The sequence below is a fragment of the Brevibacterium sediminis genome (assembly GCF_013623905.1).
Classification (GTDB): Bacteria; Actinomycetota; Actinomycetes; order Actinomycetales; family Brevibacteriaceae; genus Brevibacterium; species Brevibacterium sediminis.
In genome coordinates this window covers 1-57,671 of sequence record NZ_JABKDD010000015.1, presented here as the reverse complement: position 1 = coordinate 57,671, position 57,671 = coordinate 1, and the positions used below count along the sequence as shown (strand labels likewise).

The following is a 57,671-nucleotide window of genomic DNA, read 5'->3' as shown; positions in this document are numbered from 1 at the left end:
GTGCCCGGATGCAGACCGTTGGTGAGGTTGTCGAACTCGGTGAAACCGGTGGGCACACCCGCGGTCTGCCCATCGGTGTTGCCGTTGCGTTCGATCTCCTGGGCCACCTCGCCGAGGATGTCGGAGAGGATGACGTAATCCTCTGTCGTATGGCGTTCGGTGACCTTGTAGATCTCCGCCTGAGCGGAGTTCACGACGTCATCGGTATCGCCTTCGGCGTCGTAGCCCATCTGCACGATGCGGGTGCCGGCCTCGACGAGGCGGCGCAGCACGGCCTGTTCGCTGACGATCGCGGCATAGTAGCCGGCGTTGGCGGCGGTCGGGACCGACGAGATGAGGGTGTGCAGGTAAGCGGCACCGCCGACGCGGGCGAGGTCACCGGTCTTCGTCAGGTAGTTCGCCACCGTCACCGAGTCCGCGGGCTCACCCCGGGAGTAGAGGTCGAGTACCGCCTCGTAGATGGTTTCGTGAGCGGGCTTGTAGAAGTCGTCGCCCTTCATCGTCTCGACGCAGTCGGCGATGGCGTCCTTTGACAGAAGCATCGCACCGAGCACGCTCTGCTCGGCTTCGACGTCCTGCGGAGGGGTCCTCAGACCGTCATAGCCCTGGTCGTTGCTCACTTCAGTTCCTCTTCCTACACAGCCGCGTCGACACGCACCCGCAGATGGTGCGCTCCAACTGTACCCGGAGACCCGCGGAGGGTCCCACCGGCCCGATCACCCCCGCCGAACCGGTGCCGACCATCCTAGGACGCGGCACTGACGCAGAAGCTTCAGTCCCGCGTCCTCCCGGCCGTGGCCACGGAGTGCACAATCGGCTTCGTCAGCTGCAGCCCGACGCGGATGATGCCGATGCCGACGACCACTGTGAGCAGGATCGTGAGGAAGGTGACCGGCTTGAACACGAGCGCCGCTCCGGCCAGGGGCAGGACGAGCAGCAGCCCGAGCCCTCCGGCCAGCAGGGACACCCAGATCGCTGGGGCCATGACGGCCCGCACCAGCGCTCGGTGCAGCAGCCGGGTATCGGCGCCCGCGGCATAGAGGTCGGAGAAGGTGTCGGCTCGGTCGTAGATGTCGGCGACCTGGTTGATCACCGCGGACACGGCGATGAGCACGATAGCGATGCCCATGACGAGCAGCACCCCGGTGAACATGTCGTGGAAGAGGTTGACATCGGAGGTGCCCATCGTTGCCGGGTCGTCCTCGGCGGCGTCGAGGCCGAGCTGCATCAGTGCCACCCCCGACCCGCAGACGGCCGCGGTGAACGAGGCCATCACGAGTCCGGAAACGCGTCGCCAGAACCGTTTGGGTTCGTCGGAGACCAGGCGAGCCGCGATGAGGCGCTCCGGGGTGGCGGCCCGCCGACCGGACAGGTGAGCGAACCAGCGGACGAGGAGCCCGCCGAGGAGGTCGACGACGACCAGCCCGAGAGCGAAGAATCCGACCATCGCGCCGAGCACGATCCCCACGCCGAGGCCGCCGCTCTGGGTGAGCGCGTACACGACCGGCAGCAGGCAGATCACGAGCACCGTGACGATGACCTTGGCCACGGGGAACTTCCGCTCCAGACTCTTCGTCCGCACGCCCAACGGAGAGACCGCGACCTTGCGCAGACCCAGCAGGGCAGAGCCCGCGCAGACCAGGGCGAGGAAGACGACCACGACGAGGATGAGCCACGCGGGCATGAGCATGTTCGCGTACCCGATGGGTTCGCCCATGAAGTGGATGACGCTGACCGGCAGCGCCAATCCGAGATACCCGAACACCCCGAGGACGATGCCGACCAGGGCCGGGATCAGCGGTTCGGCCACGGCGAGCGCAGTGATCTGGGAGCGCCGGGCCCCGAGCAGCGACATCGTCGACAGCCGTTCGTCCTGCCGGCGTGCCGACAGGGTCGCCGAGGCCGATGCCAGAGTGGAGGCGGGGATGATCAGCAGAGCCGTGGCCAGGCCCGCGAGGGTCTTGTACATGATGTCGAGGCCCTCGTCCGCGGGATCGGGGCTCGGTGGGATCTGGAAGAACATCCAGGCCCCGGCCGCCACGGTGAGGAACAGCGTGGCACACGCGAAGAACGCGGCGGCCACGAGCACGGAGCTCGCCGAGGTCAGCGATCTCCGTCCGAGGACGAGGGGAACTGCTGCGAAGGACGTGGACATCGGGTCTCCTCTCAGGCCATGGTCGCCTCGGCGGTGGCCCGGTTCTCGGGTGCCGCCTCGGCGAGGGTGCGGTTGTGGGGATCGATCTCGGTGACCCGGCGGACGAGCGGCCGGGTGACCTGCAGCCCCAGCCACACCATCGCAACCCCGGCCACGAGAACGGCGGCGACGGTTCCGACGGTGAACGGATCTCCGAGGTCGCTCACCGAAGCCATGAGCCAGGCGAGGATTCCGCCGAGGAACAGGGAGACGACGGTGACCAACAGGATCGGCGACATCACGGCGTTGACGGTCACCCGGTGCATCATCTGCTGGGTCATTCCGGCGGCGTGGAGCTCGCGGTAGGTCGTCGCCCGGTCGAGGATGTCAGCGGCCTGGTTGATCGTGGCCGAGACGATGACGAGGACGAAGGCGATGACCAGGGTGAGGATGAGTCCGGTGAAGATATCGTCGCCGAGGTGGACGTACGGACCCATGACCGCGCGGTCCTCGGCGGAGAAGTCCTCCTGACCGCTGCGCATCATCGCCGTTCCCGCCCCGCCGACGACGGCGATGAAGGTGATCATCGCCAGCCCGGCGACCCGGCGCCAGTACTGTCCGGGGGCATCGGCGATCATTCCCGCCGCCATCACCGAGGCGGGACCGCGGGCGATTCTGCCGGCGATGCCGGCGTGGACGCGGATGCACAGGACGCCGAGGACGCTGATGAGCAGCAGGGTGATGCCGATCGTGGCGATGCTGTACATGATCGTCACCGCCATCGGCAGCTCCATCTGGGTGGAGACGTAGGTGGCGATGGCCACGATGAGGATGAGCACGATCGCCGTGATGATGCGGGCCAAGGGGAATCTCCGGGGCAGCGACCGGGTGCGCACGCCCAGCGGGGAGATGGTGATCTTGCGCAGGCCGATGAGCGAGGCGATCAGACAGACGGCAAGGAGGCCGGCGACGACCGCGGCGAGCAGCCAGACCGGCATGAGCAGTGCCTGGTAGCCCAGTGGTTCACCGACGAACGTGATGAAGCTCAGCGGCCAGGCGACCAGCAGGTAGCCGCCGATTCCGGCGAGGATGCCCAGTGAGGCGGGGACGAAGGGTTCGGCGACGGCGATGAGGCGGATCGTGCCGCGTTGCGCCCCGAGCAGGGACAGGGTCGAGAGTCGCTCGTCCTGACGGCGGGCGCTCAATTTCGCCGAGGCGACCCCGAGGCTGGTCGCGGGCACGATGAGGAAGACCGTGGCGAGGACGGCGAGGAGCTGGTACAGCTCGGCCACCTCGGCGTATCCGGAGACGTCGGGGCGGTCGATGAATGCCCAGGCGCCGGCGGCCACGGTGAGGAAGATCGTCGAGCAGGAGAAGAAGGCGATCCCGACGAGCCGCGAGGTCGTCGAGGTCAGGGACTGTTTGGACAGGAGGACGGGAAGGATATTCATCAGTGTGCGGCTTCCTGCATTGCCGAGTCGGCGACGATGCGGCCGTCGGCGAGTCTGACGACACGGGAGCAGCGGGCGGCGACGTTCTCATCGTGGGTGACGACGACGAGAGTGGAGCCGCGGCCGACAGTGGAGCCCAGCAGCTCGGTGAGGACCTCATTCGAGGTGCGCGAGTCGAGGGCGCCGGTCGGTTCGTCGGCGAAGGTGACGACAGGTTGGGTGACCTGGGCGCGGGCGATAGCCACGCGCTGAGCCTGGCCGCCGGAGAGCTGTCCGATCCGCTTGTGTCCGTGCTCGCTCAGGCCGAGACGGTCGAGCCAGGCCCTGGCGTGCTGGGTGGCGTCCGAGCGGTTCATGCCTGCGAGCATGGCGGCGAGCGCGACATTGTCGATGGCGGTGAGTTCGGGCAGGAGCAGTCCCTGTTGGAAGACGAAGCCGAAGACCTCGCGGCGCAGAGCGGTGCGGCCGGATTCCTTGAGGGAGGTGATCTCGGCGGCGGCGCTGCGGTCGGTCGGCGAGAGTCGGATGCGGCCGCTGTCGGGACTGATGATGCCGGCCAGGCAGTGCAGAAGAGTCGTCTTGCCGGAGCCGGAGGGTCCCATGATGGCCAGGGAATCGCCGAGACCGATCGTGAGGTCGACTCCGGCGAGAGCATACGTCTGGTTGAAGTGCTTCGTGACGTTGCCGGCGGTGATGATGGCAGGGTGCTGGTGGGCGGGCTGCTGCGCTGCGGCAGGATGCTGTGAAGAAGTCATGTCTCTATGTTTTCGCCCAACGGGCCCTGGCACTATGCAGTCAGCCCGTCAGCCGGTGCGGGATTTCCCAACCTCCGTTGACGAAAAACCGAGTTCGGGGCACCGGGCTTGACAGTCTTCCGACACCACCTCATCGACACTGTGGTCTCCCCGGAGGATCCCGACGGCGTAGAGATCGTCCTCGAGCCCAATTCGCATCCCGCAGTGGTTCCCTTCACCGAGGCGCTCGTGGCCGACGGGATCCCGATGCATCAGTTCACCATCGATGACGTCCAAGCCGAGTATGAGCGGCTGAGCCGCCTCGGCGTCACCTTCACTCAGGTACCCACGACGATGGGACCGATCACCACGGCGGTGCTCGACGAGACCGTCGGCAACCTCATTCAGCTCGTCCACCAGGACGGGTGACCGGCTGACCCTCCTGAAGCAGCTCGTCGCGGATATCGACCTTGAGTACCTTCCCGACCTTGGACCTCGGCAGATCCGACCAGGCCTCGATGTGCTTCGGGGTCTTCACACTGCCGATCCGGGCTTTGACGTGGGCACGCAGCTCCTCCATCGTCACCTCACCGCCTCGGCGCAACTGGACGACAGCGGCGACCTTCTCACCCCAGTGGTCATCGGGAAGACCAATGACGGCACAGTCCTGCACCTCCGAGTGCGAGAGCAGTGCCTGCTCCACTTCGGTGGAGTAGACGTTGAACCCGCCGGTGATGATCATGTCCTTGGCCCGGTCCACGACGTAGAGGAAGTCATCGTCATCGAGGTAACCGATGTCACCGGTGTGGTGCCATCCGAAGCGAGAGGCCTCCTCGGTGGCTGCGGGATTCTTATAGTAGCCGTCCATGACGAGTGAGCCGCGGACGACGATCTCGCCGCGCTCACGGCGAGGCAGGAGTGCGCCGTCGACATCCATGATCGCCACCGTGCACAGCGGCGTGGGCCTGCCCGCAGAACGCAGACGGCCCGTGGCCACCGACCCATCAGGGAGAAAGTGGTCCTGTGGCGCCAGGGTGGAGACCATCATCGGAGCCTCCGTCTGCCCGAACAGCTGCGCCATGACGGGGCCTATTCGCTCGAGTGCTTCCTCCAGCCGCACGGGAGACATCGGAGCGGCTCCGTACCACAGGCATTCCAGCGAACTGAGGTCCGTGGAATCGAGTCCTTCCTCGGCGAGGATCATGTACACGATCGTCGGCGGCAGGAACGAATGAGTCACCCGGTGCGACTCGACGTTCGTGAGGAACTGCCCGACGTCGGCAGTACGCATGATGACGATCTCCCCACCAAGCGCCAGAATCGGGAAGCACAGCACTCCCGCGGCGTGGGTGAGCGGAGCCATCGCCAGATACACCGGTCGCGCGGTAAACGGATAGGACATCAGGGTCAGTGCCGTCATCGTCTCAAGACTGCGATTGGACAGCATGACGCCCTTCGGCCGCCCCGTCGTGCCTCCGGTGCCGACGACCATCGCGAGATCGTCGACAGGCTCTGTCTCGGCCGCAGTGTCTCCACCGCTGCCGAGAAAGGCTTCCCATGTCAGCGCCCCGTCCGCTGCCCCATCGAGGCACACCCAGGTGTGGACGAGTGGCAGGTCGGCTCTGATCTTCTCGACGAGCTGCGCATACGCACCGGCGAAAATGACGACCCGACAGTCAGAAAGCTCCAACAGCTCGCGATTCTCTGCAGCTTCGTTGCGCGGGTTGATCGGACACCACACCGCACCGAGGCGGCTGATGCCGAATACGCAGGTGAAGGCCGTGGGATCGTTACTCGAGATGATGGCCACCTTGTCACCGGGCGCCACGTGTCTCGCAGCGAGCCCGGCGGCGATCTCGTACGACAGCTCCTGTACCTGCGCATAGCTGCGTGTCTGACCGTCCGTGGTTAGACACGCAGCTTCGGGGTCGATGGTCGCTCCCTTGTCGAGGAAGTCCGCGAGTCTCATGATTCTCGATCCCCTGACTCAGTTCTGCACCGTGAGCACCGGTTCGGCGACGAGGCCGAACTCCCTCAGCACCCCGAGGAGCTCCTTGTGCCCGAATGCCTGGCATCCCGAAGCGAAGCCCACTCGCCGAGGTGGCTGCTGAAGCAGGTGATACGCGAAGTAGGCCTGGAGCAGCCCGGTCTGCTGATAGTTGCTGTTGCCATGGATGACGCAGTGCGCTCTGCCGAGCGGTCCGCTCGCGTGGACCGAGTCGAGTGACTTGTTCACCAGTGGATTCTCCCGCGGCGGCATCTCGCTCATCACCTGCGCAGCCATCTCGGTGAGGACCGCGTCACGTTCGTCATCGGACATGTCCTTCGTCTGCTCGAGGGCATTGGCCACGATGACCGGGACACCCCGCATGAGCGGCGTGTTGAAGACCCCGCCCTGTGCCTTGACATTGGCAACCCGCGGATCGTTCTTGAACCACACTGGGTGGCTCGTGCCGCCCCAGGGAAGCGACTGCGCGAGTTCGTGCTGGCCGGGAACGACGAGCGGGACGAGCCCTTCATTCGGGTCGAATTCGGTGTAGGCATTGCGCTCGAGGTAGTACGCCTTCGAGGTCGCTGCGTTGACGAGGATCGTCTGCGTCGATGCGATCGTCGGACTGCCGCCCCAGAACACCGCGATATCCAAGGTATCGAGGCCGGGTTTGTCGAGGCAGAGGTTCGCCGCGATCTCGCCGATCGTGTACATCTGGGCCAGACCGGGCGAGAGCAGCCTGTCCTTTGCGGCGAACTGCTCACCGAACCGCTCTTGGCAGGTGATCAGCCAGTCCTGCTCACCCGAGGTATCGGAGTAGTGGACTTTGGCGTCGAGAGCCGCCTGGACGACTGTGGGTCCGTACTTGCTGAAGGGGCCGACGGTGTTGATGACGACCTCGGCTCCGGAGAAGAGCTCGGTGAGCGCTGCCACTTCGTTCTCAACGGCCCTGACCTCGAAGTCGGCGGTCTCGATTCCGGGGACGTTTGTGGCCATCGAGTCCTTCAGCCGCTGCTCATTGCGTCCGGCGGCAATGAATGGAACACCATATTGTCGGAGGTATTCGCAGACGATCCGGCCCGTGAAGCCGCTGGCGCCGTAGACGATGACGGGTTTGTTCGATGCTGACATCTCTGTCTCCTTTTTCGCAGTTCTTCGTTGTTTCGAGTGTTCGGGTATTCGGGGTGGCGGGACGGTCACCGGGTCTCGCCTCGGCAGACTTCACATGCCCATGCCGCCGTCGACCTGGAGTGCGGCGCCGTTGACGAATCGAGACTGGTCCGAGGCGAGGAAGAGCAGGGCATCGGTGATGTCTTTCTCCTCGGCGAGGCGACCCGACGGGGTGAGGTCGATGACTGCCGCGACGGCCGCCTCGGGGTTCTCGAAAAGACCGAGTTCGGAGACATCGTTGGCCAGCCCCGCACCCATCTGGTTGGGAACAAGACCGGGGAAGATGCAGTTCACACGAACCCCGTAGCCGAGCTTTCCGCTCTCCATCGCTGCGACCCGCGTGAGCCGGTCGATCGCCGACTTCGTTGCCGAGTACACAGAGATGCCAGGAAAAGCGATCGTGGCGGCCACCGAAGCGACGTTGATGATCGTTCCACCGCCTTCGGCGGGACCTCCAGGGCGCATCGCACGCAATCCGTGCTTGAGACCGAGCACCGTACCGAGAACATTGACATCGAGCATCGTCCTCGCATCGGTCGGGTCGATATCGGTGATCAGACTGGTGATCTCGACTCCGGCGTTGTTGACGATGATGTCCAGACCGCCCAGTGCGCCGACGGTCGATTCGATCGCCGTCTGCCAGGATGCGTCGTCGGTGACGTCGAGCTTGGCGAAATGATGACCGGCACCGAGGTCGGCAGCCACCTCTGCGCCGCGTTCCTGCAGGTCAGCAATCGCGACCTTAGCCCCCGAGGCGGACAGTGCACGGGCGTAGGACTCTCCGAGTCCCTGCGCCCCACCTGTTACCAATGCTCGACGTCCGGTCAGATCATAGATAGACATTGCGGCTCCTTTGCCGTCGTTTCCATGCTGGGTGTTCAGCGTCACATTCATTCTTGACACCTGTCAAGACCAATTGTCCAGACCGATTGCCCAGACCAGACGGAGAAGCTAGCATCGAAATGTGGCCAGTACCGAGTCTCAGCAGAAGCCCGCCCGCAGCAGACGGGGCACGGGCAGCTACGACGAGCGTCGGATCAAGCTCGCGGAATCCGCGTTGCAGACGCTCGGCGAGCTCGGCTATGCCCGAACGAGCCTGCGTGAGATCGCGGCCAATTCGGAGTTCAGTCACGGGGTCGTCCACTACTACTTCCGTGACAAGACAGAACTCATCGTCTTCTGCGTCAAGCACTACAAGACCCAGTGCATGCACCGCTACGACTCGGTCGTCGAGGAGTCGACTACCGCCGAGAATCTGCTCACCGGCTTCGCGGACAAGCTCGTGCAGACGCTGACGGAGGAGTCGTCGATGCATCGCCTGTGGTACGACCTGCGCTCTCAGAGCATGTTCCAGGAAGTGCTTCGCGAGGACGTCTACGACATCGACCGTGGGCTCGAGGATATGATCTGGCGCGTGGTCAGCCAGTATGCCGACCTTGCTGGGAATCGACCGCTGGTCGAGTCGCGTGCGGCCTACACGATGTTCGACGGCATCTTCGAAAGTGCGCTCCGCGACCACATCGCCGGTCGTGCAGGAGCGGTCGAATGGATCAGGAAGCAGATCGCCACACTGATCCCGGCACTGTGTTCACAACCCGTGGAGACTGAGTCCGCCTGATCTCGCAGTCTCGACTCTCACTCGGCGGGAACGAGAACGCGGCCGACCTCATCGGCTCAGCGTGAGGCTCATCCCGGCAGGAGCACGATGACGGTGTGGATCACGAGACCGACCAGCGCACCGATGACAGTGCCGTTGATGCGGATGTACTGGAGGTCGCGGCCGACGTAGAGCTCGATGCGCTCGGCGGCTTCCTTCGCATCCCAGCGCTCGATGGTGTCGGAGATGACGCTGGCGATCTCGGGGCCGAAGCTTTCGGCCAGATCACCGGCGGTGGTGGCGATCCGGTCGTCGATGCGGCGGGAGAATTCCGAGTCCGCCTGCAGCCGGTCGGCGAATTCGCCGATGAGCTGCCAGATGCGGGCGCGGACTTCGCCGCCTTCGTCGATGATGGCCTCGCGCAGCAGCTGTTTGAGCGAACCCCAGATCTCGAGGACGGAGTCGACGACGCCGTCCTGACTGAGCAGGTCGTTGAAGATCTCTTCGGCCCGCTGGGACAGGGATGAGTCTGATTCGAGGTCGTCGGAGAGGTCGACGAGCCACGCATCCAGCGCCTGTCGGGCCCTGTGGTATTCATTGTCGCGGACGTCTGCGACCCAGCCGAGCACTTCGCGCTGCAGGCGGTTGGCCAGCTGTTCGTTGACGAAATCGGGGACCCAGGACGGTGCCCGGTTGTGGACGATCTCATCGATGACCTGCGGATTGTCACCCAGCCAGCTGTAGGCCTCCGCGACGATGAGGTCGACGAGTCTGTGGTGAGCACCGTCGAGCACGATCTGACGCAGCAGCTGAGCGAGCACCGGTGTCTTTCGGGTGGCCACGAGCCGTGGAATGATGACGTTCCTGGTCAGCGCCTTGATGGAGTCGTCATCGATACGCGCGAGCACATATTCGAGTCCTCCTGCAGCACGGTCGACGACGATGTCTCGGTTGGCGGGCTTGGCCAGCCATTTCCCGGCACGATGGGAAATCTCGGCGGATCGGATCTTCGTCGACACCGCCTCGGCGTGGAGGAAGTTCGCGGCGACGAAGGCCGACAGACTCGCACCGAGGGTGTCCTTCTTGCGCGGGATGATCGCGGTGTGCGGAATCGGCAGCCCGAGAGGGTGGCGGAACAGCGCGGTGACAGCGAACCAGTCGGCGATGGCGCCGATCATCGCGGCCTCCGAGGCGCGGGAGACGAACCCCCAGACGCCGGTGTTGTCGGTGAAGAGGTGGGTGGAGAGGAAGATGAGCGTGGCGAGGATGAGCAGCGAGAGCGCGAGCGTGCGCATCTTCTTCAGCCCGCGAGCGCGCTCTTGATCCTCCGGCGTGAGCTCGGCCGGCCCGCCGTTTCCGCTGCCGGCGCCGAAGCGCGGTACGGATGGTGTCTTCTCGATCGACATCGTTACCCCCTGCTCCACGACTTTAGCGAAACCCTGCCCCTCCACACGCATCCGCAGGCGGGTTCGCACCTGGGAATTCCGCGGAGAGCCCCGCCGCTCGGGCCGCCCCATTTCCCGCGAGCATCCCTCACCGTTGCTCCTACTTCCCCGCGCTCCCTGCTATCCACCTCGCCGATCCCATATCTCCCCGGTGCACCGGGTGGAGACGCCACGACTCATGAGAGATGCGCCTTCGTGACAGTCGCCGAGGCGGCCCTGCCCGACCGTGGAACGTTAGGCTACGTGGATGGAGTACTTCGAGAATCGTGAACGTGCAGAATCCTTCGGCGAGGTGGCCCAGGACTACGACGTCTTCCGACCGAAGTACCCATCCGCCCTCGTCACAGCGATTATGCAAGCAGCCGCAGTTGGCACCGGCTCTCGAACGGATGCCTCACTGCCGTCCACCGGCGATCGAACCTCGGGTGCTCCGCGCATCCTCGACGTCGGTTCCGGTACCGGCATTCTCGCGTCCCAGCTCCGGTCAGCAGGCGCTGAGATACTAGCCGTCGAACCAGATCCCGCGATGGCCGCAATCGCTCAAGCCAAAGGCCTCGATGTGGAAGTCTCGGCGTTCGAGAACTGGGACCCGCAGGGCCGGACCTTCGATCTCGTCAGCTTCGGTCAGTCCTTCCACTGGCTCGATCCTCTGGCTGCTCTGCCGAAAGTTCGCACGGTGCTCCGCCCCGGTGGAATCCTGGCTCTGGCCTGGAACGATATCGAATCCATCAGTGAGCTGAAGACCCGGCTCGATGCGGTCATCGCTCGCTTTCATGCCGACGGCAGGACCGCGAGTCTCGGTTCGAGAGCAAGCCGGGGCACCGAAGCGAGCCAAGAGGCGAGGGCGGGCAGCGGTACAGCTGAGTCCACGCGGGAGGTCGAACCCGTCGAACATCCGGCGCTCACAAAACTGCAGGACGCCGGTTTCACCCCGAATGAGACCACTTTCGTCGAGGACCTTCACTATTCGAAGCACGATTGGCTGTCGATGGTCTTCACCTATTCGGCTCAGCTGACGATGGATCCAGTGAAGAGAGCGGTCATGCGCGAAGAGATGTCCGCCGAAATCCCCGACGACGGTCTCGATGCGCGGAACGAGGCACTTCTCGTCCTCGCTGGGGCCTGAATATGGGACCCTCATGGTTCAAAAGCTGCGCGCTCAAGGCTGAACAGTGCCCACCCACTGGGCCGGTCCCACACGGCACGCGTCCGCCCCGTAGAGTGAAGTCGTCTGGTCACCGCTGTCCTGCCCGGGGCCGCGGCCCTCCCGCAGACGCAGCGATCTGACCGAACCGAGACCACCCGCATCCGAGAGTCAGGAGCAGTCGTGCCATCGACACCCGCCGAGGCCACCATCACCGAGATCACGAATCTCATCACCTTCGACACGACGAGCCGGGACACGAACCTCCCGCTCATCGACCACGTCGAAGCCCGCCTCCAGGCCGCCGGCATCGAATCACGCCGGATCCCGAACCCGGAGGGCACGAAGGCGAACCTGCTCGCAACCATCCCCGCAGCCGACGGCACGACCAGCGGAGGCATCGTCCTGTCCGGACATACCGACGTCGTCCCCGTCGACGGCCAGGACTGGTCCTCCGACCCATTCACTCCCGAGATCCGCGACGGAAAGTACTTTGCCCGCGGCAGTGCCGACATGAAGTCCTTCATCGGCGTCATCCTCTCGCGCCTCGAAGCGCTCAAGTCCGCGAAACTCAGCGAACCCATCCACCTCGCATTCTCCTATGACGAAGAGATCGGCTGCGTGGGCGCCATCTCCCTCGTCGAAGCCATCACAGAGGAGGGCCTGGCGCCCCGCGGCTGCATCGTCGGCGAACCCTCGAGCATGCGCGCCATCCGCGGCCACAAATCGATGAACGTCTTCCGCGTCGACTTCCATGGCGTCGCCGCCCACTCCTCGCTCACCCCCGAAGGCGTCAATGCCATCGCCTATGCCTCCGAATTCGTCGCCTTCGTCCACGCCGTCGCAGCCGAATTCCGCACCGAAGGGCCCTTCGACGAGGCCTATGTCGTGCCCTTCACCTCGGTCACGGCGAACACGTTCACCGGCGGCATCGCCGTCAACACCATCCCCGCCGAGGCGACCGTCCAGTTCGAGTTCCGATCGCTCGGTTCCGTGGACCGCGAGGCCCTCATCGAACGCTTCCGCGCCGAAGCCGAACGCCTCGGTCGAGCCATGGCGGCCGAGAACGAGACCGCCGGTGTCGACTTCACGATCGAAGCCGAAGCTCCCGGCTGCGAGACTCCGGCCGATGCGGACATCGTCTCGCTCGCCGCGAACTGGGGCGCCATCGCCACCGATGACAAGGTCACGTACGGCACCGAGGCGGGGCTGTTCTCCGAAGCCGGCATCCCGACCGTCGTCTGCGGTCCCGGAGACATCGCCCAGGCTCACGCACCCGACGAGTTCATCGAACTCGACCAGATCGCCGCCTGCGAATCCTTCATCGACGCCCTCATCGCCGACCTCTCCGAGGGTTGATCGACCGGATATGAACGCCAGCTGGACCGGTCGCGTCGCTTCCACCGAGGCGGCCACCGGTCCTGCCGGTACCGCCAAGTCCGACCTGCCGGCCGTCCTCACGGTCGGGCATTCGAACCGAGAGTTGAACGAACTCATCGAACTGCTCACCGATACCGGCACCGAGGCGGTCTTCGACGTCCGGAAACTGCCCGGTTCGAACAAGTACCCCTGGTTCAACGCCGATACCCTTGAGACCGACCTCGCCGAGGCGGGGATCGAACTGCGCCGTCTCGAGGGACTGACCGGACGCCGCCCCGTCAGCCGTACCGTGCCGTTTGAGACGAATGCCTGGTGGCAGAACCGCAGCTTCCACAACTACGCCGACCACTGCCTCTCCGAAGAGTTCCACACCGACCTCGACATCCTCATCGAATGGTCGACGACCCAACGCTGCGTCCTCATGTGCTCAGAGGCGGTGTGGTGGCGCTGCCACCGCAGGATCATCGCCGACCAGCTGCTTGCCCGCGGCCTCGCGGTCTCACACATCCTCGGCGCGGGACATGTCGATGCGGCGAAGCTCAGCGAGGGTGCACGACTTGGCGACGATGGGAACCTCACCTACCCCGCCGAGGATCCTCTCGACCTCTGATCCTGATTCCGATCCACCTGTCGAATCCGACAATCACCCCTGCCGCCGCTGAAATTCGCGTGATTTCTCGCGTCCGCAGCACCACGAAACTGGATGTACACTGAATCAGCCGACCTTAGGTTAGGCTAAATTCGTTCATCCCCTTTCGAGACGGCCCGAACACCCGCCTCGACGAACTGACGAGAGCGAGTCAGATGTTCGTCGCGAACCTCCTCATCGCCTTGCGCGAAGGTCTCGAGGCCACCTTGGTCATCGGCATCCTCGTGGGCTACCTGGTCAAGACCGGTCGACGAGACGTCTTGCCCAAACTCTGGCTCGGCGTCGGTCTCGCCGCACTCATCCCCTTCGGCATCGGCGCCCTGCTGACCTGGGGGCCGAAGACCCTGACCTATCAGGCGCAGGAGATCATCGGCGGCGTGCTCTCCATCATCACCGTTGCCCTGGTGACCGGAATGATCTTCTGGATGGGCAAGCACGCACGCGCACTCAAAGGTGAACTCGAATCGTCGATGGCCGCCTCGTTGGACAAGCGCTCGTCCGGCTGGGGTCTGGTCTGGCTCGCCGTGCTCGCCGTCGGCAGGGAAGGCGCGGAATCCGCGCTGTTCATCTGGGCCACGGTCCGCTCCTCGGTGGAGAACAACGTCATCGCCACCACCGCCGGCGTCGTCACCGGGCTGCTGCTCTCGCTCATCCTCGGCTGGCTCATCTACCGCGGTTCGCGCAAGATCAACATGAAGCTGTTCTTCTCCGTCACCGGTTACTTCCTCATCCTCGTCGCCGCCGGAATCTTCGCCTACGGCATCAGCGATCTGCAGGAAGCCGGAGTCCTGCCCGGCATCATGAACCATGCGTGGGACTTCAGCCACCTGCTGCCGGAACCCACGTCGCCGATCTACTGGCTCTACGTCCTCGGACAGGCGATCTTCCAGGTCAACGTCCAACCCACGGTGCTCCAGACCATCGGCTGGATCATCTACATCGTTCCCGTGGCCATCATCTTCTTCCGCCAGGTCCACGGGAAGTCGCCACGCAAGAAGGGCGGGACGACCCCCGCCCCGACGGAAGGGCACACCCTCGCCGAGGCGGGCCCCACCTCGGCGGCGGTCGAGGCGAGATCATCGGCGACCACGCCCCATCCCTGATCTGCCACACCGCCCCTGGTGCGGCCCGGCCGCACCAGAGCACCATCCTCATTCACCAGTCTCATCTGCAAGGACATCCATGAATCGCCATTCCGCTCTCATCGCTCTGCCCACGGTCACTCTGCTCGCCCTGTCGCTAGCAGCCTGCACCGACAATCCGCAGAACAAGAAGGACGATGCCTCTGCCTCCGGCGACACTGTCACGGTGACCATCACCGATGACACCTGTGAGGTCAGCCCCGCCACACTGCCTTCGGGCAAGGTGAGCTTCTCCGTGACGAACAACGGCACGAAGCCGAACGAGTTCGAGATCCTCGCCGAGAACAAACTCCAGATCGAATCCGAGAAGGAGAACATCGGCCCGGGCACGACGACTACGGTGACCACAGCACTCGAAGAAGGCACGTACTACACGGCATGCAAGCCGAATATGGTCGGCGATTTCGTGGGACTGGCGAAGTTCGCCGTAACGAAGGGCGAAGACGTCTCCGTCGACAGCGACACCCAAGCCGCCGAGGACAAGGCGATCACGAACTACACCGGCTACGTCAAGGACCAGGTCGGTCAGCTCGTCGATGCCACGAAGGACTTCAGCGATGCTTACACCTCGGGTGATACCGAGAAGGCGAAGGCCCTCTATCCGTTGGCGCGTCAGCACTATGAACGCATCGAACCGACCGCCGAGTCCTTCGGCATCAAAAAGGCCGGAGACCTCGACGGTGCGCTCGACGCCCGAGTCCAGGACCTCTCGGCTGATGCCGGGAAGAAGCCCAACGACCCCGAGGTGTTGGCCGACTGGACCGGTTGGCACCGGATCGAAGCCGATCTGTTCACGGACAAGTCCGAAGGCTATAAGTTCGAGTCCGGGGCCGAACGGAAAAAGGTCGCAGACAAACTCAACGAGGACACGAAGACCCTCTACGACCTCGTCTACGGCAAGGTCGACGGCGCCAGCGGTACGTTCGAACTCAAACTCTCCGATGTCGCCACGGGTGCATCCGCGCTGCTCGAAGAGGTCGCACTGTCGAAGATCGGCGGCGAAGAGGAGACCTTCTCACACACCGACCTCTTTGACTTCCACGCGAATATCGAAGGCGCCGAGGTGGCCTACGGCAATGTCGAAAAGCTCGTCGAAGCCCAGGATCCCGAGCTCGCGAAGAAGATCACAACGAACCTCGACGGTGTGAAGACGGTGCTCAAGAAGTACCAGACCGGCAAGGACGATGAGGGCAATATCCTCTACAAGGACTATTCGAAGGTCGCGGCAGTGCAAAAGGACGCCGGCGAAGCTCCGAAGGACACCGACTACACCAAAGCCCAGCAGGAACTCTCAGACGCAGTCAATGCCCTGAGCGAACCCCTGTCGCAGGTCAGCGGCACGATCCTGCGCTGAAGTCTGTCGGAGTACGAGCATGAGCAATGACGAACCCATCGAGGCGGGTTCCACCGAAGGCAAGGTGCGCGGGATTCCGAGGCGTCGGCTCTTTGCCCTCGGTGGGGCCGCAGGTGCTCTCGGCATCGCTGGTGTCGGGGGCGGTGCGGTCGGTTATGCCGTGCGCGGAACGCAGGAGAAGAAGCAGTCCGCCGTCCATCTAAGCTATCCCTTCCGGGCTGAGAAGCAGCAGGGCATCCTCACTCCCGCTCAGGACAATATGTACACGGTGGCCTTCGATGTCACGACCTCGGACCGTCAAGCGCTCATCAGCCTCCTCGAGGATTGGACGGTGGCGGCGGAACAGATGAGTGCCGGTGACCTGGTTGGTGGCGCTCCGGACGCGAATACCGAACTGCCGCCGAAGGATTCCGGTGAGGTGTGGGGCTATCCGGCCAGCGGGCTGACGATCACCTTCGGCTTCGGTGCCACCTTGTTCGTCGATGAGTCGGGCAAGGATCGTTTCGGCCTGAAGGGCAAGATGCCGCAGGTGCTCAAGGACGGTGTGCCGAAGTTCGCGAATGAAGCCATCCATGCCTCTGAAAGCAATGGGGATCTGCTCGTCCAGGCCTGCGCGAACGATCCGCAGGTCGCCGTCCATGCGATCCGCAACCTCACTCGCATCGCTTTCGGCACTGCGAAGCTCAAGTGGGGGCAGATCGGCTACGGCCGCACCTCTTCGACGTCGACTGAGCAGGAGACGCCGCGCAACCTGTTCGGGTTCAAGGACGGGACGAACAACATCAAGAGCGAGGACGCCGACGGCGAACTCGACAAGCACCTGTGGGTACAGTCTGGTGATGATCCGGCTTCCGATGGCTGGCTGGCCGGTGGCACCTACTTCATGGCTCGCAAGATCCACATGTACTTGGAGATCTGGGACCGAGTGTCCTTGGCTGAACAGGAAGACATCATCGGCCGCGACAAACGCTATGGCGCCCCGCAGTCCGTGGCAGAACCCACCGCGGATGAAGAGTTCACCACCATCGACTTCTCTGCGAAGAACGCGGAGGGCGCACCGGCGATCGATGCGCGGTCGCACATCGCCATTGTCGCTCCCGAACACCACAAGGGGGCGAAGATGCTGCGTCGAGGATACAACTTCACCGATGGCAATGATTCGCTCGGCCGCCTCGATGCGGGGCTGTTCTTCATCGCCTATGTGCGGGACCCGCGGACGAACTTCTATCCGATCCTCAAGACCATGGCACAGAAGGACCTGCTCACCGAGTACCTGCAGCATCAGGCCTCGGCGCTGTTCGCCATCCCGCCCGGCATCGGCACCGGCGACACGATGATCGGCCAGAAGCTCTTCACCTGACCCATACCTTCCCATCGTCCCGCAGCGTCCGGACCGCATCGCAGCATCCCGCCGTCGCACCCCGCAGCATCCTTCACCGTGAGTGCCACACCGAACCAGTGCAACGAGAGGGTGTGCGACTCCCGCGACGTTTTGGGAGCAACGAGCCGTGAAGCCACGAACGCGTAGGGATGTCTCCACACAGAGGCGCCCATCGCACCGGCCCATCCCGCCGGCCCAACGCACACCACTGCCGCGACGTGGCACCTCGCCCGCTTCCGTGCGGATGCACGCCGCCTGCGTCATTTGACACCCACTGCGGCGCCCAACCCCGCCGCAACGCCCAGCCAACCCCATGAATAACGCCGAGGCGGCACCTGAACCCAGGTGCCGCCTCGGCGGTGGTGCGGTGGGGCCGTTCAGGCCCTCACCACGTCCGAATCATCCGGACTGGGACGCCCGGACAAGGCCTTGATCAGGCCTTGCCGATGACCTCGAACTTGATCTTCGCGGTGATCTCGTCGCCGACGCGCACAACAGCGTTGTAGCTGCCGGGGGTCTTGACGTGACCGGTCAGGGCGACCTGACGGCGATCGAACTCGCGTCCGGTCGCGGTCTGCAGGGCCTCGGCCACGAGGGCGGGGGTGACGGCGCCGAAGAGGCGACCGTTCTTGCCGGCCTTCATGTCGATGCGAGCCGTGGTCGACTCGAGTTCGCCCTTGACCTTGATGGCTTCGTCGTGATCAGCGATCTGCTTGGCCTGACGGGCCTTGCGCAGAGACTCGATGTGCTTCTCAGCGCCGGCGGACCAGGCCGAAGCCCAGCCACGAGGCAGAAGCAGGTTGCGTGCGTATCCGGCACGAACCTCGACGACGTCGCCGGCGGCACCGAGGCCGTCGACTTCCTGGTTCAGAATCACTTTGCGGTTAGGCATTATTCTTTCCCTCCGATCAGCGAGCTGAGCTCGAGTAGGGCAGAAGTGCCATCTCGCGGGCGTTCTTGACGGCCTTTGCGATGACGCGCTGTTCCTGCACGGTCACACCGGTGACGCGACGTGCACGGATCTTGCCGCGGTCGGAAATGAACTTACGGAGCGTAGCGGTGTCCTTGTAGTGGATGTTCGCCGCTTCGCCCTTCTTGAGCGGATTAGCCTTCTTCTTGATAGGCTTCCGGATCTCTGGCTTTGCCATGAGTATCTCCTGTTAACGAATGTCTCGAAATGTCGTGAAGACGTGGATCAGAACGGGGGTTCATCGGCGCCGGGGTTGCCCCAGCCGCCGTTGCCGCTCTGCGGGTTCGATGATGCCCACGGGTCATTGGCGGGTGCGTTGTTGCCGCCCTGGCTGTAGCCCTGGCGCTGACCGCCCTGCTGGCCGCCCTGCTGAGGATTGTTGCCCCAGCCGGAGGACTGCTGGTTGCCGAAGCCGCCCTGCTGGCCGCCCCCGCCCTGGCTGCCGCCACCGAAGTTGCCGCCGCCACCGCCGAAGTTTCCTCCGCCGCTGGGGCTGTTCTTCGAGACCTGGGCGGTGGCGCGTCGCAGGCTGGGGCCGACTTCGTCGACATCCAGCTCCATGACCGTGCGCTTCTCGCCTTCCTTGGTTTCGAAGGACCGGGACTTCAGTCGGCCCTGAACGATGACCCGAGTACCGCGCTGCAGAGATTCGGCGACGTTCTCTCCCATTTCACGCCACACCGAGCAGCGGAGGAAGAGAGTCTCTCCGTCCTTGAACTCGTTGGCCTGACGGTCGAAGATACGCGGCGTCGAGGCCACGGTGAAGTTAGCGACTGCCGCACCGTTCGGTGTGAAGCGCAGTTCGGGATCGCTGGTGAGGTTCCCGACGACCGTGATGACTGTTTCGCCTGCCATTGAATCTCCTAGAAGCGAGGTAGCTTAAGATGCCTTACTTGGCGTCCGGGCGGAGGATCTTCGTACGCAGAACGGACTCGTTGAGTCCGAGCTGACGATCGAGTTCCTTGGTCGTTGCAGGCTCGGCGTGGAAATCAACCACGACGTAGTAGCCTTCGGACTTCTTCTGGATCTCGTACGCGAAGCGACGACGTCCCCAGATATCCACGTTGTCGACGGTGCCGTTCTCAGCCGGGACAACCTTGATCAGGTTGTTCACGGTGTCAGCCAGCGTCCGCTCTTCGAGGTCGTTATCAAGAATGAGCATGAGCTCGTACTTACGCATATGTCACCCACCTCCTCTGGTCTTTGCGGCCATGGTCGGTCCATGGCAGGAGGGTATATGCACGCCCGCTCCCCGTCTCGTGATCGTCACGAAATGGGAACAGACCTCACTAGTCTAATCGACCGGTGCGCTGACTGTCATGTCCGGATTCGTGCTCTTCCTTACGTCCGGCAGCCCGATGTTCCAGTGCGTCGCCAGGATCGTCGATCTCTTCTCGCCGAGGCGGCGCCGACGCAGCCATGCGACCGCGGATACCTCGCCGGTAGAGGTTCTCACCGGCCATGATCACGACGAGGACGAGAGCGAGCAGCCGCAGCAGGGTGAACAGGGCGACGAAGGTGGAGTCGAGTCCCTCATCGACTTCGAACCCCGACACATCGCCGAGTTGGACGGCGACGGCGAAGACCGCCTCGGCGAGGGTCCAGACGATGAGCACCCACCAGCGGCGGACGGACAGGGCGATGAAGGGCAGCAGCCACAGGCTGTCCCAGGGCATGAGTCCCGGCGCAAGCAGCAGGCAGCCGCCGATGAGCAGGCATGCGGCTACGGCCGGGTCGAGACCCGTGCGGCGGACCATGTAGAGGGAGACGGTGACGGCGAGGACCACTCCGGCGCTGACGATGATCCACAGCGGGGCCCAGACGGACACGTCGCCGAGTTCGGCCATGAGCAGGATCGAGGCGAAGGATCCGCCGTCGACGGCATCGGAGTACCAGTGGATGATCCGGTCGATCGCGCTGAGATCGACGACGAGCAGCACCGCCGAGGTGACCGTGGCCGCGGCGAGCATCATCCGCGGATTGCGCGGCTTCAGTCCCCGTGCCGGGTTCGGCCCGGTCACAGTCATGGCGAGGAGCACGAGGAGGGCGAGCGGATTGATGAACGTCGCGATGCCCAACAGCACTCCGGCCAACCACCCGCGCGGGCGCAGCGGTGGGCTTCCGAAGAAGATGACCATCGCCCACACCGCCAGCGCGAGGGCAATCGGGTCGAGAGTGGAGCCGAGGGTGAAGAGGATGAGCGGGGAGACGTAGACCGCGACCAGCCACCCCCGGAAGCGGGCGAGGACGAGGAGTCCGGCGCCGAGTGCCGCGATGCCTGCCGTGTTGAGCAGGAGCACGACGACCATGAAGAGGGAGACGTCGTTGGTGAACAGCTGGAACAGGTCGACCAGGCGAGCTTCCAGCGGGGCCAGGGCCGCCGCTCCGCCGTGCGCGCGCCCGAGCACGTCGGGGTTGGTGTCACCGATAAAGGCCGTGGACAGCGGCCCTGCGCACATCCTCGCCGAGGCGGACGGCTGTTCGTATCCCGAGCTCAGACACGGGCCCTGCAGAGCCAGAGCGAGGAAGGTGGTGACGCCGAGGACCGCAGCCAGCGCAGAGGCCTGCGCGCTGCGGAACCGGCGACCGGCTGCACCGAGGTGAATGCCGACCGGACCGCCGAGCAGAGGCTCGGCGATCCGGGTGCTGGACTTCGAGGGCATGACTCGAGGTTACCGGTCAGCCGCCATTGTTGCTGTCAATCGTCCGAGTTGGATCCACCGCCGTTCTCCGATCCGCCATCGTCGCTGCCGTTCTTCGAATCGCTTCCGGAGCCGCCGCCATCACCCTCATTGTCCGAGTCACCGGGAGGATCTACAGGCAACGGAGCCGGCTTCTTAGTCTTCGGCGGATCTTCCTTGGAGCCGCCGTCACCGTCGGTGCCGTCTTCAGAGCCTTCTTCCTTGCCCTTCTCGTCGCCGTCGGAGTCCTTGTTCTTGTCCTCGTCGTCCTTCGGAGTCTCGATCGGAGCCTTGGGCTCTTCCTTCTCCTTGTCCCCGTCGCTGCCGTCGTTGCTGCCCGACGGTGCTTTCGGCTCGGGCTTCGGAGCCGGGGCCGGGTTGGAGTTCTTCGGCTTCGGCTTATCGGGAAGCTCGCCGCGAGCCGGGAACTGTTCGACCTTCTCACCCTGGAGGGCCTTCTGCATGTAGTCGGTCCACACCTGAACGGGGAACGAACCACCGGTGACCTCACCGCGACCGCCGAAGGAGCCGATAGACACGGACTTTCCGTCGACCTCACGATAGAGCACGACCGAGGTGGCGAGGTTCGGTGTGTAACCGGAGAACCATGCGGCCTTGTTCTCGTTCGTCGTACCGGTCTTGCCGGCAGCAGGACGACCGAGGTTTTGGGCGTAGCTGCCCGAACCACCCTGAACGACCTGGCTCAGGGCGTACGAGGTCTCGGCACCAACTGCCTTGTCGAAGACGCGCTTGCCCTTGGTTTCGGCCTTGTACACTTCCTCGTCCTCGGCACCCTTCGTGACCTTCTTGATCGAGTGCGTCTCGTGGTGCACGCCGTTTGCCGCAAAGGTCGCGTACGCCGAAGCCATGTCGATGGGCTTGACGCTGGGCGTACCGAGCACATTGGAGGGGTTCGGGGTCAGACCGATCGAGCAGCCGCCGGTATCCCCGGTCTTCATCTCCTTGTCGGTGCAGTTCTCGCTCAGACCCGCACGTTCGGCGACGTCGACAGTCTTGTCGGGCCCGACCTGCACGTTGAGTGCCGCATAGGCTGTATTGATCGAGGACTGCGTCGCCTTGAGCAGGCTCACCGGGCCATAGCTCGAGCCGCCGAAGTTGCGCACCGGCCACGGCGTGCCGTCGTTGTTGAGCACCGTCGGGCTGGCACCGGGATAGGAATCGGTCAGCCTGACACCGTTCTCCAGACCTGCGACGAGCGCGAATGGCTTGAACGTCGATCCGGCCTGCACATGGCTCTGGGTCGAGGCATTGAACGCCTGATCGAGGTAGTTCTTACCACCGTAGAAAGCTTCGATTCCGCCGTTGTCGGGGTCGATCGAGACGAGTCCGGCCTGCATTCCTTCGGGCTGGTCCTGGGGAAGCGTCTTGATGGCCTGCTCGGCTGCCTTCATACGATCCTTGTCGAAGGTGGTGACGATGTTGTAGCCACCGCGGTCGAGCTGAGCCTCATCGATATCGAGCTTGCGCAGGGCTTCACGACGGACGAAATCCCACATGTAGCCCTTCTGCCCGGACAGCGAGGATTCCTTGTTCTGCTTCTTCACTTCGGGCATCTCGACCTTGGCGGCCTGCTCCTCGGTGATGAAGCCTTCGTCGACCATGTTCTTGACCACGTAGTCGAAGCGGTCCTGATAGGCCTCGGGGTTGTCCGAAGGATCGGCGGCACCCGGGCGCTGGATCATCGCGGCAAGCAGAGCGGACTCGCTGACATTGAGCTCCGAGGCCGGCTTGTCGAAATAGTTCTGAGATGCCACTTCGATGCCGTAGGAACGACGGCCGAGGTAGATGGTGTTGAGGTAGTTCGCGAGGATCTCGTCCTTCGACTGCTGCTGGTCGATCTTGAGCGAGATGAACATCTCCTTGACCTTACGATCAAGCGAATGCTCGTTCGTGAGGTAGAAGTTCTTCACGTACTGCTGGGTGATCGTCGAACCGCCACCCGCGTACTTATTCGTGGCCACGCCGACGACAGCGCGGGAGAGACCCTTGATCGAGATGCCGCGGTTCTCGTAGAACGAGGTGTCCTCGGCGGCGATCGCGGCCTTCTGCATGGGTTCGGAGATCTCGTCGATCTCCACTGACTTGCGGTCCTCGACCTTGTACTGACCGATCGGCGTCTTGCCGTCGCTGTAGTAGATCGTCGAGGTCTGACCGGTGGCCTCGAGGTTCGGCTCGGGGATGTCCGTTGCGGCATAGCCGATGGCGAACGCCACGCACAGGGCGATGACGAGGCTGAGCCCGCCGACGACGAGTACGCGGATGCTCGGCAGGAAACGGGTCCATCCGCTCACACCCGCTCGCGGGTAGTTGAGCAGGTTCTTCGTATTCCTGCCGATGTTCTTGGCTGTGTGTTGTCCCTTAGCCACCCAAGGTCCTCCAGGTCAGTCAGCCTGCCGCAATGCGTGGCGACGAGGTCCGAAAAAGGTCAAAGACGCCAATCAGTCTCGCACGCATTCATTAGTAGAGGATGAAAAAGTGCTGAGCCTGACGCCCTGCAGACACGCCAGGTTACCGAACCGTTCTCTGAGTAACCCCGCATTCGGCATCTCACCAGGCATTTTACTTCACTGCGGGAGAATCAACCATGACGAGTGCGTGTTTGCTCACATTCAAACGTCTGCCCGCAGATCAGTGCTCGGCGTCGCCAGCCGGGGCACCTCGACCATGCGCGCGTACCTTCTCGTTCAAGCGTGCCCGCACTTTTCCGCAGATGCCGCCAGCCGCGACGCCTCGTTCAAGCCGCCCAGCGCTTTGCCACAGGTATACGGGCTGAAAAGTGCTGGGCCGCTTGAACGAGAGTCGCGGCGCCGCTCAGCTCTTGAGGTTGAAGTCCGTGTCGGCGTACTCGTTGCCCTCGACGACGGGTTCGCCGCTGAACGGATGCAGCTGGTCTTCGCGGGCGCGCAGCTCGACGCGACGGATCTTTCCGGAGATCGTCTTCGGTAGCTCGGCGAACTCGAGTCGGCGGATGCGCTTGTACGGAGCCAGATTCTCACGGCAGTAGGCGAGGATCGACCGGGCCGTCTCGGCATCGGCCTCGAACTTGCTCGACACCACGACATACGCCTTGGGCACAGCCAGTCGCACAGGATCCGGCGAGGGCACGACGGCCGCCTCGGCGACGGCCTCGTGTTCGATGAGCACGCTTTCGAGTTCGAAGGGGGAGAGCCGGTAGTCGCTGGCCTTGAACACGTCATCGGCGCGACCGACGTAGGTGATGTATCCGTCCTCGTCACGGGAGGCCACATCGCCGGTGTGATAGACACCGCCTTCGAAGGCCTCTGCGGTCTTCTCCGGGTTGCTCCAGTATCCGGTGGTCAATCCGACGGGGCGAGGATCGAGGCGCAGGCAGATCTCGCCCTCGTCGCCTTCCTCACCGGTCGCCGGGTCGATGAGCACGACGTCGAATCCGGGCAGGGCCTTGCCCATCGAACCGTATTTGAGCTCCTGATCGGGCGAGTTGCCGATCTGCAGGGTCGACTCGGTCTGACCGAAGCCGTCGCGGATGAGCACACCCCATTCGCTGTGAACGCGGTCGATGATCTCGGGGTTGAGGGGTTCACCGGCACCGAGAGCTTTCGTCGGGGGATTCTTCAGGTGGCTGAGGTCGGCCTGGATGAGCATGCGCCACACTGTCGGCGGGGCGCAGAAGCTCGTCACTCCCACGCGGTCCATGGTCTCCATGAGGGCGTTGGCGTCGAAGCGCGAGTAGTTGTAGAGGAAGACGCAGGCTTCGGCGATCCACGGGGTGAAGATGTTCGACCAGGCGTGCTTGGCCCAGCCGGGCGATGCGACATTGAGGTGGACGTCGCCGGGTGTCAGTCCCATCCAGTACATCGTCGAGAGATGACCGACCGGGTAGGAGACATGAGTGTGGGCGACCATCTTCGCCTTCGAGGTGGTGCCCGAGGTGAAGTAGAGGAGCATCAGGTCATCGGCGCGCGAGCTGCCCTGAGGGTCGAACTCGGTGCTCTCATCATCAGCATCGGAGTAGCTGTAGTCCTGCTGGCGGGTGGGCTCGCCGCCGACGACGATGCGGACGACTTCGACATCGACGTCATCGAACTTCGCGGCATCCTCGGCGCCGGCGACGACGAACTCGGCCTGACCGCGCTCGGCACGGTCGGTGAGATCGATGGGGCCCAGCTGCGTGGTGGCCGGCATGAGCACGGCACCGAGCTTGATGCCGGCGAGCATCGTCTCCCACAGCTCGACCTGGTTGTTGAGCATGACCATGACATGGTCGCCGCGCTTGATCCCGGCGCGGCGGAAGTGATTCGCCACCTGGTTCGACCGAGCGGAGAGCTCCGCGAAGCTCCACTTGCCCTCAGTTCCGTCCTGTTCGACGATCCACAGAGCCGGCTTGTCGTTGTTCTCGGCGATCTTGTCGAACCAGTCGAGTGCGAAGTTGAAGTGCGTGAGACGCGGCCATTCGAACTGTTCACGCGCGGCCTCGTAATCGCTGCGGAGCTCGATCAGCTTGTCTCGGGCAGCGCGGAACTCCTCGGTCACTGTCATTGTGGTCTCCTCACCTTTCGCCACCGTCACATCATGTGACGTCACACACAAATCTAAACGATTACGAAGCTATCAGCACTGATCAGCCGGTGAGCAGGCGGGGGTCGGTCACTGACCGTGGGATTCCCACCAGGAGCGCAGCTCCGCCTCGGCGCGTTCGCGTCCGAGCGGCCCGTGCTCCATCCGCAGCTCGAGCAGATGCTTGTACGCCTTGCCCACCAGCGGTGATGGTTCGATATCGAGGATCGCCATGATCTGCTTGCCGTCGAGGTCCGGGCGGATCGAATCGAGTTCTTCCTGTTTCGCCAGGGCCTCGATGCGCTCTTCCAGGTCGTCATAGGCGAACGCGAGCCGATCGGCCTTCCGCTTGTTCCGGGTGGTCACGTCCGCACGGGTGAGAATGTGCAGCCGCGAGAGCAGCCGTCCCGCGTCGGTGACATAGCGGCGCACCGCCGAATCCGTCCACCCGGCATCGCCGTAGCCGTAGAAGCGCAGATGCAGTTCGACGAGGCGGCCGACCGCCTTCGTCGTGTCCTTGTCGAAGCGCAGCGCCTTCATCCGCTTGGCCGTGAGCTTCGCACCGACCGCGTCGTGATGGTAGAACGTCACGGCACCGCCGGGCTGGAAACGCCGAGTGGCGGGTTTGCCGACATCGTGCATGAGCGCGGCGAAACGCACGACGAAGTCCGGCACGCGCAGGCGCTGCGGATCCTCGTCGGCCATTCCGGCCTCCTCTTGAGCCGCGGCATATCGCCTCTCGAGTTCGACTGCCTGACGCAGCACGGTCAGCGAATGCTGGTAGACGTCCTTGTGCCGATGATGCTCATCGGTCTCGAGCTGCAGTCCGGACACCTCGGGGAGGACATGGTCGGCGATTCCGGTGCGCACGAGCAGGTCGATTCCGGCGACCGGATCGATGCCGGTGATGAGCTTGACGAGTTCGACCTGGACGCGTTCGGCGGAGATGATCTCGATCCGATCGGCCATCGCCGTCATCGCCTCTTCCACCTCAGGCACTGGGTCGAGCCCGAGCTGAGAGGTGAACCGGGCCGCGCGCATCATCCGCAGCGGATCATCGGAGAACGAGTCCGCGGCGGCCCCGGGGGTGCGGATGCGACCGGCGATGAGGTCGTCGAATCCATGATGCGGGTCGACGAACGTCTTCGAGGGCAGCCGGATCGCCATCGCCCCGATCGTGAAGTCGCGGCGGACGAGGTCGGCGTCGAGGTCCGTGCCGAAGGCGACCACAGGTTTGCGCGAGTCCTCTTCATAGGCTTCTGCGCGGTAGGTCGTGATCTCGATCTGCACACCGGACTTCACGGCCCCGATGGTGCCGAATTCGCGTCCGATGTCCCAATGTGTGTCGACCCAATCGGAGATCAGTCCGAGGATGTCGTCGGGGTGGGCATCGGTGGTGAAGTCAAGGTCGGGCATGGGGCGACCGAGCAGCGCGTCACGGACGGAACCGCCGACGAGGGCGAGTTCGAAACCGGCTGAGGAGAACCTCTGACCCAGCGGGCCGATGATGTGCTCGAGTTCGTCGAGCTTGTCGTGCAGTCGGTTGTGCGCGGTCTGCGGATCCACCGAGCTCCTTCAATTCTTCAGATCTCTGCTCTTGCCCATGGGAACTCGTCTCCCGCGTCCAGGCGTGAGTTCCGATCTCCATAAGCCTACCGGGAGCAGATGACACGAAACTTCCAAGCTTCGCCTACTAAGGTAGGAGAATGACCACACCGATGCCCAAGCCGGGACCCCGCACGTCCCGCCGCACCACAGTGGAGGAGATCTCCGCCGGTGGCATCGTTGTCGACTTCTCTCACCCGTTGCTGACCGTGGCCGTCATCGCGCGCATCAATCGCGCCGGCCGGATCGAATGGTGCCTCCCCAAGGGGCATCTCGAAGGAACGGAGACCCCCGCCGAGGCGGCCCGCCGTGAGGTCGAAGAGGAGACCGGGATCGCGGGGCAGATCATCTGCCCGCTGGGAACCGTCGACTACTGGTTCACCGTGACCGGAATCCGGATCCACAAACTCGTCCACCATTTCCTGCTGCGTGCACAGTCGGGGACTCTGACAGTGGATAATGATCCTGACCAAGAAGCGATCGATGCGGCGTGGGTGCCCTTCAATGACCTGCGTTCGCGACTGTCGTTCGCCAATGAGCGCCGAATCGTCGCCGCCGCCCGACCGATGGTGTCCCGACTGGAGCAGTGAAACCCATTCCCATCCGCCGACTGCGATTCCTCACCGCCCTGCTGAGCACGCTCCTGCTGCTCGCAGGGCCGGTTTTCGCATATCCGCTGCTCGATGCCGCCCCGGCCGCAGCCAGCACCGATGCGAATACCGACGCGGACACCGATGCGAAGAAGGATGAGGTCTCGATCACCCTCGACGAGGTGACTCCGTGGATCGATGACAAGGGCACGCTGACCGTGCGGGGAACGATCTCGAACACGACGAAGAAGGCGGTCGAGAAGCCGAGCCTGAGCCTGCAGATGTCGACTCGCAAGCTCGATTCCGAATCCCGCCTGACCGCCTGGAAGCAGGGACAGGCACAGCACCGCACCGTCGCCGATCTCGAACATGATGGAACCGAAGCGAGGAAGAAGGCGAAGAAGGACAAGGACGCCGATTCCGATGACAGCTCGGGAATCACCCTCGACACCTCGTTCGACGACACCATCGATCCCGGCACCTCCGCGGAATTCACCTTCCGCGTGCCCGCCGATGACCTCGACCTGAGCAAGTCCTCACCCGTAAGTTCCTGGGGCCCGCGGGGGCTGGCGGTTCAGCTCGGCGACGACACCGGTCTGCGAGCCTCTGCGCTCGGCTTCACCACGTGGTACCCGGATCCGGAGTTCGATCAGACGAAGATCAGCCTGCTCGCTCCCGTCACTCTGCCCGGCCATTCCGAGGGCGGGCTCATCCCTTCCGACCGGCTCGATGCCGCCATCGCCGAAGGCGGTTCGCTCGACACGATCGCAAAGCTGCTGGAACACAAAGAGCTCGCTCTGGCGATCGACCCCCGAATCATCGCATCCTTCGAAGCCGCCATCGCCGAACCGACTCCCGCCGACGCACCGGAGGAGACCGAAGAGCCCGACGGGGGAAGCGGTGAGGAGACTCAGTCGCCACCGGTCGGAGCACCGGAGAACGATGACGCCGATTCCAGCGGTGCCGAACTCGAAGCCGCAGAGAAGCAGCGCAAACGCCTCGATTCCTGGTATCAGGACTTCGTGGAGGCGGCACAGAAGCACACGGTCGTCGCTCTGCCCTATGGCGATCCCGATCTCAGTGCTCTGCGCGGGACGAAGATAGACCGACTGAGCTCCTTCGCTCAGAAGCAGCGCGAGATCGTCAAGGACGTCTTCCCCGATGCCCGCACGGACATCGCTTGGCCGGTTGCCGGAAGTGCGACGAAGAACGGGCTGCGGGCACTGAAGAAGTCCGGAAATTCCACCGCGATCCTCAGCGATGGTCAGCAGCCCTCGATCACCGGCATCCACGATGATGCGCATTCTCAGACGACGATCACCGATGACGGGGAGTCGACGATCGACACTCTCATCTCGGATACGAAGCTCACGGACATGAGCGCCGAGGCGATCGCCGAGGACAACCCGGCCGGGGCACTGTCGGAGCTCGTCGCGGAGTCCGCGGTGATCCAATCCGAGGCGCCCTACCGCACTCGCAGCCTGTTCGTTCCGCTCCCACGCGCGGCCGCCTCGGCGAATTGGGAGCAGACCGTCGAGGAACTGAGCTCGGCACCGTGGATCGCTCCCACCGGAGTCGACAAGATCCTCGATTCCGGTTCCGAGGCGCGCGGGCTGCTGCGGACGGAGGCCGACGCTCCGCACATCCGCAAGAGGGCCGTGGAATCGCTGGCCATGACCCGGGAGAACCAAGCGGACTTCAACAGCGTCTTCAGTGACCGTGACAGCGCCGATATCCGACTCGACCGCGAACTCCTCACCTGCACCTCGGCGGCGTGGACCCTGGGCCGGAACGCGAACATCTGCGCCGGTCAGGCCCGCGAGCAGAGCGAGAATCTCATGGACAGCCTGCACCTGCGCAAGGGATCGTCCGTCCTCCTCGTCACCGGCGAGAAGACGACGATTCCGGTCACGATCGTCAATGATTCCCCCGCCGAGGCGACGTTGCGGATCCGGATGAAGCCGAACACTCCGCAGCTGCGGGCGCAGGAGACGGAGACCGTGAAGGTGCCTGCCGCGGAGACGATGCGTGTGGACGTGCCCGTCGAGGGCCTCGCCAACGCCGATGTGCCGACGACGATCGAGATGGTCACCGCCGACGAGGTGGTCCTGCCCAAGCAGGAATCACTCATGGTTCGGGTCCGCGCCGATTGGGAGAACATCGGCACCGCTGTGATCGGATTGGCACTGGCCGTGGTGTTCGTGATCGGCTTGATCAAGACCATTTCTCGGGGGCGACCGAAGATCCCCGAACAGCAGCTGGCCGATGCGATGGCCCGCGCCAAGACCGACGACCCCGAAAAGAGGTAGAGCGTGTCCAGCTTCTCATCCCTGGCCCGGTCCTCGGCGATCATGACCGCCGGCACCATGACCTCGCGTGTGCTCGGTTTCGTCAAAGCCTCGATGCTGGCCATGGCGATCGGAGTCACGGCGGTCCAGGCCGATGCCTTCGATATAGCCAACAAGGTGCCGAACACCCTTTACATGCTGCTGGCCGGCGGTGTGGTCAATGCTGTCCTCGTCCCGCAGATCGTGCGTGCCTCCAAACGGGAAGACGGCGGTGCCGACTTCACGAACCGACTGTTGACGCTGTCGTTCCTGCTCCTTGCCGGTGTGAGCATCATCGCCACCGCTGCTGCCCCGCTGCTCGTCTGGCTCTATTCTTCGGGGTGGAGCGAGGAGCAGATGGCGCTGGCTACGGCTTTCGCCTTCTGGTGTCTGCCGCAGCTGTTCTTCTACGGCCTCTACACGCTGCTGGGCCAGGTGCTCAATGCGAAGTCGTCGTTCGGTCCCTATATGTGGGCACCGGTGCTCAACAACGTCGTCGCGATCGCAGGACTTGCCGTCTTCATCCTCATCTTCGGCACGAACAATGCGTCTCCGCACGGGCTCGACACCTGGACCCCGGACAAGATCGCCCTCATCGCCGGAACGGCGACCCTCGGCGTCGCGGCTCAGGCGCTCATCCTCATCTGGCCGCTCAAGCGCATCGGCTTCAGGTACAAGCCGACGTTCGGATTCCGGGGAGTCGGTCTCGGCTCGGCAGGCAAGGTCGCCTTCTGGACGTTCGCAGCCATGCTCATCGGCCAGATCGGTTTCCTCATCATCTCCCGCGTCGCCTCGGGGGCGTCGATCCCCGGCGACGGAAACGCCTCGAACGCCGCTTATACGAACGCCTACCTCGTGTTCATGCTCCCGCATTCGCTCATCGCGGTGTCCCTGGCCACGGCGCTGTTCACCTCTCTGGCCAAGAACGCGGCCGAGGAGGACACCGAGGCTGTCGTCGGCGACTTCTCGATGGGTGTGCGGATGGTCGGGATGGTCAACACCTTCGCCCTCGCCGCCCTCGTCGTCCTCGCCTCACCGGTGGCGATGATCATTGCCGGTCCTGGTCGCGAACAGGCCATGGCCATCGGTCTGGTCATCATCACGATGGTCTTCGGCCTCGTTCCCTTCAGCGCGAACTATCTCGCGCAGCGGGTGTTCTACGCCTACGGGGATGCGAAGACCCCGTTCCTCATCCAGCTGCCGCAGATCATCTTCCAGTCCCTGGCGGTGCTCTCGGTATCGATCTTCCCGAAGTCGGTGACGGTGGCGATCATCGGTCTCGTCATGAGCCTCGGCTATCTGATGGCGATGATCATCTCGTTTGCGGTCCTGAAGAAGCGCCTCGGCGCCATCGACCTGCGCGGAATCCTCACCTCGCATGTGAAGTTCCTACTCGCTGCGATCGTCGCCGCAGGCGCTGGGTTCGGTCTGCTCTACTTCTTCCCGGACTTCGCCTTGGCAGGACGCTGGCAGGCGTTCATCACCACGGCTGCCGTCGGCACCGTGATGCTCCTGTTCTTCATCGGAGCTTGTTATTTGCTCAGAGTCAGAGAGTTGCATTCGATTATTGGCGTGGTAGCTGGAAAACTAAGGAAAACAGCCTGAGCCCCGTCAATCCCCACCGGAGGTGGTCGCCCTGATCGATATCGAACCCGGCATGGTGGTGGCCGGCCGTTATGTCGTATCGACCGTCGACCGCCGATGGCTTCCCGAAAAGCCCGAGGTCGGTGCCGTCTGTACCGGACTCGATGCGATCCTCGATGAACCCGTGCTCATCCTCGTCGCCGATGCCGACGGTTCCAACGACGTCCTCGAAGCCGCCCGTCGTGTGTCGATCCTCGGTGACCCGCGCATCGCCCCGACCCTCGACGTCGGCCATTCCAACGGACTGGACTACATCGTCATCAAGCGCATCGCGGTGACGCCGTTCAACCAGATCCTGCCCCGTTCGCCGTTGCCCGTCGACGCCGCCTGCGCACTCATCGGCGAGGTCGGCTCGGCGCTAGTGACCTCCGCCAGGCGGGGACTGTTCCACATGTTCCTGCGTCCGAGTCTGGTCGGTCTGACGTCGAAGGGTGCGGTGGTCATCGCAGGCATCGGCATCGATGCGGCACTGGCGCTGGACACCGGGCTCGTCGAGCAGAAGGACTACACGCCGACAAAGGCCTCACGTCGAGACGCCCTCGCGCTCGTCCAGCTCTTCTACACGGCTCTGACCGGATACTGGCCCGGCGAAGAGGCATTCGACGGCATTCCACCTGCGGAGAAAGAGAACGCCCGGATCGCCCGGGCGCAGGCGCTCAACCCCGAGGTCCCTGACAGACTCGATGATTTCGTCAGTGGAATCATCACAGGTTCGGATCCCGGTCCGGGTTCGGTCGCCGAGGTTCTCGGCTATATCGACAAGTGGGACCCGGAACTGCTGCGCTACGTCAATCGCGCTCCGGTGGCGGAGAACGAGAATCTGTTCGATCAGTCGCCGCGCAGCTTTGATGAGGCCACCAGCCTGCCCGCTCCACGTTCGAAGACCATCGGGCCCGGTCCCGGCGGTTCGACCAGCGCCAGCGAAGATCAGGTGCAGGCCGCCCTGGTGCGCATCGGAATCACTCGTCCGGGAACGCGGGGACTGGCGGCCGGAGTGGTCGGAAGCACCACGGGCCGGTATGCCGACAGGATGCAGATGCGCGAGGCCTCGAGCTTCCCGATTGCGAAGGAACAACTCGACAGCGCCGCTCAGGACTGGGAGGAATGGCAGCCGGAGCAGACGTACTCGGAGTATTCGGAGTATGCGGAGCACGAATACGACGAGAACCTCACGACCCCGATCATGAGCCGGGAAGACGATTCGGATCCTGACACTCAGGCACTTGAGATCGTCCCCGAGAACGACGACGAAGGCGATGAGAACGATACTCGCGTGATCATGGACGGCGAGGACGAGGACGACGGTTCCTGGTTCCTCGGCGGCATGTTCGAAACCAACGAACAGCAGCGCGAGCATCAGCGACGCGAGTATGAACGCGAACGGCGGATCGCGAAGGCCAAGGAAGACGAAGCGCGCAGGCGGCTTGCTGCCTTCGAGGCGAGTTCGACTGCCCGTCAGCAGGAAGCCAATGCTGCCGCACCGCCGAACGAGATGCGCCGGCTGTCCCCGGACTCCGTTGACGATCGCAGTGCAGTCGACAACCGGAACACCGGTGGTGAGTCCCGCGCCGAGGCGGCTGAGGGCTCCGAATCTGTGCGCCCTGCTGAGCGCAAGGCCGGGAAACCGCGCCAACAGCACAGCGATTCGACCGGTGCAGCCCAGGCTGGGTCTGTGAAGAACCGAAACAAGGCTGCCGGGACAGCAGGTGCCGCGGCAGCAGGCGTTGCCGGTGCTGCCGCGGCGGCGGGCGCTGCAGCCAAGTCCTCCGGTTCAGCGGCTTCGAGCTCCGCACCCGCAGCTGCCTCAGCCACGGCAGGGGGTGCCGGCACCGGTGGTGCTGGCGGTAGCGCGGCTTCCGGCGGTGCTGGCAGCGGTTCGGGTGGAGCAGGCCCCGACGAGCGGGATCCAGCCTCCACTCGGAAACCCTTCCTGTGGCTGGTTCTCGGCCTCGCGGTCGTTGCCGCAATCGTGCTCGGCATCGTCATCATCGGCTTCAACTCGGGAGACGAGGAGTCCACTCCGGTCTCCGAGACGTCCGCAGCGAGCGAGCAGCCGACGAAGAAGGAAGAGAAGAAGACTCCGAAAGCCGATCCTCCGAAGATCAAGACGGTCGAATCCCTCGACCCCGAAGGCGACGGATCGGAACACGACAGTGAAACCGAGAACGTCATTCCCAAGGCCGAAGGATCCTGGAACACCGACCGGTACAACTCGGCGAGCTTCGGCAATCTCAAATCCGGTGTCGGTCTGCTCTTCGAGTTCGAGGACGAGTCCACCATCAGCAAGGTGAAGGTGGCGTCGGGGAACTCCGGAGGCAAGTTCGAGATCCGTGACGGGGACGACCCCGAGGACGCGAAGGTCATCGGCGAAGGCGTCTTCGATGCGGACGGCGCCGTCACCGTGGAGTTCGATGAAGACGTCGAGACGGACAAGCTCATCCTCTGGGTCACTGAACTTCCGCAGACCGATGGCGGCTATAAGGCCACCATCAGCTCTGTGAAGTTCTTCTGAACCGACCAGCAGTTCCTCGTACCCTGATGCCGGACAGGATGCGGGTGCGGAATAGTCCGCGGCACCGTACCGTTATAGATACGAACGTCAATTCGCGCGGCACTCCGCGGCGCGCTGAGCACAGCAGATAGAAGCAGGGAACTTTTCACATGACTGATACTCAACTGGTGATCATCGGATCGGGGCCAGCCGGCTACACCGCGGCCGTCTACGCGGCCCGTGCGAACCTCTCGCCGGTCGTCATCGCAGGATCGGTGACCGCAGGCGGCGAACTGATGAACACCACCGACGTCGAGAACTTCCCTGGATTCCCCGCCGGTGTGCAGGGGCCCGAACTCATGGAGAGCATGCGAGAGCAGGCTGAGAAGTTCGGTGCCGAGGTCATCTACGACGATGTCGAGACCCTCAAACTCAACCCGGGTGCTCACGAGATCGAGACCGCTCTGGGGTCGCGTTACACAGCCAAGGCCGTGATCCTGGCAACAGGTTCGGCATACCGCGAGCTCGGACTGCCCAACGAGAAGAAGCTCTCCGGGCACGGAGTCAGCTGGTGCGCCACCTGTGACGGATTCTTCTTCCGTGATCAGCACATCGCTGTCATCGGCGGCGGCGACTCCGCACTCGAGGAGGCCACCTTCCTCACCCGTTTCGCGTCCAAGGTCACGCTGGTCCACCGTCGGCAGGAGATGCGTGCTTCGCAGGCCATGCAGGACCGCGCGAACGCCGATGAGAAGCTCGAGTTCCTCCTCGACTCCGAGGTCGCCGAAGTCCACGGTGAAGATTCCCTCACCGGGCTGACCATCCGCAACACCGTCACTGGGGAGACCTCAGAACTGCCGGTGACCGGCATGTTCGTGGCTATCGGTTCCGACCCGCGCACAAGCCTGTTCGCCGATCAGCTCGAGATGCGCGCCGACGGGTACCTCAGCGTCGACGGTCGCACCTCGAAGACGTCTGTCGAGGGCGTCTTCGCAGCAGGCGACGTCATCGACTCGGTCTATCGTCAGGCCATCACTGCTGCCGGTTCGGGCTGCTCGGCCGCCCTCGACGCCGAACATTACCTCGGCGACCTCGAAGCTGCTTCAAAGCCCGCCATGGCGGAAGCAGCAGTGGCCGAAGCCTCAGTCGCTTCCTGATCCCGAAACGCCCGCTCGTATCGCTGCGCTTGACAGCACAGCGGGCCGAGCGAATAGGCCCGGGAATGAAAGATCCAGCTCCACTGTTCTGATAGAGACATTCGTTGTGAAGGAAGGTTACTCATGTCGACAGAAGTCACTGATGCCACGTTCGAAGAGAACGTACTGAAGTCCGATAAGCCCGTACTCGTCGATTTCTGGGCTCCTTGGTGCGGCCCCTGCCGTATGGTCAGCCCCATCGTCGACCAGATCGCCGAAGAGCACGGAGACAAGCTCAACGTGGTCAAGGTCAACACTGACGAGAATCTCGAGACCGCAAGCACCTATGGAATCACCTCGATTCCGGCGCTCTACGTCTTCAAGGACGGCGAAGTCGCCAAGACCATCATCGGCGCACGTCCGAAGCCCGCTCTCGAGGATGAGCTCTCCGACTTCATCTGATCGAGTTCTAAGGCGCCTGTTGTAGTATCAACGGGCGCCTTAGGCATTTCTGAGCGCCGCTGAACACTGACCCTCGAAACGCATCACCTACGATTGGCAACGCATTGACGAACACGAACTTACCGCGCTATTCGCGTGGCGACATTTCCGAGATGCTGCCCAATATCAAAGCTCAGATGGCCCGTTTGGGGCTCCATGTCGGTGATACCGAGACCGCGGACTTCGATCGAGCCTTTGAGCTGGGGGTCCGCCAGTTCCAGCAGGATCGAGGAATCCTCTGCGACGGTGTGTTGGGTCCTGAGACGTTTTCTGCGCTGGAACAGGCCCGATATCAGTTGGGTGACCGTGTGCTCCGATTCGACCCCGTCAGGGTGCTGACAGGCGATGATGTCGTCGACCTCCAGACCAAACTCGCCGGCCTGGGGTTCTATCCAGGTCGTATCGATTCCGAGTACGCGTCTCTGACCGAGGCAGCGGTCAAGGAACTGCAGATGAGTTTGGGTACGAAGGTCGACGGTGTCACGGGACCACAGACTCTGCGCGGACTCAACGCGATCGACCGCAACCAGGACACCGGCAATCTCTTCGCGCTTCAGGAACGTGCACGTGTGGCAGCCTCGGGCACGTCCCTCGTCGGCCGCACTTTTGTCATCGAGGCGGCGACTACAGTTGTAGATTTCCAAACGTTGCCGATGACCGACGAGCAATCTGCCCTCGAACGTCAGATCACTTCAGACATAGCAAGTCGCCTTGTCGGTCGTTTGGAGGCCATCGGAGCGGGGGCTCTTCTCCTCGAAGGCGATGCTGTCGAGGTCAATCGCGCAGATACACTCGGCGCATCTGCGGTCATCACCGTCACGGCAGATGTCAGCAAATCCAAGGATGCCAACGGACTGGCAACTTTCTACTTCGGTCATGAACGTCAGGCGGACCTCAACTCGCCCACGGGGCAGAAGCTGGCGGAGCTCATCCAAGGCGAATTGGTCGCACGGACCGGAATGCTGGACTGCCGCACGCATGCGCGCACATGGTCATCACTCAAGCGACTGAAGACTCCGAAGGTGCATGTCGTCAGCGGTTACCTCACCAACCCTGACGATCTCGAGAATCTCAAGGATCCGCACGTCAGGGACGCGATCGCCGACGGAATAGCCGCCGCGCTCCAGCGGCTCTACATTCTGGAGGACAAGGATCCGCAGACCGGCACACTCAGTCTCGATGCCATCAAGGCGCTGAACTAGTCACCCAGCTTCAACCTCGCTGCCTCCAGAGTCATGCTTCTTGAATAGGAGCACGGCTCTTCTCGCCTCAGTCTTGGCCCTCTGGAGACAAAGCACCAGACGACTAACCACAGATAACAGGTGCTCTCTTCAAGAACCGAAGACGGGTTGATACAACTCAGGGACAACACCTACAACGGACAACGGTCGACCCGCACTAACCCCGCGCAGCGCGCGCACCGAACCCTACCGACCTCCCAGCATGGGCTCGGGAGAGATATGTTTCACGTGAAACGACAGCCTGGGTAGACTTCAATCGACGAATCGCCCGAGCAACAAGGGCCCTCCTTTGAGGCGCGAAGCCATCTGGACGACTGCCTGCTCATTGAAACTCTCGGCCACAACCTCGCGTAGCTTCGCAGCGACCATACACACGAACTGAGTTGCTCTCACACGACAACGAAAAAGGCTAGTCCAGTTCCGTCGTTCCACGTGAAACCATACGACCTTTCCGATGGCGCAAGACCAATGACTATAACAACACCCAGAAACCCCGGCTGACATCACAGCATCCTTATGACGTCGAGCTAACCCGGCCTTCACTGCCCATGCATTTTCGGGGACACCGGCTCTAATCACTTCGACAGCGCCATCATTGCGAACGGGCGATTCACTGGACCAGTCAGAGACGGTAGTCGACAGTATTCGCGTTCGGCACAGAGAAATATCAGGTATCGGGGCGCTGAGAGTCCCCGACCCTATACTCATTACATCCAGTACTACTAGGGCTGTTCGTTCAGCTCAAAGACGTGTGTTGAATAGCAGCGCGTCTCTTATCAGTGCTCGGTTGTTTCACGTGAAACAACGAAGCGAAGAGGCCGTAGTTTCGACGATGACCCCCTGAGTTGGGGATATGACCTGTGCGCAGAACATGATCTAGTTCCCGCCTCAGCCCAGCAGACTGAAACAACCAGAAGTTCTATCCCACCCGCATACGCCTCAATACGCGGAGAACAGCTATCTTCGCGTCGAGTAGATGCGCTCACCAACCGTGCGATGGTACTCGCCAGCGCGTGTTTCACGTGAAACGCACGCTACACCGGAAACTAGTCGTCAGCAGATCACCGGTAGGGGGTGATCATCTCGCAAGCGCACCGATAGTGGACTGAGCACGCACGAGCCAGACGAAGCCTTCCCACGCAACACAAAGCGAACCAGCACCGGCGCTCGCATGATGCCAACTTTGGGCAATTACGACACACTCGACACCGGCAAAGAATGGGCAACCCGAACGTTGTATCAATGATCCTGACTCCGACTACTTCTTTCGGTGCACTTCGAGAGGCAGCTCGTTGCATCTCAATCGCTTGAAACGAGGTTGCACGTGAAACATCGCCATATACCCAGTTCCTCATGAGACGAAGTGCTCTGGTTCCGTGAAGATCGTTGAAAATACTCGCCAAGTCACAACCCCTGAGTTCAGCGAATCCCGCCATTTGCTCTCATCTGCTCCCGCGAATAGAGGCTACGTGGGCCCCCGAGGAGAGATCCCGTTGATGTATTTCAGTGTCTTGTGGAGCGGTGACCACCGGTGGGCAGCTATTGATTCGCGACTAAACCGCGCGCGGCAACCTTGAACTATAGAAGTGTTTGTGTGAACAAACGAGCCCGAAGACACGGTGTGTTTTGATGAATGCCATTCGACTGACAGCTGTTTCACGTGAAACACCACTCGCACGTTGCCCCTGGCGCTCTATACCCGCGAACACCTTGCCGGCTCATATCCAACGCCCCGTCGGATCCGTATTCACGCTGATTCTCCATCCCGCGCAACCGGAATATGCGGCTACAGTGGTCCATACTCTGCCTGCTACCGGCACTCCAACAGCCGGAAAAGGAGCTGGTGGAAGCGGAAGGGAAGCTTTGAATGCCTCTCTATACTTCCGACATACATTCTCTCAGGAAGAGACATGCGTTGACTGAGAACCCCAAATCACCACTCGATTCACCGTCAGACGATTGATGCGATCAGAGTCCTAGCAGAGCTCCAGATCGCACGTCACCTACCTAGTCACCTGAGACTCCCGGACGCATCAAACATGGTTTCACGTGAAACAGAGATTCAGCCCGTGCGTCTTCGGGGAGTGACGCAGACGCTTGAGAACCAACATACCGCGTTTGAGTCTAAGGAGGCTCAGTAGGGTCCAGATGTGGTTGTGGAAAGCCGCGCTGCCTGTTGCACAGCCATAGCACCGACCTGTTTCACGTGAAACAGGGACCGGTCCACGCGCCATGCCTACCCTCCAACAAGTAATCCAAGCCGTCCGAAACCAGGACCTGGCTACTCCAGGGGAAGTTCCGACAACCGATCCGTCTCGTCTGTCTCACGTGAAACAAGACTTCAGGAAAATTCCTCTCGCAATGAAGACCACATCCCACGGTATCGGGCCACCTGCCCACATCAATGAGGCTATGGATTCCTGGAGTCCACCTCTTGACAGCGGAACATGCTCGCTCAGCAGGGCGCACATAGCAGCTGCAAGAGCCACCCCTGTGGACCTTCATACTAGGCTTCTTCTGAATGCATTTCGTCTGTTTGCCAGAAGAAGCTCGAATTCCATCAACAACCGCGTTCAACGGATGGAGAGTCGACGCCGAACGAACCTGCAGTCGCGCCGTTTCACGTGAAACGGTGTGAACGCCATTGCACAAGCGAGAGAGTGGCCTAATACCGTCAATAGCGAACTTGTGGATACCGGCGCGTTGAATTGATACGACAGCCTCAACCGAGTTCCGCATAATGGAAATGGGCTTCGGGGCGAACACCCCGAAGCCCATCTTCGCCTATAGCAAGCCGCTCACAGCGCGTCCTCGTTCGGGATACCCAAAAGACCGAGAATACGGTCGAGGTCCTCTTGGTTCGCGAACTCCACACTCAGCTTGCCCTTGCGTTTGCCAACGGAGATGTTCACCTTAGTGTCGAGTCGATCACCCAAACGTTCAGCTACAGCGATGAACTCAGGGGACACCTTGGTCGTTGCACGTGAAACATTGATGGAGTCGCCTCGGTTGAGCAGCACGACAGCTTCTTCCGATGCCCTGACGGACAGACCCTCAGCAACGATCCGCTGCGCCAGCACTTCCATATGCTCCGGATCGCGCAGTCCGAGAATCGCTCGAGCGTGACCGGCCGAGATGACGCCGGCAGCGACCCGCCTCTGCACCAGAGGAGGAAGACGCAGCAGACGCAGGGTATTAGAGATCTGAGGACGAGAACGCCCGATGCGCTCGGAGAGTTCTTCCTGCGTACACCCGAAGTCCTCGAGCAGCTGGCCATAAGCCGCTGCCTCTTCAAGCGGATTGAGCTCTGCACGATGCAGGTTCTCCAAAAGCGCATCACGGAGAAGGTCTGTATCTTCGACATACCGGATGATTGCCGGAATCGTCGACAGACCAGCGTCCTTCGTCGCGCGAAGACGCCTCTCACCCATGATGAGCTCGAAGCGCGAGCGGTCGCTCGGCTTCTGCCTGACTACGACAGGCTGAAGGACACCGATCTCACGAATGCTGTGGACCAATTCCGCCAGCAGATCTTCATCGAAGACCGTTCGCGGCTGCCTGGGGTTCGCATCGATGAGATCGACATCGATCTCACCGAATTCGGTATCCGGAATCGACTCGACACCTTCGAAATCGTCGAGTTCGCCCTCATCGGCAGTCACTACGGTGTCGGAGTCACCCGGCTGTCCGATTGAAGCTGAACGGCTCGTCCCGTTATCGGATTCGGAAGCTGTCGAAGGTTCTGATTCCGAGGCCGCCGCCGGACGGGTCTCGTCTAGGGCATCCACTGCCTCTGATTCGACTATATTCGTAGTAGCAACATGTTCGTCAACTCCGCTGACACCGGACTGGCCTTCTTCATCCGCCTCGTTGTCAGCATGGCTTCGCCCAGATGACGTGTATACGCCGGGATGCGTTTCTCGAACATCATCCTCGGCCGACGATGCCGATGCAGTTGCCGAAGTGGCCTCTGGGACCTGAGGGTCATTGACGAGGTCAGAACTCACGTCAACAGCTTCATTGTCAGCCACTTGAACCGAAGTGGAATCAGCAGACGAGCTCGCCGCTGGAGTCTCAACTTCGCCTGAGCCCGTTGCTGAGTCAGAGACCGAGGCGGAGGACGATGTCTTCCGCGTCGTATTCTTCGGCGCTGCAGACGCCTTCTGTGCGCTCTCAACTGAGGAAGCAGAGGACGGACCGGACGCCGGCCGAGCAGAAGAAGACCCAGCCTTCGTCTTCGTTGACGTCGATTTGGCGCCAGCAGAAGTTCTGGAGGAACCGCTCCCGGTCGCCTTCTGTGCAGTCGCCTTCGATGCGTTCGACTTCACCGTCGATGCCTTCGTTCCCGACGTCTTGGAGGTCGCCGTCTTCGTCCCTGTCGACTTAGACGCAGTGGACTTAGAAGCGGTCGGTTCAGCGGCGGTGGACTTCGAACCTGCGGCCTTGGACGCAGAGGCCTTGGACGACGCAGCCTTGGTCGTTCCCGATTTTGTCGCCTCGGCCTTCGCCGACCCGGCCTTCGAAGATGCTGTCTTCGAGGCAGCCGCCTCAGTCTCAGTATCTGCCCCGGAAGTCGTGGACGGCGATCGAGTTGTCCCGGATGCCTTCGGCTTGCGTCGTCGGGACGACTGCATCGACGCCGCTGGGTCCGTGCGCGCAGTGCGTGACGTCTTCGTCTCGCTCTCGCGTTTGCCGTCTTCCGAGTTCCCGCCGGAGAAGAAGACATCGACCGGACGATCATTGGAGTTCGCGTCGGGGATCAATGCTCCGAGTCCGCGCCCCAGGCCCCTCTTTTTGCGTTCAGCCACGACTTACTCCTCGATTCGCAATTTCTTCGGCGGCTTCCCGATAGGACAGGGCACCGCTGGAATGTGGGTCATATGAGATCACGGTCTGGCCATAGCTCGGTGCTTCGGAGATCCTCACCGAACGTGGAATGGCAGTACCGAGGACCTGCTCCGGGAAGTGAGTGCGCACATCCTCGGCGACCTGAGCACTGAGGTTCGTCCGTCCGTCATACATCGTCAGCAGAATCGTCGTGATTGCCAATTCGGGATTGAGGTGCTTCTGGATGAGCTGGATGTTCTTCAGCAGCTGGCTGAGGCCCTCGAGTGCGTAGTATTCACACTGGATCGGGATGAGGACCTCGCGAGCGGCCACGAAAGCGTTCACCGTCAGCAGACCGAGGCTGGGCGGGCAGTCGATGATGATGTAGTCGACGCGGTCTCCCGCTGCTTCCTCCTCCTTGAGGTAGATGCCCAAGGCACGCTGCAGTCGCTGTTCACGTGCGACGAGAGACACGAGTTCGATCTCCGCGCCGGCGAGGTCGATGGTGGCCGGTACGCATTTGAGAGTGTCGAAGTCCGGACACTGCGCCACCGCCTCGCGCATGGGAACGTCATCGATGAGGACGTCATAGATGCTCGTGACCTCGGAATAGTGGTCGATGCCCAGGGCGGTGCTCGCGTTTCCCTGCGGATCGATGTCGATGAGCAGCACATTGAGCCCCTGATTGGCCAGGGCCGCTGCGATGTTCACCGCCGTCGTGGTCTTTCCGACGCCACCCTTCTGGTTCGCGATCGTGAAGATACGGGTCGAGTCCGGCCGTGGAAAGGTTGTCTGCGACAGTCGATCCGCTCGCCGGTTGTCCCGTGCAATCGCGGCACCAATGGGAGACGACTCATCCATGATCGGCATAGGGCGCACTCCATCATCCATCGGTTTCACAAGGCTCTCATCCAGCCTAGACCAACTCTACTTCGTACTATTTCTTGACGATCTCGACGACACGACTCGGGGCCTCGAGGATGCCGCCGCCATCAACGACGTGGATCTGAGGTTGGGACAGTCGATACCGCTTGATCAGTTTCTTCGCTTTGACCAGCTCGCCTTCGACGGAAGCTCCTTTGAGGGCGAGGATCCGGCCCCCGGGGCTGATCACCTCGCGGGTCCATTCGATGAGAGTCGTCATCGCCTTGACAGCGCGTGCGGTGACGACCGTGAACATCTCCTCGTCGACGAGTTCCTCGACGCGTGCTCGCACGATTCGCACATTCTTCAGGCCCAGATCGTCGACGACCATGGTCAGCCATTCGACGCGGCGTTCCATCGGCTCGATGAGGACGATCTTCGCCTCGGGGCGCATCAGTGCGATCGGAATACCCGGCAATCCGGCACCGCTGCCGACATCACCGACGACATCATCATCATTGATGTGTTCGGCAACCACAGCGCAGTTGAGAATATGCCGGGTCCACAGTCGATCGACCTCGCGCGGTCCGATGAGACCCCACTCGATTCCGGTCGTGGCCAGGTGCTCGGCATACCGCTGCGCGGCAGGGTAAGCCGTACCGAAGTACTCTTCAGTGCCAGCCGGAGGCGTCTCGATCTCCGCTGTCGTCGACTCGGTCGAGAGCTCTGCCTCGGTCGAAAGCTCGGGGTCGTTCTCGGGCTGATCAGTCATCGGCGAGCCGGATGACGACGTGACGACCGTCGCCCTCACCCTCGGACTCCGAGACCAGGCCGGCACGAGCTGCTTGGTCATGGATGATCTTGCGCTCGAAGCTGTTCATCGGCTTGAACGCGAACTCCTCGCCGCCGTCCTTGACTTCGGCGATCGCGCGCTTGGCCTTCTTGATCAGCTCTTCGCGACGGCTGTTGCGGAAACCGTCGATATCGAGCATCAGCCACGAGCGCTGACCGGTCTGGGTCTGCACCGCCAGACGACTGAGTTCCTGCAGCGCACCGAGGGTGCGGCCCTCGCGGCCGACCAGGGTGCTCAGGTTAGAGTCCTCGTCGTCCTCGCAGACGATGGACAGCTGCGCACGGCCGTCGGCGACATCGATATCGATATCGCCATCGATGTCGGCCAGATCCATCAGCTCTTCGAGGTAGTCCGCAGCGATCTCGCCCTCTTCTTCGAGGAGTTCGGCACGGCTCGGCTTCGGCGAGGTCTCCTCCGGAGTCTCTTCCGGTGTCTGTTCGGAGGTCTCGTCGATCTTCTCTTCGGTCATGTCTGTCCTCAGCGCTTCTTGTTCTTCTTACGGTTCTTGCTCACGGGCTGCTGCCGCTGGCCGCTCTTCTTCGGGGCCTCCTCGGTGACGGTCGATTCCTTGAGCTCATCCTGCTTCAGAGTCTTGCCCTTGCGAGCCTTGCGCTCAAGCATCTCCTTCTCGGCCTTCGAGCCGGGAGCGGGCATATTGCGGATGACCATGTGCTGCTGGGCCATCGTCCAGGTGTTCGAGACCAACCAGTAGATGAGGACACCGAGCGGGAAGTAGATGCCGCCGATGCCGAAGACGAGAGGCATCACGTAGAGCAGCATCTTCTGCGACTGCATCATCGGATTGGCCATCGCCGACTCCGACATGTTCTTCGCCATCATCTGCTTCTGCGTGATGAACATGGTGGCGGCCATGATGACGATGAGGACACCTGTCAGCAGCTTGACCGCAAAGCCCGGGTCGGTGAAGACCGCCGAAAGGCTGATGCCGAAGATCGACGAATTCTCAGCCTGGATCGCCAGCTGCTGTGTGAAACCGCCGATGGCTCCCACATCACCGGAAGCGACTTTCGGCATGTTGTGGATGACGCGGAAAAGCGAGAAGAAGATCGGCATCTGCACGAGCAGCGGCAGACATGATGCCCACGGGCTCGTCTTGTTGTCACGGAACAGCGCCATCTGCTCTTCGGCCATGGCCTGACGGGAGTACTGGTCCTTCTTGCCCTTGTACTTCGCCTGCAGGCGCTGGATCTCCGGCTGCAGCAGCTGCATCTTGCGCTGCGACTTGATCTGGTAGACGAAGAGAGGGATGAGGAGAGCACGGATGACCACGGTCAGTCCGGCGATCGAAAGCACCCAGGTCCAACCGCTGTCGGCCGGGAGACCGATTGCGGTGAAGATCTCGTGGAAGATCGCGAGGATCCAAGCAACTACCCACTGCAGCGGGTAGAGCAGCTTGTCCATCCAGTCCATTCAGTTCTCCTCGTTACACCGATTCTTGCGCGAAGTTCATTTTGCCATTGTTCACAGGTCTGCGCGACACGACGTGTGCCCCGAGGCAGTCCGCTTCTTCACGCTCGTGCGCGGACTGCAAGTTCAATATATTCAGGTGTGTGCCTGACCGCGGTGGATGGTCTTCGACCTGGCCTCCCGCGCCGAGCCCGGCACATGGTCGACACCTCCGTGCGACCACGGATTGCACCGCAGTATGCGCCACCCAGTTAACACCACGCCCTTGAGAACTCCGTGTATCTCGAACGCCTCGAGACCGTACATGGAGCAGCTGGGATAGTAGCGACACACTTGGCCGTAGAGAGGTGAGATCACGATCCGATAGGCGCGGATGAACCAGACGAACGGCATCCTCGGTCCGATCAGGACGATCCAGCCGAGTGTCGGCCAGAAACCTGCCGGCCGGTGGGGCACCTCGGAGACATGCTTCAAATCATGCTCGGCGTCCACGACGTTCCAGCTTCTTCTCTGCCTTGACCAGCAGCTCGTCGACCTCGGCGGACAGAACGCTGAAGTCGGCCTGTCCGGCATGCGGCAGTGCCCGGATGACGAACAGATCTCCTGCTCTCAGCTCTCCGAGTCGCGCACGCATGATCTCGCGCAGCCGACGTTTGGTGCGGTTGCGCACCACGGCGTTGCCGACGGCCTTGGATACGATGAAACCCACGCGTGCAGCGTGGGTATCATCGGTGTCTCTCAGGCTGTGCGCCATGAGATGCTCTGTGCGCACCCGGACCCCGGCTCTGAAGATTCGTCTGAAGTCTTCGCCGCTGCGGATCCGATGTGCCGCGTCAAGCATGCTCAGGCCGAAATGTCGGAACGTCCCTTGCGACGACGTGCAGCCAGGATCGAGCGGCCCGCGCGGGTGCGCATACGCAGACGGAAGCCGTGCTTCTTGGCGCGCTTACGGTTATTGGGCTGGAATGTACGCTTGCTCACTTCAGTCTCCGATTTCTAGGTTGCGGGTGAACGCCGGTGCGTTCTCACAAAAAACGGCGGTACGAGTCTCGACCGCCGAGCACTCCTGTGCATAAGAGCCAAAAGATAATCAGGATAATCGGATGAAGCCCGGTACACAGGACACTCCATCTTAGCGAGGCGCTATCCGAGCGGTCAAACGGGATCCGCATGTTTCACGTCACGCTCGCCCGAAATTCATCGCCGTTCGCGTTTCCGTCACCAACCCTCGTCCACAAGTCACACCCATGTAGTTTTCCACAAGCTTATCCACGAGTGTGGAGATTCACTGGGCTGAGTCGGCACTGATCCACATTCTGTGGAAAACTATGTGGAAGTCATGCACAGGTGTGGATCACGCCAGAACGAATTTTTTTGAAAGCTGAGGAAATGTGACGGTGTCGAATTCCAAGAATGAGCTCATCAGCCGCTGGCACACGGTGGTCTCAAACCTGGAAAAGGACCCGGACCTCTCGTCGCACCAGAAGGGATTCCTCTCCCTCGCCGTGCCGAAGGCCCTCGTCGACAATGCCCTCATCCTTCTCGCCGTGCGCGAAGAACACACCCGCCGCACCATCGAGACTCGACTGCTCGGCCCCCTGACCAGGGAGTTCTCCAAGGTCCTCGGGTTCGAAGTGACATTCGGCTTCGTCGTCGATCCCGAGCTCGACGTGCCGATCCGCTTCGAAGAACTCATCGGAGAGCCGACACCGGGAACTCAGGTTCCCATCGATCCGGCCACCTCCACCTCGGCGACGGAATCGCCGGAACCCATCCCCACCGAGGCGGCCGAACCGGTCCGACCGGTCCCCGCCGATCATTCGACGCCCGAATCCGCCCAGCCAAACCAGGGCCAGCCGGCCGCGCAGACCTCGGACACCCAGATGCCGCAGGCGCAGGCATCGGCACCGCCGGCAGCGCAGACGCCCGCCTCGCAGCCTCAGGCTCCCGACGATTCCGGGATGACCGACCGTGAGATGAAGATCGCCGAGGCGACCGCCGCCCCGATGGGCCCGCCCGTCGATGCTCCCGGCGTCGCTCAGCTCAATCCGAAGTACACCTTCGATACCTTCGTCATCGGCGCTTCCAACAGGTTCGCCCATGCAGCGGCCTTCGCTGTCGCCGAGGCACCGGCCAAGGCCTACAATCCTCTGTTCATCTATGGGGACTCGGGATTGGGCAAGACCCATCTGCTCCATGCGATCGGCTACTACGCGACTCAGCTGTTCCCGGAGATCCGAGTGAAGTACGTCTCCAGCGAAGAGTTCGTCAACGACTTCATCAATACGATCGGCTCATCGAAAACCTCGAATGCTCTGCGTCCGGCATTCCAGCGCCGCTACCGTGAGGTCGACATCCTCATGATCGACGACATCCAGTTCCTGCAGGGCAAGGATGCGACCGTCGAAGAGTTCTTCCATACGTTCAACGCTCTGCACAATGAGGCCAAACAGGTCGTCATCACCTCCGATCAGCCGCCGAAGATGCTCAAGGGCTTCGAAGAGCGGCTGCGCTCCCGATTCGAATGGGGTCTGCTCACGGACGTGCAGCCGCCGGATATGGAGACTCGGTTCGCGATTCTACGCCGCAAGGCCGCAGCCGAGCAGCTCGATGTTCCCGACGATGTCCTCGAATACATCGCCTCCCGTGTGTCCTCGAACATCCGCGAACTCGAAGGCGCTCTCATCCGGGTCACGGCATTCGCCAACCTCAACGATCAGCAGATCGACGTCTCCTTGGCCGAGACCGTGCTCAAGGACTTCATCACCCCCGATGACACCCCTGCGGTCACGGCCGCGGACATCATGGGCCAGACCGCTGCCTACTTCAGCCTCACCCTCGATGACCTGTGCGGAACCTCCCGGTCCAGGACGCTGACGACGGCCAGGCAGATCGCCATGTACCTGTGCCGCGAGCTCACCGACCTCTCCCTGCCGAAGATCGGACAGGCGTTCGGTGGACGCGATCACACCACCGTGATGCACGCGAACAAGAAGATTCGAACTCAGATGGCCGAACGACGGGCCGTCTACACCCAGGTCACCGAACTCACAAACCGCATTAAACAACAGCACCGCCTATAGAAGACGTCATACACATCTGTGGATAACCCTGGGGACAATTGCTCACAGCTTGGGGACAGAACGGTGGACAGAACTGCTCCACGGGTGGAAAGATGTGAACTACATGCTTGTGTTTACCCAAGCGCCCACCGACGCCTCGGTCGCGGTGCACATGGCATCCACAAGCTCATAATGGCTCAGAACCCTTGATTACTCTGGGGTAAGCGGCACTTGTCCACAGTCTCCACATGTGCTGATACTTCTACCAAGTGAATTCAACTCTTAAGAGGGCGACCGCCACCGACTGCTGCGGTGGATGAGCTTCGAGCTCACAAGCTCGAGGTCGAGAGAGTCATGGACCTGCAGAATATTCGAACACAGGATCTCGGCTGATTCTCGAATGCGAGATTCGCTCGCTGAGCACCCCTGGCATCCCTTTTCGGCCGGCACTCCTGAGGTGGGCACAAATCGGATAGGCTGTGTAAAGTTTTCCGAGCAGTATCGAGCCTGTGACTCGCAACCCGGAATCTCGTGCCAGATGCCCAGTGCAGGTCGGGTGGCCACCCCGAAGGAGTAAAGTGAACGCGGAAGCATCCCCCTTGAAGTTCAAAGTCAATCGCGACGTTCTCGCTGACGCTGTTGCCTGGGCGACCAAGACTCTGCCCAACCGTCCTTCCGCTCCGGTCCTCACCGGTATTCTCATCACCGCCGAAGCCGGCGGCACAGTGCGTCTGGCCGTCTTCGACTACGAAGTCTCATCCCGCGTCGAGATCGTTGCCGACGTCGCCTCCGCAGGAACGGTCCTCGTCTCCGGACGTCTGCTCGCCGACATCTCCAAGGCTCTGCCGAACCAAGAGGTCACCCTCGAACAGATCGATGCGAAGGTCGACGTGACCTGCGGATCCTCGCGCTTCTCACTCATGACGATGCCCGTGGCCGAATACCCCGCGCTGCCGCAGATCCCCGACGACTCGGGCACCGTTTCGGCCGGTGAGTTCCAGAACGCCGTCTCACAGGTCACGATCGCGACCTCGAAGGACGACACCCTGCCGATCCTCACCAGCGTGAGAGTCGAGATCGAGGGCGAGAAAGTCACGATGCTCGCCACCGACCGCTATCGTCTGGCCGTTCGCGAGTTCACTTGGAACCCGGGACGCCCCGACGTCTCGGCCGTGGCTCTGCTGCGCGGACGCACGCTCTCCGATGTCTCGAAGTCCCTCGGCGGCGATGTCACGATCGGCCTGAGCACCGATGCCGGCAAGGACCTCATCTCCTTCACCTCGGCGGGTCGAGTCACCACCTCGCTGCTCATCGAGGGCGAGTACCCGAAGGTCCGGTCGCTGTTCCCGGATTCGGTTCCGATCCATGCCATCGTCGAGACCGCCGTGCTGCGCGAAGCCGTTCGCCGCGTCTCACTCGTGGCAGAACGCAACACCCCGCTGCGCTTCGAGGTCACCGACGGCATGCTCACCCTCCACGCCGGCACCGGTGACGACGCTCAGGCCTCCGAAGCCGTCGAAGCCACCCTCCAGGGCGACGAGATCACCGTCGGCTTCAACCCGCACTACATCGCCGAAGGTCTCGCCGCTGTCGAGAGCCCGTACGTGAACTTCTCCTTCACACAGCCGATGAAGCCGGTCATCATCTCCGGGCAGAAGGAACTCGACGGTCCTGCCGACGAGTCCTATCGCTATCTGCTCATGCCCACGCGCATCTGAATGTGGATATCCCGACTCTCCCTGCGTGACTATCGGTCGTATCCGGAACTCGACCTCGAGTTCTCACCCGGAGTCACCACATTCGTGGCCGACAATGGGACCGGGAAGACCAATATCGTCGAGGCGATCGGGTACCTCGCTCATCAGCGCTCCCATCGGGTGGCCTTCGACGCTCCGCTCGTCCACGAGGGGCGACCGGCTGCGACGGTGTCCGCACTGGTCAACCGGGATCAGCGGCATGCCACCGTCGAGGTGACTATCCAGGCCAAAGGTGCCAACCGGGCCCGGGTCAACCGCAATGCGGTGAAGCTCAAGGACATCCTCGGCCTCGTCTCCTGCGTCGTCTTCGCTCCCGAGGATCTCAGTCTGGTCCGCGGTGAACCGGCCGAACGCCGGTCGTGGATCGACACGCTCGTCGTGGCGCGAAATCCGCGCTTCGCTTCGATCATCACGGACTTCGAACGGGCACTCAAACAGCGCAATGCTCTGCTCAAACGGCTCCGCGAGGACCGCGATCCCGGCCTCGAGGCGACACTCGACATCTGGAATATGGCCTACGCGGACTCCGCTGCCGAACTCGTCTTCGGGCGACAGCGGATCCTCGCCGATATCGTCGAGCCGCTGCAGACGAACTTCGCCTATATCGCAGCCGATGCCCGACTGGAACGGCAAGGCGCCCACATCGCCTACGATTCGCGCATCGACTACTCGCAGGCAGCATCCGCTGCCGACTGCAAGGAGCTGCTGCTGGCGGCCCTCGATCGTCGCCGCACGACTGAGATCGAGCGCGGACTGACCCTGCACGGACCCGGTCGCGATGATCTGTCCCTGATGATCGGAACCCATCCGGCGAAAGGCTATGCCTCTCACGGAGAGACCTGGTCGCTGGCGTTGGCCATGCAGCTGGCAGGGTGGGATCTGCTCTCCGCCGATGCCGGAAGCGCCGCTGAACAGCCGATCCTCGTCCTCGATGACGTCTTCGCCGAACTCGACACCGGTCGGCGTCAGCGTCTGGCGTCCAGAGTGACATCGGCCGAACAGGTCTTCATCACCGCGGCCGTCGACTCCGATCTGCCCGATGGTCTCGAAGGAATCCGGATCGACCAGTCCCGACTTCTGCAGAGCGGCGCATCATGAGCGGCATCGACCGGGACTACTCCACTCCCGTCGCCGCACTCGAAGCCCTCGACCGAGTCCGACGGATGGAGGTCACCGAAGCGAAGTTCGTCCGCAGCCGTCGCCGTTCCCGCCTGCGCGGCGAAGCCGTCTACTCCGGATCGGGTCGTGACGGCCGCGACCCGAAGACCGTGTCATCCGTGCTCGGGTCGCTCATCACGGAACGCGGCTGGTCGTCCTCACTCGACATCGGCAAGGTGCTCGGCCGGTGGCCCGACCTCGTCGGACCCCAGGTGGCCCAGCACGCGACGCCCGTCGACTTCTCTCCTCCCCTGCTCGTCATCGCCGCAGACTCGACGACCTGGGCGACCCAGCTGCGGGTGCTCAAACCGACGATCCTGCGCAGACTCGAGGAAGGGCTGGGTTCGGCGACGATCACCGAGATCGAGATCAAGGGGCCACAGGGACGCAGCTTCAAACGCGGTCGACGATCGGTGGCCGGCCGCGGACCCCGGGACACATTCGGGTGAAGTGGGCAGCCGCCTCGGCGAAATTCCGGGAAGAATCCCTGTATTTCTGAGAAGAACACAGAGGGCCTTAAACGGCCATAGCCGCTACCTCACCTGTCCGGGGGTACATCTGCGGCACGAAAATTCGGGAAATATGCCTTCACAGGCCGCTTACGGGCATTTCAGCGTGCGGCGCGGTAGAATGGGGAGCTGATAGCGACCATCCGAACAAGGAGTCATATGACGACCGAGGATCAGCCTCATTATGATGCCGGCGACATCACTGTTCTCGAGGGTCTCGAGGCAGTCCGGAAACGGCCCGGCATGTACATCGGTTCGACCTCGGAACGTGGTCTCCACCACCTCGTTCAGGAGATCGTCGACAACTCGGTCGACGAGGCGATGGCCGGCTACTGCGATCATATCGAGGTCACCATCCTCGCCGACGGAGGCGTCCGTGTCGCCGATGACGGCCGTGGAATGCCGGTGGCGATGCACCCGACGGAAGGCAAGCCGACCGTCGAGGTGATCCTCACGATCCTCCACGCCGGCGGTAAGTTCGGCGGCGGCGGATATGCCGTGGCAGGCGGTCTCCACGGTGTGGGTTCGACCGTCGTCAACGCACTGTCCGAACGACTCGAGGTCGAAGTCAGGCGCGACGGCTACGTGTGGACGATGGACTTCGACCGTGGTGTGCCCAACGGCGAACTGCAGCGCGGCGAAGCCACCGATGAGACGGGCACGACCGTGACCTTCTGGCCGGACGGCTCGATCTTCGAGACCACGGACTTCTCCTACGAGTACCTCCGTGCGCGCTTCCAGCAGATGGCCTTCCTCAACAAGGGCCTGAAGATCAGCCTCACCGATGAGCGCCACAACGAAGTCGATGACGACGATGTCCAGATCGACGAGGACGAGGCGACCGAGTGGAAGCCGCGCACCGTCACCTACGAGTACGCGAACGGTCTGCTCGACTATGTCGAGTACCTCAACTCGACGAAGAAGGCCGATCTCGTCCACCCCGATGTCATCGTCTTCGAAGCCGAAGAGGGCGAACAGACTCTCGCGCTCGAGATCGCGATGCAGTGGACGACGTCGTACAACGAGTCCGTCCACACCTACGCCAACGTCATCAACACCCATGAGGGCGGCACCCACGAAGAGGGCTTCCGCACGGCTCTGACCTCGCTGGTCAATGCGTATGCGAAGGACCAGAAGCTGCTGCGCGACAAGGACCCGAACCTCACCGGCGATGACATCCGCGAGGGTCTCACGGCCGTCATCTCCGTCAAGCTCGGCGATCCCCAGTTCGAGGGGCAGACGAAGACGAAGCTCGGCAACTCCGAGGTCAAGGGCTTCGTCCAGCGCGTGGTCCGCGACGAACTCGGACACTGGTTCGAGTCGAACCCGGCCCAGGCCAAGGACGTCGTGCGCAAGGCGCTGCAGGCCTCCCAGGCCCGCTTGGCCGCCCGCAAGGCCCGTGAGGCCACTCGCCGCAAGGGACTGCTCGAGTCTTCGGGCATGCCCGGCAAGCTCAAGGACTGCCAGTCGAAGGACCCGTCGATCTCGGAAGTCTTCATCGTCGAGGGTGACTCGGCCGGCGGCTCGGCGACTCAGGGCCGCAACCCGAACACTCAGGCGATCCTGCCGCTGCGCGGAAAGATCCTCAACGTCGAAAAGGCTCGACTCGACCGTGCGCTGGGCAACAACGAAGTCCAGGCGATGATCACGGCCTTCGGCACCGGCATCGGTGAGGAGTTCGATCTCGAGAAGCTGCGCTATCACAAGATCGTCCTCATGGCCGACGCCGATGTCGACGGTCAGCACATCACGACCCTGCTGCTGACGCTGATCTTCCGGTACATGAAGCCGCTCATCGAGCACGGCTACGTCTACCTCGCCACCCCGCCGCTCTATCGCATCAAGTGGTCGAACGCCCCGCACCAGTTCGCCTACACCGACAAGGAACGCGACGGACTGCTCGAGACCGGGCGGGCCGCCGGCAAGCGACTGCCCAAGGATCTCGCGATCCAGCGCTACAAGGGTCTGGGCGAGATGAACTACGAGGAGCTGTGGGAGACGACGATGGATCCCGACCACCGGCTGCTCAAGCAGGTGTCGCTCGACGATGCGATCGTCGCCGACGAGATCTTCACCGTCCTCATGGGCGATGACGTGGATTCGCGTCGCCGCTTCATCCAGGAGAACGCGAAGGACGTCCGCTTCCTCGATATCTGATCGTCCGTCCTCACCGGGGCAGCCGCCTCGGTGAGGGTGGGAGACCGGATGCACCGCCCCCCATTCTTTGCACGCACCAATCGCCGCCGCACACGGCTGAGATCCAGCCGGACACGGTTCGAACACAAGGGAAGAGCCCACATTGGCCGACGAGAACGATATCGGAACAGAAATCAACCGGATCGAACAGGTTGATCTCAACCTCGAGATGCAGAGGTCGTACCTCGATTACGCGATGAGCGTGATCGTCGGACGTGCCCTGCCCGACGTCCGTGACGGACTCAAGCCCGTCCACCGCCGCGTGCTCTACGCGATGTTCGACGGCGGGTACCGCCCCGACCGCAACTTCTCCAAGTGCTCGCGCGTCGTCGGCGACGTGATGGGCCAGTACCATCCGCACGGTGACACGGCGATCTACGATGCCATGGTCCGCCTCGTGCAGCCGTGGACGATGCGCTACCCGCTCGTGGCCGGTCAGGGCAACTTCGGCTCCCCGGGCGACGACGGAGCGGCCGCACCGCGTTATACCGAGTGCAAGATGGCGCCCCTGGCCATGGAGATGGTCCGGGACATCGAAGAAGGCACCGTCGACTTCCAGGACAACTACGACGGCCGCAACCAGGAACCCATGGTCCTGCCCTCCAGGTTCCCGAACCTGCTGGTCAACGGCTCGGCAGGCATCGCCGTGGGTATGGCCACGAACATTCCTCCCCACAACCTGCGTGAGGTCGCCCAGGGCGCACAGTGGCTGCTGTCCCACCCGGAGGCGAGCAAGGAAGAGGCGCTCGAGGCCCTCCTCGGCATCGTCAAGGGACCCGACTTCCCGATGGGCGCGACGGTCCTCGGTCGCAAGGGCATCGAGGACACCTACCGCACCGGTCGCGGATCGATCACCCAGCGGGCAGTCGTCGAAGTCGAAGAGATCCAGGGCCGGACCTGCCTCGTCGTCACCCAGCTGCCGTACATGGTCAACCCGGACACACTGGCCGCGAAGATCGCCTCCTACGTCAAGGACGGCAAGGTCGCCGGCATCGCCGACCTGCGCGACGAGTCCTCCGGCCGCACCGGTCAGCGCCTGGTCATCGTGCTCAAGCGCGATGCCGTGGCCAAGGTCGTGCTCAACAACCTGTACAAGCACACGTCGCTGCAGGAGAACTTCTCCGCGAACATGCTGGCCCTCGTCGACAGCGTGCCGCGCACACTGAGCATCGACTCCTTCCTGCGTCTGTGGGTCAAGCACCAGATCGAAGTGATCGTCCGTCGCACGCAGTTCCGTCTGCGCAAGGCCGAGGAACGCGCGCATATCCTGCGCGGCTACCTCAAGGCCCTCGACGCCCTCGACGAGGTCATCGCCCTGATCCGCCGCTCCCCGTCCTCGGACGAGGCGCGGAGCGGACTGATGGAGCTGCTCGAGGTCGACGAACTCCAGGCCAATGCGATCCTCGACCTGCAGCTGCGCCGACTGGCCGCACTGGAGCGACTGAAGATCCAGGAAGAGGCCGAGAAGATCGAGCAGCAGATCGCCGAGTACAACCACATCCTGGCAACCCCGGCTCGCCAGCGTGAGATCGTGTCCGAGGAACTCGACGAGATCGTCGAGCGCTACGGTGACGATCGCCGGACGAAGATCCTCGCCGGATTCGACGGAGACGTGTCCATGGAGGACCTCATCCCCGAGGAAGAGGTCGTCGTCACGATCACCCGCGGCGGTTACGCGAAGCGGACCCAGACTCACCTCTACCGGGCCCAGCACCGTGGCGGCAAGGGCATCAAGGGCGCGGCACTGCGCGGCGACGACGTCGTCGAACAGTTCTTCGTCACCTCGACCCACAACTGGCTGCTGTTCTTCACGAACACCGGTCGCGTGTACCGGGCGAAGGCCTATGAGCTGCCCGAAGGCTCACGGGATGCCAAGGGCCAGCACGTAGCGAACCTGCTCGCCCTCCAACCAGGTGAGACGATCGCACAGGTGCTGTCGATCCGGGACTACGACGTAGCCGACTTCCTCATCCTCGCCACCCGTTCCGGTGTGGTGAAGAAGACCCGCCTGAGCGAGTACGACTCGAACCGCACCGGCGGTGTCATCGCCATAAACCTGCGCGAATACAAGGGTCAGCCCGATGAGCTGGTCTCGGCCCGCATCGTCGGTGCTGAGGATCACCTGCTGCTGATCTCGCGCAAGGGCATGTCGATCCGCTTCGCCGCCGATGACGAGTCGATCCGTCCCCTGGGCCGAGTCACCGGTGGCGTCACAGGTATGAAGTTCAAGGACGACGACGAGCTGCTCACGATGGACGTCGTTCGGCCGGACACCTACGTCTTCGTCGTCACGGAAGCCGGGTTCGCCAAGCGCACCCCGGTCGACGAGTACCGTCTGCAGGGGCGCGGCGGTCTGGGAATCCGGGTTGCGAAGATCACCGAACAGCGCGGAGACTTGGTAGGCGGACTCATCGTCGAAGACGGTGAGGAGGTCCTCGTGGTCATGGAGCGCGGTAAGATCGTTCGGTCGAGCATCGATGAAGTTCCGGCGAAGGGACGCAACACCATGGGTGTGGTGTTCGCGAAACCGGATAAGAAAGATCGTATTATCGCAGTGACCCGTGGGCCCGAAGCCGAGGTCGAAGACGAGATCGAAAGCGAAGACGATGCCGAAGTCCCGGAAGGTGAGGTCGCAGAGCCTCAGACCGGCAACGAGGATGTGGAAGAGTGAGCGATAGCAAACAGCCAGGCTCAGGCAAGATCATACGCACGTCGAGCGGCTCGACCCGTCTGACGGCCGGATCGTCGAAGTCGGACGACAAGTCGGCTGCGGCAAGCGGTTCAGGCTCGAACTCCGGGTCGGGAACCGGCGCGAAACAGGGATCCGGCCCCGGTCGCGGCTCTTCGGGACCGAACAGCCAGAACGCCACCGTCGTCGCACCTCCCGCTCCGAAGGCCTCGCCGAAGCCCAACCGGGCACCCTCGGCGGGCTCGACGCCGTCGGCACACACCGGATCTCAGGGATCGGGTGCTCAGACCGGTTCGCAGGGATCCGGCGCACCGACTTCCGGTTCACAGGGATCGGGCTCCCAGGGATCGGGCGGCGGCAACCGCGGCGCCACCTCGGTGATGGGAAATGCCGCGAACACCGTCCGCGCGAGCTCCGGCAGCGTGAAGATGGGTGTGAAGAACATGGTCGACAGCGGGAAGGGCAAGAAGAAGAAAGGCCCCCGCACCGTCCGCCTCACCGTCTCCGCGGTCGATCCGTGGTCGGTCATGAAGATGTCGTTCCTCATGTCCGTGGCGATCGGCATCGCCACGATCGTCGCCTTCATCGTCCTGTGGGTCGTGCTGCAGGCGACCGGTGTGATGAGCGGCCTCGAATCGACGATGAGCGAGCTCGCCGGCGCAGAGTCGGCCGAGCGGATCGTCGGCATCTTCGGCTTCGGCCGGGTCGTCGCGGCCGGCTTCATCATCGCGGTCATCAACATCGTGCTGATGACGGCGCTGTCGACGCTTGCGGCCTTCATCTACAACATCGGCTCCCTCATCGCCGGCGGATTCAGCCTCACCCTCACCGACGACTAATTGCTACCTGACGGCGGCTCAGCAACCTCGCGCGAGGTGGCTGGGCCGCCGTCGGGATCCTTCTATGCTTGTCAAGCGGCCTCGCACCTCACGTTCGTCGCTTCGAGAATCCGATACACCTCTCGGGCCACATACCGCTTGATGCACCGGATAACGTCCTTCTTCGACTTCCCTT

The 57,671-nt window shown here is 62.8% G+C and carries 47 protein-coding genes (1 of these 47 running past the window's edge); 23 read left to right on the top strand and 24 right to left on the bottom strand.

Annotated features, from left to right (window positions below):
• The 4 genes from dnaB to HK108_RS15690 form a co-directional block, all read right to left on the bottom strand.
• Positions 1-620, bottom strand: the 5' end (the start) of a protein-coding gene (gene dnaB / locus HK108_RS15705) for a replicative DNA helicase (RefSeq protein ID WP_039211746.1). 718 nt of this gene lie to the left of the window's left edge; only the first 620 of its 1,338 coding nucleotides appear in the window; it begins with the start codon at positions 618-620; its stop codon lies off the left edge, out of view.
• Positions 621-772: 152 nt separating this feature from the next.
• Positions 773-2,155 carry an FtsX-like permease family protein gene (locus HK108_RS15700; protein ID WP_181272200.1) on the bottom strand — a complete coding sequence of 461 codons (1,383 nt, stop codon included), beginning with the start codon at positions 2,153-2,155 and terminating at the stop codon, positions 773-775.
• Between the two features lie 11 nt (positions 2,156-2,166).
• Positions 2,167-3,585 carry an FtsX-like permease family protein gene (locus HK108_RS15695; protein ID WP_181272199.1) on the bottom strand — a complete coding sequence of 473 codons (1,419 nt, stop codon included), beginning with the start codon at positions 3,583-3,585 and terminating at the stop codon, positions 2,167-2,169.
• Positions 3,585-4,340 (bottom strand): ABC transporter ATP-binding protein, encoded by a 756-nt coding sequence (locus HK108_RS15690; protein ID WP_181272198.1) that lies wholly within the window; start codon positions 4,338-4,340, stop codon positions 3,585-3,587. Before HK108_RS15690 ends, HK108_RS15695 begins: the two co-directional genes overlap by 1 nt.
• Before the next feature lie 108 nt (positions 4,341-4,448).
• On the opposite strand from HK108_RS15690, the gene HK108_RS15685 reads away from it, so the two are divergent.
• On the top strand, positions 4,449-4,748 hold the full coding sequence (locus tag HK108_RS15685) for a VOC family protein (protein WP_181272197.1): 300 nt from the start codon (positions 4,449-4,451) through the stop codon (positions 4,746-4,748).
• Here HK108_RS15685 and HK108_RS15680 read toward each other — a convergent pair.
• The 3 genes from HK108_RS15680 to HK108_RS15670 form a co-directional block, all read right to left on the bottom strand.
• Positions 4,720-6,288, bottom strand: a complete 1,569-nt coding sequence (locus HK108_RS15680) for an AMP-binding protein (protein ID WP_181272196.1) — start codon at positions 6,286-6,288, stop codon at positions 4,720-4,722. The two genes, HK108_RS15685 and HK108_RS15680, sit on opposite strands and share 29 nt — an antisense overlap.
• 18 nt (positions 6,289-6,306) lie before the next feature.
• On the bottom strand, positions 6,307-7,440 hold the full coding sequence (locus HK108_RS15675) for a DUF5938 domain-containing protein (RefSeq protein WP_181272195.1): 1,134 nt from the start codon (positions 7,438-7,440) through the stop codon (positions 6,307-6,309).
• A gap of 90 nt (positions 7,441-7,530) precedes the next feature.
• Positions 7,531-8,322 (bottom strand): SDR family NAD(P)-dependent oxidoreductase, encoded by a 792-nt coding sequence (locus HK108_RS15670; RefSeq protein ID WP_181272194.1) that lies wholly within the window; start codon positions 8,320-8,322, stop codon positions 7,531-7,533.
• Positions 8,323-8,443: 121 nt separating this feature from the next.
• On the opposite strand from HK108_RS15670, the gene HK108_RS15665 reads away from it, so the two are divergent.
• Positions 8,444-9,097 (top strand): TetR/AcrR family transcriptional regulator, encoded by a 654-nt coding sequence (locus HK108_RS15665; protein ID WP_181272193.1) that lies wholly within the window; start codon positions 8,444-8,446, stop codon positions 9,095-9,097.
• Positions 9,098-9,165: 68 nt separating this feature from the next.
• Here the strand turns inward: HK108_RS15665 and HK108_RS15660 are convergent, their stop codons facing one another.
• Positions 9,166-10,482 carry a DUF445 domain-containing protein gene (locus HK108_RS15660; protein ID WP_181272192.1) on the bottom strand — a complete coding sequence of 439 codons (1,317 nt, stop codon included), beginning with the start codon at positions 10,480-10,482 and terminating at the stop codon, positions 9,166-9,168.
• A 286-nt stretch (positions 10,483-10,768) separates the two neighbouring features.
• On the opposite strand from HK108_RS15660, the gene HK108_RS15655 reads away from it, so the two are divergent.
• The 6 genes from HK108_RS15655 (at position 10,769) to HK108_RS15630 (ending at position 17,550) form a co-directional block, all read left to right on the top strand.
• Positions 10,769-11,647, top strand: coding sequence for a class I SAM-dependent methyltransferase (locus HK108_RS15655; RefSeq protein WP_181272191.1), 879 nt, complete (start codon positions 10,769-10,771; stop codon positions 11,645-11,647).
• 201 nt (positions 11,648-11,848) lie between these two features.
• Complete coding sequence (gene argE / locus HK108_RS15650; protein ID WP_229664220.1) at positions 11,849-13,024, top strand: acetylornithine deacetylase; 1,176 nt, start codon at positions 11,849-11,851, stop codon at positions 13,022-13,024.
• Between the two features lie 10 nt (positions 13,025-13,034).
• Entirely contained in the window at positions 13,035-13,655 is a 621-nt protein-coding gene (locus tag HK108_RS15645; protein WP_181272190.1) for a DUF488 domain-containing protein, read from the top strand.
• 194 nt (positions 13,656-13,849) lie between these two features.
• Positions 13,850-14,797: an iron uptake transporter permease EfeU gene (gene efeU, locus HK108_RS15640; protein ID WP_181272189.1), complete on the top strand. Its 948-nt coding sequence runs from the start codon at positions 13,850-13,852 to the stop codon at positions 14,795-14,797.
• A 79-nt stretch (positions 14,798-14,876) separates the two neighbouring features.
• Positions 14,877-16,190 carry an iron uptake system protein EfeO gene (gene efeO, locus HK108_RS15635; RefSeq protein ID WP_181272188.1) on the top strand — a complete coding sequence of 438 codons (1,314 nt, stop codon included), beginning with the start codon at positions 14,877-14,879 and terminating at the stop codon, positions 16,188-16,190.
• A gap of 19 nt (positions 16,191-16,209) precedes the next feature.
• Entirely contained in the window at positions 16,210-17,550 is a 1,341-nt protein-coding gene (locus HK108_RS15630; RefSeq protein ID WP_181272187.1) for a Dyp-type peroxidase, read from the top strand.
• Positions 17,551-18,004: 454 nt separating this feature from the next.
• On the opposite strand, the gene rplI is transcribed toward HK108_RS15630, so the two are convergent.
• The 8 genes from rplI to HK108_RS15590 all read right to left on the bottom strand — a co-directional run bounded on the left by rplI (position 18,005) and on the right by HK108_RS15590 (position 27,345).
• Positions 18,005-18,463 carry a 50S ribosomal protein L9 gene (rplI, locus tag HK108_RS15625; RefSeq protein ID WP_101546503.1) on the bottom strand — a complete coding sequence of 153 codons (459 nt, stop codon included), beginning with the start codon at positions 18,461-18,463 and terminating at the stop codon, positions 18,005-18,007.
• A 16-nt stretch (positions 18,464-18,479) separates the two neighbouring features.
• A complete protein-coding gene (gene rpsR / locus HK108_RS15620) occupies positions 18,480-18,719 on the bottom strand; it encodes a 30S ribosomal protein S18 (protein ID WP_025779604.1) in 240 nt (79 codons plus the stop codon).
• 47 nt (positions 18,720-18,766) lie between these two features.
• Positions 18,767-19,396: a single-stranded DNA-binding protein gene (locus tag HK108_RS15615; protein WP_172173179.1), complete on the bottom strand. Its 630-nt coding sequence runs from the start codon at positions 19,394-19,396 to the stop codon at positions 18,767-18,769.
• 34 nt (positions 19,397-19,430) lie between these two features.
• Positions 19,431-19,721: a 30S ribosomal protein S6 gene (gene rpsF, locus HK108_RS15610; RefSeq protein WP_025779601.1), complete on the bottom strand. Its 291-nt coding sequence runs from the start codon at positions 19,719-19,721 to the stop codon at positions 19,431-19,433.
• A gap of 109 nt (positions 19,722-19,830) precedes the next feature.
• Positions 19,831-21,204, bottom strand: a complete 1,374-nt coding sequence (locus HK108_RS15605; protein WP_181272186.1) for a glycosyltransferase family protein — start codon at positions 21,202-21,204, stop codon at positions 19,831-19,833.
• 35 nt (positions 21,205-21,239) lie between these two features.
• Positions 21,240-23,609 (bottom strand): transglycosylase domain-containing protein, encoded by a 2,370-nt coding sequence (locus HK108_RS15600; protein WP_229664219.1) that lies wholly within the window; start codon positions 23,607-23,609, stop codon positions 21,240-21,242.
• A 445-nt stretch (positions 23,610-24,054) separates the two neighbouring features.
• A complete protein-coding gene (locus HK108_RS15595) occupies positions 24,055-25,761 on the bottom strand; it encodes an AMP-binding protein (protein ID WP_181272185.1) in 1,707 nt (568 codons plus the stop codon).
• 108 nt (positions 25,762-25,869) lie between these two features.
• Positions 25,870-27,345: a CCA tRNA nucleotidyltransferase gene (locus HK108_RS15590; protein WP_181272184.1), complete on the bottom strand. Its 1,476-nt coding sequence runs from the start codon at positions 27,343-27,345 to the stop codon at positions 25,870-25,872.
• A 140-nt stretch (positions 27,346-27,485) separates the two neighbouring features.
• Between HK108_RS15590 and HK108_RS15585 the strand changes: the two genes are divergently transcribed.
• The 7 genes from HK108_RS15585 (at position 27,486) to HK108_RS15555 (ending at position 37,275) form a co-directional block, all read left to right on the top strand.
• Entirely contained in the window at positions 27,486-27,974 is a 489-nt protein-coding gene (locus tag HK108_RS15585; protein WP_025779589.1) for an NUDIX domain-containing protein, read from the top strand.
• Positions 27,971-30,283 (top strand): DUF6049 family protein, encoded by a 2,313-nt coding sequence (locus HK108_RS15580; RefSeq protein WP_229664218.1) that lies wholly within the window; start codon positions 27,971-27,973, stop codon positions 30,281-30,283. The genes HK108_RS15585 and HK108_RS15580 overlap by 4 nt, the downstream gene beginning before the upstream one ends.
• A gap of 3 nt (positions 30,284-30,286) precedes the next feature.
• Positions 30,287-31,906: a murein biosynthesis integral membrane protein MurJ gene (murJ, locus tag HK108_RS15575; RefSeq protein WP_181272183.1), complete on the top strand. Its 1,620-nt coding sequence runs from the start codon at positions 30,287-30,289 to the stop codon at positions 31,904-31,906.
• A 22-nt stretch (positions 31,907-31,928) separates the two neighbouring features.
• Positions 31,929-34,457, top strand: coding sequence for a protein kinase family protein (locus HK108_RS15570; RefSeq protein WP_181272182.1), 2,529 nt, complete (start codon positions 31,929-31,931; stop codon positions 34,455-34,457).
• Between the two features lie 149 nt (positions 34,458-34,606).
• The gene (gene trxB, locus HK108_RS15565) at positions 34,607-35,593 is read left to right on the top strand and encodes a thioredoxin-disulfide reductase (protein ID WP_181272181.1); all 987 of its coding nucleotides are present in this window, start codon (positions 34,607-34,609) and stop codon (positions 35,591-35,593) included.
• Between the two features lie 123 nt (positions 35,594-35,716).
• On the top strand, positions 35,717-36,034 hold the full coding sequence (gene trxA / locus HK108_RS15560) for a thioredoxin (protein ID WP_039211718.1): 318 nt from the start codon (positions 35,717-35,719) through the stop codon (positions 36,032-36,034).
• 152 nt (positions 36,035-36,186) lie between these two features.
• Positions 36,187-37,275, top strand: coding sequence for an N-acetylmuramoyl-L-alanine amidase (locus HK108_RS15555; RefSeq protein WP_229664217.1), 1,089 nt, complete (start codon positions 36,187-36,189; stop codon positions 37,273-37,275).
• A 2,837-nt stretch (positions 37,276-40,112) separates the two neighbouring features.
• Here HK108_RS15555 and HK108_RS18985 read toward each other — a convergent pair.
• The gene (locus HK108_RS18985) at positions 40,113-41,345 is read right to left on the bottom strand and encodes a ParB/RepB/Spo0J family partition protein (RefSeq protein ID WP_229664216.1); all 1,233 of its coding nucleotides are present in this window, start codon (positions 41,343-41,345) and stop codon (positions 40,113-40,115) included.
• A gap of 10 nt (positions 41,346-41,355) precedes the next feature.
• Between HK108_RS18985 and HK108_RS18980 the strand changes: the two genes are divergently transcribed.
• Positions 41,356-42,198, top strand: a complete 843-nt coding sequence (locus HK108_RS18980; protein WP_229664215.1) for a hypothetical protein — start codon at positions 41,356-41,358, stop codon at positions 42,196-42,198.
• Here HK108_RS18980 and HK108_RS15545 read toward each other — a convergent pair.
• From HK108_RS15545 to rpmH, 7 genes are all read right to left on the bottom strand, one after another.
• A complete protein-coding gene (locus HK108_RS15545; RefSeq protein ID WP_139467600.1) occupies positions 42,115-43,011 on the bottom strand; it encodes a ParA family protein in 897 nt (298 codons plus the stop codon). The genes HK108_RS18980 and HK108_RS15545 overlap by 84 nt on opposite strands.
• A gap of 67 nt (positions 43,012-43,078) precedes the next feature.
• Positions 43,079-43,777, bottom strand: coding sequence for a 16S rRNA (guanine(527)-N(7))-methyltransferase RsmG (rsmG, locus tag HK108_RS15540; protein WP_181272180.1), 699 nt, complete (start codon positions 43,775-43,777; stop codon positions 43,079-43,081).
• The gene (locus HK108_RS15535) at positions 43,770-44,327 is read right to left on the bottom strand and encodes a Jag family protein (protein WP_172173164.1); all 558 of its coding nucleotides are present in this window, start codon (positions 44,325-44,327) and stop codon (positions 43,770-43,772) included. Before HK108_RS15535 ends, rsmG begins: the two co-directional genes overlap by 8 nt.
• 8 nt (positions 44,328-44,335) lie before the next feature.
• Positions 44,336-45,289 carry a membrane protein insertase YidC gene (yidC, locus tag HK108_RS15530; protein ID WP_181272179.1) on the bottom strand — a complete coding sequence of 318 codons (954 nt, stop codon included), beginning with the start codon at positions 45,287-45,289 and terminating at the stop codon, positions 44,336-44,338.
• Between the two features lie 132 nt (positions 45,290-45,421).
• A complete protein-coding gene (gene yidD / locus HK108_RS18685; protein ID WP_101546527.1) occupies positions 45,422-45,679 on the bottom strand; it encodes a membrane protein insertion efficiency factor YidD in 258 nt (85 codons plus the stop codon).
• A gap of 82 nt (positions 45,680-45,761) precedes the next feature.
• Positions 45,762-46,127, bottom strand: a complete 366-nt coding sequence (gene rnpA, locus HK108_RS15520) for a ribonuclease P protein component (RefSeq protein ID WP_139467604.1) — start codon at positions 46,125-46,127, stop codon at positions 45,762-45,764.
• Between the two features lie 2 nt (positions 46,128-46,129).
• A complete protein-coding gene (gene rpmH, locus HK108_RS15515) occupies positions 46,130-46,267 on the bottom strand; it encodes a 50S ribosomal protein L34 (RefSeq protein ID WP_039211706.1) in 138 nt (45 codons plus the stop codon).
• Positions 46,268-46,683: 416 nt separating this feature from the next.
• On the opposite strand from rpmH, the gene dnaA reads away from it, so the two are divergent.
• The 7 genes from dnaA (at position 46,684) to HK108_RS19145 (ending at position 57,496) form a co-directional block, all read left to right on the top strand.
• Positions 46,684-48,369: a chromosomal replication initiator protein DnaA gene (gene dnaA, locus HK108_RS15510; RefSeq protein ID WP_181272177.1), complete on the top strand. Its 1,686-nt coding sequence runs from the start codon at positions 46,684-46,686 to the stop codon at positions 48,367-48,369.
• Positions 48,370-48,926: 557 nt separating this feature from the next.
• On the top strand, positions 48,927-50,066 hold the full coding sequence (gene dnaN / locus HK108_RS15505; protein ID WP_172173149.1) for a DNA polymerase III subunit beta: 1,140 nt from the start codon (positions 48,927-48,929) through the stop codon (positions 50,064-50,066).
• The gene (gene recF / locus HK108_RS15500) at positions 50,067-51,203 is read left to right on the top strand and encodes a DNA replication/repair protein RecF (RefSeq protein ID WP_139909528.1); all 1,137 of its coding nucleotides are present in this window, start codon (positions 50,067-50,069) and stop codon (positions 51,201-51,203) included.
• Positions 51,200-51,712 (top strand): DciA family protein, encoded by a 513-nt coding sequence (locus HK108_RS15495; protein WP_139467607.1) that lies wholly within the window; start codon positions 51,200-51,202, stop codon positions 51,710-51,712. Before recF ends, HK108_RS15495 begins: the two co-directional genes overlap by 4 nt.
• A gap of 219 nt (positions 51,713-51,931) precedes the next feature.
• Positions 51,932-53,929 (top strand): DNA topoisomerase (ATP-hydrolyzing) subunit B, encoded by a 1,998-nt coding sequence (gene gyrB / locus HK108_RS15490; protein WP_139467608.1) that lies wholly within the window; start codon positions 51,932-51,934, stop codon positions 53,927-53,929.
• Positions 53,930-54,071: 142 nt separating this feature from the next.
• On the top strand, positions 54,072-56,639 hold the full coding sequence (gene gyrA, locus HK108_RS15485; RefSeq protein WP_139909532.1) for a DNA gyrase subunit A: 2,568 nt from the start codon (positions 54,072-54,074) through the stop codon (positions 56,637-56,639).
• Entirely contained in the window at positions 56,636-57,496 is an 861-nt protein-coding gene (locus tag HK108_RS19145) for a DUF3566 domain-containing protein (RefSeq protein ID WP_229664213.1), read from the top strand. Before gyrA ends, HK108_RS19145 begins: the two co-directional genes overlap by 4 nt.
• Positions 57,497-57,671: the final 175 nt, after the last annotated feature.

Coding starts and splice junctions, on each gene's coding strand:
- rsmG (WP_181272180.1), bottom strand. CDS start 43,777: ATGACTGATCAGCCCGAGAACGACCCCGAGCTTTCGACCGAGGCAGAG.
- HK108_RS15655 (WP_181272191.1), top strand. CDS start 10,769: ATGGAGTACTTCGAGAATCGTGAACGTGCAGAATCCTTCGGCGAGGTG.
- trxA (WP_039211718.1), top strand. CDS start 35,717: ATGTCGACAGAAGTCACTGATGCCACGTTCGAAGAGAACGTACTGAAG.
- yidC (WP_181272179.1), bottom strand. CDS start 45,289: ATGGACTGGATGGACAAGCTGCTCTACCCGCTGCAGTGGGTAGTTGCT.
- HK108_RS15700 (WP_181272200.1), bottom strand. CDS start 2,155: ATGTCCACGTCCTTCGCAGCAGTTCCCCTCGTCCTCGGACGGAGATCG.
- HK108_RS15615 (WP_172173179.1), bottom strand. CDS start 19,396: ATGGCAGGCGAAACAGTCATCACGGTCGTCGGGAACCTCACCAGCGAT.
- trxB (WP_181272181.1), top strand. CDS start 34,607: ATGACTGATACTCAACTGGTGATCATCGGATCGGGGCCAGCCGGCTAC.
- rpsR (WP_025779604.1), bottom strand. CDS start 18,719: ATGGCAAAGCCAGAGATCCGGAAGCCTATCAAGAAGAAGGCTAATCCG.
- HK108_RS15695 (WP_181272199.1), bottom strand. CDS start 3,585: ATGAATATCCTTCCCGTCCTCCTGTCCAAACAGTCCCTGACCTCGACG.
- HK108_RS15555 (WP_229664217.1), top strand. CDS start 36,187: ATGCTGCCCAATATCAAAGCTCAGATGGCCCGTTTGGGGCTCCATGTC.
- yidD (WP_101546527.1), bottom strand. CDS start 45,679: ATGCCGTTCGTCTGGTTCATCCGCGCCTATCGGATCGTGATCTCACCT.
- HK108_RS15595 (WP_181272185.1), bottom strand. CDS start 25,761: ATGACAGTGACCGAGGAGTTCCGCGCTGCCCGAGACAAGCTGATCGAG.
- HK108_RS15630 (WP_181272187.1), top strand. CDS start 16,210: ATGAGCAATGACGAACCCATCGAGGCGGGTTCCACCGAAGGCAAGGTG.
- HK108_RS15690 (WP_181272198.1), bottom strand. CDS start 4,340: ATGACTTCTTCACAGCATCCTGCCGCAGCGCAGCAGCCCGCCCACCAG.
- rplI (WP_101546503.1), bottom strand. CDS start 18,463: ATGCCTAACCGCAAAGTGATTCTGAACCAGGAAGTCGACGGCCTCGGT.
- HK108_RS15545 (WP_139467600.1), bottom strand. CDS start 43,011: ATGCCGATCATGGATGAGTCGTCTCCCATTGGTGCCGCGATTGCACGG.
- rnpA (WP_139467604.1), bottom strand. CDS start 46,127: ATGCTTGACGCGGCACATCGGATCCGCAGCGGCGAAGACTTCAGACGA.
- efeU (WP_181272189.1), top strand. CDS start 13,850: ATGTTCGTCGCGAACCTCCTCATCGCCTTGCGCGAAGGTCTCGAGGCC.
- HK108_RS15660 (WP_181272192.1), bottom strand. CDS start 10,482: ATGTCGATCGAGAAGACACCATCCGTACCGCGCTTCGGCGCCGGCAGC.
- recF (WP_139909528.1), top strand. CDS start 50,067: ATGTGGATATCCCGACTCTCCCTGCGTGACTATCGGTCGTATCCGGAA.
- HK108_RS15645 (WP_181272190.1), top strand. CDS start 13,035: ATGAACGCCAGCTGGACCGGTCGCGTCGCTTCCACCGAGGCGGCCACC.
- gyrB (WP_139467608.1), top strand. CDS start 51,932: ATGACGACCGAGGATCAGCCTCATTATGATGCCGGCGACATCACTGTT.
- HK108_RS15535 (WP_172173164.1), bottom strand. CDS start 44,327: ATGACCGAAGAGAAGATCGACGAGACCTCCGAACAGACACCGGAAGAG.
- efeO (WP_181272188.1), top strand. CDS start 14,877: ATGAATCGCCATTCCGCTCTCATCGCTCTGCCCACGGTCACTCTGCTC.
- HK108_RS15675 (WP_181272195.1), bottom strand. CDS start 7,440: ATGTCAGCATCGAACAAACCCGTCATCGTCTACGGCGCCAGCGGCTTC.
- HK108_RS15680 (WP_181272196.1), bottom strand. CDS start 6,288: ATGAGACTCGCGGACTTCCTCGACAAGGGAGCGACCATCGACCCCGAA.
- HK108_RS15585 (WP_025779589.1), top strand. CDS start 27,486: ATGACCACACCGATGCCCAAGCCGGGACCCCGCACGTCCCGCCGCACC.
- HK108_RS15605 (WP_181272186.1), bottom strand. CDS start 21,204: ATGCCCTCGAAGTCCAGCACCCGGATCGCCGAGCCTCTGCTCGGCGGT.
- HK108_RS15495 (WP_139467607.1), top strand. CDS start 51,200: ATGAGCGGCATCGACCGGGACTACTCCACTCCCGTCGCCGCACTCGAA.
- rpsF (WP_025779601.1), bottom strand. CDS start 19,721: ATGCGTAAGTACGAGCTCATGCTCATTCTTGATAACGACCTCGAAGAG.
- HK108_RS15670 (WP_181272194.1), bottom strand. CDS start 8,322: ATGTCTATCTATGATCTGACCGGACGTCGAGCATTGGTAACAGGTGGG.